At 46.0% G+C, this 57,671-nt stretch carries 46 protein-coding genes (2 of these 46 cut by a window edge); 37 read left to right on the forward strand and 9 right to left on the reverse strand.

The window, feature by feature from the left end; all coding sequences use genetic code 11:
- The 8 genes from AC1XTG_RS15980 to AC1XTG_RS16015 form a co-directional block, all read left to right on the forward strand.
- Positions 1-194 carry the 3' portion of a glycosyltransferase family 2 protein gene (locus tag AC1XTG_RS15980; protein WP_484842631.1) on the forward strand. 757 nt of this gene lie to the left of the window's left edge, so only the last 194 of its 951 coding nucleotides appear in the window; the start codon falls outside the window, past its left edge; the stop codon is at positions 192-194.
- Positions 187-1,623 (forward strand): DUF6056 family protein, encoded by a 1,437-nt coding sequence (locus tag AC1XTG_RS15985; protein ID WP_056280830.1) that lies wholly within the window; start codon positions 187-189, stop codon positions 1,621-1,623. The genes AC1XTG_RS15980 and AC1XTG_RS15985 overlap by 8 nt, the downstream gene beginning before the upstream one ends.
- On the forward strand, positions 1,598-3,307 hold the full coding sequence (locus AC1XTG_RS15990; RefSeq protein ID WP_484842632.1) for a hypothetical protein: 1,710 nt from the start codon (positions 1,598-1,600) through the stop codon (positions 3,305-3,307). Before AC1XTG_RS15985 ends, AC1XTG_RS15990 begins: the two co-directional genes overlap by 26 nt.
- 72 nt (positions 3,308-3,379) lie before the next feature.
- The gene (locus AC1XTG_RS15995; protein WP_484842633.1) at positions 3,380-4,339 is read left to right on the forward strand and encodes a glycosyltransferase family 2 protein; all 960 of its coding nucleotides are present in this window, start codon (positions 3,380-3,382) and stop codon (positions 4,337-4,339) included.
- Positions 4,329-5,789 (forward strand): MBOAT family O-acyltransferase, encoded by a 1,461-nt coding sequence (locus AC1XTG_RS16000; RefSeq protein WP_484842634.1) that lies wholly within the window; start codon positions 4,329-4,331, stop codon positions 5,787-5,789. The genes AC1XTG_RS15995 and AC1XTG_RS16000 overlap by 11 nt, the downstream gene beginning before the upstream one ends.
- Before the next feature lie 90 nt (positions 5,790-5,879).
- On the forward strand, positions 5,880-6,260 hold the full coding sequence (locus AC1XTG_RS16005; protein ID WP_484842635.1) for a co-chaperone GroES: 381 nt from the start codon (positions 5,880-5,882) through the stop codon (positions 6,258-6,260).
- Positions 6,261-6,353: 93 nt separating this feature from the next.
- Complete coding sequence (locus AC1XTG_RS16010; protein ID WP_056280840.1) at positions 6,354-7,376, forward strand: aldo/keto reductase; 1,023 nt, start codon at positions 6,354-6,356, stop codon at positions 7,374-7,376.
- A gap of 1 nt (position 7,377) precedes the next feature.
- Entirely contained in the window at positions 7,378-8,307 is a 930-nt protein-coding gene (locus tag AC1XTG_RS16015) for a polysaccharide deacetylase family protein (protein ID WP_484842636.1), read from the forward strand.
- Between the two features lie 62 nt (positions 8,308-8,369).
- On the opposite strand, the gene AC1XTG_RS16020 is transcribed toward AC1XTG_RS16015, so the two are convergent.
- Entirely contained in the window at positions 8,370-8,561 is a 192-nt protein-coding gene (locus AC1XTG_RS16020) for a cold-shock protein (RefSeq protein ID WP_031526203.1), read from the reverse strand.
- Positions 8,562-8,670: 109 nt separating this feature from the next.
- Here AC1XTG_RS16020 and AC1XTG_RS16025 point away from each other — a divergent pair, with 109 nt between their 5' ends.
- From AC1XTG_RS16025 to AC1XTG_RS16100, 16 genes are all read left to right on the forward strand, one after another.
- Complete coding sequence (locus AC1XTG_RS16025; RefSeq protein ID WP_484842637.1) at positions 8,671-9,651, forward strand: YheT family hydrolase; 981 nt, start codon at positions 8,671-8,673, stop codon at positions 9,649-9,651.
- A gap of 151 nt (positions 9,652-9,802) precedes the next feature.
- Positions 9,803-11,710 carry a phosphoglycerate dehydrogenase gene (gene serA / locus AC1XTG_RS16030; RefSeq protein ID WP_056280846.1) on the forward strand — a complete coding sequence of 636 codons (1,908 nt, stop codon included), beginning with the start codon at positions 9,803-9,805 and terminating at the stop codon, positions 11,708-11,710.
- Between the two features lie 28 nt (positions 11,711-11,738).
- Positions 11,739-12,812 (forward strand): aminotransferase class V-fold PLP-dependent enzyme, encoded by a 1,074-nt coding sequence (locus tag AC1XTG_RS16035; RefSeq protein ID WP_484842638.1) that lies wholly within the window; start codon positions 11,739-11,741, stop codon positions 12,810-12,812.
- A gap of 59 nt (positions 12,813-12,871) precedes the next feature.
- Positions 12,872-13,765: an RpnC/YadD family protein gene (locus AC1XTG_RS16040; RefSeq protein WP_056280850.1), complete on the forward strand. Its 894-nt coding sequence runs from the start codon at positions 12,872-12,874 to the stop codon at positions 13,763-13,765.
- Between the two features lie 85 nt (positions 13,766-13,850).
- On the forward strand, positions 13,851-14,900 hold the full coding sequence (locus AC1XTG_RS16045) for a family 43 glycosylhydrolase (RefSeq protein ID WP_484842639.1): 1,050 nt from the start codon (positions 13,851-13,853) through the stop codon (positions 14,898-14,900).
- Positions 14,901-14,914: 14 nt separating this feature from the next.
- Positions 14,915-16,081 (forward strand): cellulase family glycosylhydrolase, encoded by a 1,167-nt coding sequence (locus tag AC1XTG_RS16050; RefSeq protein ID WP_484842640.1) that lies wholly within the window; start codon positions 14,915-14,917, stop codon positions 16,079-16,081.
- Positions 16,082-16,213: 132 nt separating this feature from the next.
- Positions 16,214-17,239 (forward strand): T9SS type A sorting domain-containing protein, encoded by a 1,026-nt coding sequence (locus tag AC1XTG_RS16055; RefSeq protein WP_484842641.1) that lies wholly within the window; start codon positions 16,214-16,216, stop codon positions 17,237-17,239.
- A 117-nt stretch (positions 17,240-17,356) separates the two neighbouring features.
- Positions 17,357-17,842: a lipocalin-like domain-containing protein gene (locus AC1XTG_RS16060; protein ID WP_056280854.1), complete on the forward strand. Its 486-nt coding sequence runs from the start codon at positions 17,357-17,359 to the stop codon at positions 17,840-17,842.
- Between the two features lie 141 nt (positions 17,843-17,983).
- The gene (locus tag AC1XTG_RS16065) at positions 17,984-19,225 is read left to right on the forward strand and encodes an MFS transporter (RefSeq protein WP_484842642.1); all 1,242 of its coding nucleotides are present in this window, start codon (positions 17,984-17,986) and stop codon (positions 19,223-19,225) included.
- Between the two features lie 50 nt (positions 19,226-19,275).
- Positions 19,276-19,797, forward strand: a complete 522-nt coding sequence (locus tag AC1XTG_RS16070) for a gluconate 2-dehydrogenase subunit 3 family protein (RefSeq protein ID WP_484842643.1) — start codon at positions 19,276-19,278, stop codon at positions 19,795-19,797.
- 55 nt (positions 19,798-19,852) lie between these two features.
- Positions 19,853-21,565, forward strand: coding sequence for a GMC oxidoreductase (locus AC1XTG_RS16075; RefSeq protein WP_484842644.1), 1,713 nt, complete (start codon positions 19,853-19,855; stop codon positions 21,563-21,565).
- A gap of 229 nt (positions 21,566-21,794) precedes the next feature.
- Entirely contained in the window at positions 21,795-22,466 is a 672-nt protein-coding gene (locus tag AC1XTG_RS16080) for an RNA polymerase sigma-70 factor (protein ID WP_484842645.1), read from the forward strand.
- Between the two features lie 42 nt (positions 22,467-22,508).
- Complete coding sequence (locus AC1XTG_RS16085; RefSeq protein WP_484842646.1) at positions 22,509-23,516, forward strand: FecR family protein; 1,008 nt, start codon at positions 22,509-22,511, stop codon at positions 23,514-23,516.
- 20 nt (positions 23,517-23,536) lie between these two features.
- Positions 23,537-27,022, forward strand: a complete 3,486-nt coding sequence (locus AC1XTG_RS16090) for a SusC/RagA family TonB-linked outer membrane protein (RefSeq protein WP_056280863.1) — start codon at positions 23,537-23,539, stop codon at positions 27,020-27,022.
- A 26-nt stretch (positions 27,023-27,048) separates the two neighbouring features.
- On the forward strand, positions 27,049-28,554 hold the full coding sequence (locus AC1XTG_RS16095) for a RagB/SusD family nutrient uptake outer membrane protein (RefSeq protein WP_484842647.1): 1,506 nt from the start codon (positions 27,049-27,051) through the stop codon (positions 28,552-28,554).
- 155 nt (positions 28,555-28,709) lie between these two features.
- On the forward strand, positions 28,710-29,204 hold the full coding sequence (locus tag AC1XTG_RS16100) for a hypothetical protein (RefSeq protein WP_484842648.1): 495 nt from the start codon (positions 28,710-28,712) through the stop codon (positions 29,202-29,204).
- A gap of 68 nt (positions 29,205-29,272) precedes the next feature.
- On the opposite strand, the gene xylA is transcribed toward AC1XTG_RS16100, so the two are convergent.
- From xylA to AC1XTG_RS16115, 3 genes are all read right to left on the reverse strand, one after another.
- The gene (xylA, locus tag AC1XTG_RS16105; protein WP_484842649.1) at positions 29,273-30,601 is read right to left on the reverse strand and encodes a xylose isomerase; all 1,329 of its coding nucleotides are present in this window, start codon (positions 30,599-30,601) and stop codon (positions 29,273-29,275) included.
- Between the two features lie 135 nt (positions 30,602-30,736).
- Complete coding sequence (locus AC1XTG_RS16110; protein ID WP_056280870.1) at positions 30,737-32,854, reverse strand: peptidylprolyl isomerase; 2,118 nt, start codon at positions 32,852-32,854, stop codon at positions 30,737-30,739.
- 118 nt (positions 32,855-32,972) lie between these two features.
- The gene (locus AC1XTG_RS16115; protein WP_056280872.1) at positions 32,973-33,398 is read right to left on the reverse strand and encodes a hypothetical protein; all 426 of its coding nucleotides are present in this window, start codon (positions 33,396-33,398) and stop codon (positions 32,973-32,975) included.
- Positions 33,399-33,606: 208 nt separating this feature from the next.
- Here AC1XTG_RS16115 and AC1XTG_RS16120 point away from each other — a divergent pair, with 208 nt between their 5' ends.
- Together AC1XTG_RS16120 and AC1XTG_RS16125 are read left to right on the forward strand one after the other, a co-directional pair.
- Entirely contained in the window at positions 33,607-33,909 is a 303-nt protein-coding gene (locus tag AC1XTG_RS16120; protein ID WP_056280874.1) for an SCP2 sterol-binding domain-containing protein, read from the forward strand.
- Between the two features lie 66 nt (positions 33,910-33,975).
- Positions 33,976-35,424: a Gfo/Idh/MocA family protein gene (locus AC1XTG_RS16125; protein ID WP_484842650.1), complete on the forward strand. Its 1,449-nt coding sequence runs from the start codon at positions 33,976-33,978 to the stop codon at positions 35,422-35,424.
- Between the two features lie 2 nt (positions 35,425-35,426).
- On the opposite strand, the gene AC1XTG_RS16130 is transcribed toward AC1XTG_RS16125, so the two are convergent.
- Positions 35,427-36,146, reverse strand: coding sequence for a pyridoxine 5'-phosphate synthase (locus tag AC1XTG_RS16130; RefSeq protein WP_484842651.1), 720 nt, complete (start codon positions 36,144-36,146; stop codon positions 35,427-35,429).
- A 319-nt stretch (positions 36,147-36,465) separates the two neighbouring features.
- On the opposite strand from AC1XTG_RS16130, the gene AC1XTG_RS16135 reads away from it, so the two are divergent.
- The 6 genes from AC1XTG_RS16135 to nadB all read left to right on the forward strand — a co-directional run bounded on the left by AC1XTG_RS16135 (position 36,466) and on the right by nadB (position 42,878).
- Positions 36,466-36,915: a GatB/YqeY domain-containing protein gene (locus AC1XTG_RS16135; protein ID WP_484842652.1), complete on the forward strand. Its 450-nt coding sequence runs from the start codon at positions 36,466-36,468 to the stop codon at positions 36,913-36,915.
- On the forward strand, positions 36,912-37,445 hold the full coding sequence (locus AC1XTG_RS16140; RefSeq protein ID WP_056280882.1) for a CvpA family protein: 534 nt from the start codon (positions 36,912-36,914) through the stop codon (positions 37,443-37,445). The genes AC1XTG_RS16135 and AC1XTG_RS16140 overlap by 4 nt, the downstream gene beginning before the upstream one ends.
- A gap of 102 nt (positions 37,446-37,547) precedes the next feature.
- Positions 37,548-38,600 carry a dual-specificity RNA methyltransferase RlmN gene (rlmN, locus tag AC1XTG_RS16145; protein ID WP_056280884.1) on the forward strand — a complete coding sequence of 351 codons (1,053 nt, stop codon included), beginning with the start codon at positions 37,548-37,550 and terminating at the stop codon, positions 38,598-38,600.
- 86 nt (positions 38,601-38,686) lie between these two features.
- A complete protein-coding gene (locus AC1XTG_RS16150) occupies positions 38,687-40,108 on the forward strand; it encodes an inorganic phosphate transporter (protein WP_056280886.1) in 1,422 nt (473 codons plus the stop codon).
- A gap of 154 nt (positions 40,109-40,262) precedes the next feature.
- Positions 40,263-41,258, forward strand: coding sequence for a quinolinate synthase NadA (gene nadA, locus AC1XTG_RS16155; protein ID WP_484842653.1), 996 nt, complete (start codon positions 40,263-40,265; stop codon positions 41,256-41,258).
- A gap of 30 nt (positions 41,259-41,288) precedes the next feature.
- Complete coding sequence (nadB, locus tag AC1XTG_RS16160; RefSeq protein ID WP_056280889.1) at positions 41,289-42,878, forward strand: L-aspartate oxidase; 1,590 nt, start codon at positions 41,289-41,291, stop codon at positions 42,876-42,878.
- Here the strand turns inward: nadB and AC1XTG_RS16165 are convergent.
- Positions 42,868-44,217, reverse strand: coding sequence for a vanadium-dependent haloperoxidase (locus AC1XTG_RS16165; protein WP_056280891.1), 1,350 nt, complete (start codon positions 44,215-44,217; stop codon positions 42,868-42,870). The two genes, nadB and AC1XTG_RS16165, sit on opposite strands and share 11 nt — an antisense overlap.
- Positions 44,218-44,786: 569 nt before the next feature.
- Here AC1XTG_RS16165 and AC1XTG_RS16170 point away from each other — a divergent pair.
- The 4 genes from AC1XTG_RS16170 to AC1XTG_RS16185 all read left to right on the forward strand — a co-directional run bounded on the left by AC1XTG_RS16170 (position 44,787) and on the right by AC1XTG_RS16185 (position 54,587).
- A complete protein-coding gene (locus AC1XTG_RS16170) occupies positions 44,787-47,924 on the forward strand; it encodes a SusC/RagA family TonB-linked outer membrane protein (RefSeq protein WP_056280896.1) in 3,138 nt (1,045 codons plus the stop codon).
- A gap of 11 nt (positions 47,925-47,935) precedes the next feature.
- The gene (locus tag AC1XTG_RS16175; protein ID WP_056283260.1) at positions 47,936-49,816 is read left to right on the forward strand and encodes a RagB/SusD family nutrient uptake outer membrane protein; all 1,881 of its coding nucleotides are present in this window, start codon (positions 47,936-47,938) and stop codon (positions 49,814-49,816) included.
- A 93-nt stretch (positions 49,817-49,909) separates the two neighbouring features.
- Positions 49,910-53,293 (forward strand): VCBS repeat-containing protein, encoded by a 3,384-nt coding sequence (locus AC1XTG_RS16180; RefSeq protein ID WP_484842654.1) that lies wholly within the window; start codon positions 49,910-49,912, stop codon positions 53,291-53,293.
- Positions 53,271-54,587 (forward strand): vanadium-dependent haloperoxidase, encoded by a 1,317-nt coding sequence (locus AC1XTG_RS16185; RefSeq protein WP_484842875.1) that lies wholly within the window; start codon positions 53,271-53,273, stop codon positions 54,585-54,587. The genes AC1XTG_RS16180 and AC1XTG_RS16185 overlap by 23 nt, the downstream gene beginning before the upstream one ends.
- Here the strand turns inward: AC1XTG_RS16185 and AC1XTG_RS16190 are convergent.
- The 3 genes from AC1XTG_RS16190 to AC1XTG_RS16200 all read right to left on the reverse strand — a co-directional run bounded on the left by AC1XTG_RS16190 (position 54,584) and on the right by AC1XTG_RS16200 (position 57,429).
- Positions 54,584-55,750 (reverse strand): ATP-binding protein, encoded by a 1,167-nt coding sequence (locus AC1XTG_RS16190; protein ID WP_484842655.1) that lies wholly within the window; start codon positions 55,748-55,750, stop codon positions 54,584-54,586. The two genes, AC1XTG_RS16185 and AC1XTG_RS16190, sit on opposite strands and share 4 nt — an antisense overlap.
- Before the next feature lie 68 nt (positions 55,751-55,818).
- Positions 55,819-56,577, reverse strand: a complete 759-nt coding sequence (locus AC1XTG_RS16195; protein WP_484842656.1) for a patatin-like phospholipase family protein — start codon at positions 56,575-56,577, stop codon at positions 55,819-55,821.
- 3 nt (positions 56,578-56,580) lie between these two features.
- A complete protein-coding gene (locus AC1XTG_RS16200; RefSeq protein ID WP_484842657.1) occupies positions 56,581-57,429 on the reverse strand; it encodes an MBL fold metallo-hydrolase in 849 nt (282 codons plus the stop codon).
- Between the two features lie 111 nt (positions 57,430-57,540).
- Between AC1XTG_RS16200 and AC1XTG_RS16205 the strand changes: the two genes are divergently transcribed.
- A protein-coding gene (locus tag AC1XTG_RS16205) for a GH92 family glycosyl hydrolase (RefSeq protein ID WP_484842658.1) crosses the window boundary here: on the forward strand, positions 57,541-57,671 show its 5' portion. 2,191 nt of this gene lie beyond the right edge of the window; the window shows 131 of its 2,322 coding nt (coding positions 1-131); its start codon is at positions 57,541-57,543; the stop codon falls past the right edge of the window.

Genomic DNA, 57,671 nt, shown 5'->3' on the forward strand with positions numbered 1-57,671 from the left:
TCGTGGTTTATATCCTCTTTTCCTTCCTGATCGGGCACACCGTGCCGGGCTGGACATCGACGATGCTGCCGCTCACCTTTTTCAGCGGGTTCAATATGATGGCGCTGGGACTGATTGGCGAGTACATTGGAAAGATCTACGAAGAAGTAAAAGGCCGCCCGAGATACATTATTGAAAAAACTGTCAATGAATAGATTTTATAGAAAATACAGGACTGTTGGCAACTGGATCAACATTGCATTGCTGATCGCAGTGCTGCTTCCGCTGCTTGTGCTCTCATATTACAACCATCCCTCAGCAGCTGACGATTATTGCTACATTGATACCGTGCAAAAAGTGGGCTGGTTTGGTGCAATGAAGTTGTACTACACCACCTGGACGGGCCGCTATTTCGGTGTCCTGCTCAATCACAGCAATCCGTTGCTCTTTCACTCTATTACCGGTTTCAAGATATTGCCGGCGGTTCTGTTGGGCGGGACGATCTTTGCATTATACAGCTTGTTCCGGCATTTAACGCCTACTTTGTCGAGAGTCGCGCATTTGGGTTTTGCAGGCGCTGTCTTCTTCTTGTTTATACTGAAAATGGCCAGCCTTGCCGAAGGTTTTTACTGGATGGCGGCATTTGTAACTTACACGATCCCCAATATGCTGACGCTGTTCTGGATTGTGCTTGTGCTCAGATGGTACCGGCAGGATACGCAATCGGCAAGGATACTGGTCGGCGTACTGGCAGGTTTTCTCGTGTTTGCAGCAATCGGTTGCAGCGAGCAAAACATGCTGACAATGGTATTGCTGGTAGGGGCCTGGTGGGTTTACCGGCTTATTTACCACCGGAAAGTGGACGCGTTTATGATTTCAATGCTGGTTGTTACGGCATTATCCTGCTACGCACTGCTCGGCTCGCCGGGCAACCAGGCAAGGATTGGCGGTAACCCGCTGGGCGGTAACATTCCATTCTCGGTGGTTTCAACGATCAAAAAACTGGCGGTACTTGGCTACGAATGGATCTTTACAACTCCATTGGTATTTTTCACGGCCGTCTGGCTGGTAGTTATGTCGCGGCTGTCTGAGGGAGCACGCAACTATTTCTCAATCCCGATCTGGTACGCGGTACTGCTTTTCATTGGCGTACTTTCTGCGCAGCTTTTTCCGTCCTATTACGGAGTGGGTATTGAGCCTACGCATAGGGTTGTAAACAGTGCCTATTTCTTTTTCTTGATTGGTTGGTTCTATGTTTTTGGTGTGGTCTTCCATTATTTCAAGCAACATCGGTTTGCGGTTTTCCAGTTTACCGTCGCCCGTTTTGTAGGACTTTACGTAATACTGCTGGCATCCACTGCGCTTTCTTTTTACCGGAGCGGCAATGTAAAGCTGATTTATTCAGATTGGCTGAGAGGTACTGCTGCTGCGTATGATCAGGAAATGTATGCGAGATACGAAATCCTGAAAAACAGCAAAGAGGAAGTCACATATCTTCCGCCGATCCGTTCCAAAGCATTCTCGATTTATGTAGAGGACGATCTTACCTCCAATCAAAATCACTGGTGGAACAAATGTATGGCGGGCTACTATGGCAAAGGTGCCATCATTTTGAAGGATGTTTCAGGTGAACAAAACAAATAAGCTTTTCCCGATTACCGTCGCGCTTGTGCCCATTCTTATCTGGGTATTTGTGATATTATACTACTCGGTGGACCTGCCCTGGCTCGACGATTTCGATCCATTCCCCGATTTCCTGCACAAATGGATCGGGGCTTCATCGGCACCGGACCAACTCACACTGCTCTTTCAGCCTAATAACGAGCACAGAATGGTGGTAGGCAAGCTGGTCACGCTGGCTTATTATTGGGTTACCGGAAAGCTTAATTTTACATTCCTGCACATTGCCGGAGCGTGTTTCACATTAGGTACATTATTCATTTTCTGGCGGGTGTTCCGGCAGACGAAGCTGAATATCTGGTACTTTCTGCCCATTCCCTTCCTGTTGTTCCAGCTGCAATATCACCTGGTTTTCCTTTGGGCAATATGCAGCTTGCAGCATCAGCCCGTGGTACTGTTCGTTTGCTTGTCAATGTACTTGCTTGCCAATAAGCGCTTTACCCTGGCCGCATTGTCCGGGCTTTGTGCGACTTATGCAATGAGCAGCGGTATTTTTGTCTGGCCGGCCGGAGTAATGGTTTTGCTGTTGAGCGGGCGCTACAAGCAGCTTGCGATCTGGTGTTTGATCGCCGTGGCTGGTGTGAGCCTTTACTTTTATGGCATGTCGGCCCAGGGAAATGAGTCGAGCTTTGAATTCTTTGCAAAATACCCGCACCTATCTTTCCTTGGATTTTTTGCCTTTCTGGGCGGTTTGTTCGACCTGTTTCCTGAAAAGCGCATTGAAGTACGCACTGCATTGCCAATCTTAACGAGCTTTCTCATCATGATCTGGATAGTGCGCTGGTTATGGCAATTGTTCTCGGAATGGACAGCAAGGGCATTCGGCTGGCCTGGCAAAACAAGTGCGAAATTGGTCAAAAGCGATGAGCATGAATACAGTCCGGTGCAGATGTTCTTGCTGGGCGTTATTACATTCCTGCTTGTTAATGCGATTATCATCGGGTTGTTGCGGCCTCGTTTCGGGTTTTTCGTAATGGTGGTGAGCAACTACAAAATGTACCCTGCGCTATTCCTGGTTGCAGCTTACCTGACATTCATTACCTCAAACCTGGCAGAAACAAGTCGTAAGCTTTTGTTCAGAGCTGCTTTGGGGGTAAGTATGCTGATATGGATCATTTCGGCGATCAACTATCTCCCTGTTATCTCGGAGCGGTCAAAGTACCTGATGATCAATGGATACAATCAGGAATTTAACGGATTCGGACTTGGTCACGTGCCATTTTCGGCGGGTGCTGCCTATGTGGATAGTCTGATGAAGGGAATGGTTGAAATGGGAGTGTACCACTATCCGGAAGGAGGAAAGGCGATCGCACAGCGGGTGAATGCACTTGATGCAAAACCGGCTTATTCCAATATTTTAGTAAAAGAAGAAGGTAGCCAGATTTATATCAATGATCCCGCCGGTTCGATTACACTATTCAAAGACAAAGGAGAATATGTGTTTTTGAAAAATCCGGAAAGAACTTACCTCTTCAAAATGGAGCCCAGGAAATATGCAGGAAGAAATATTTTCCGGCAATATGAAAAAGGTGCTGACATTGCCGTTCCTTATGCCGCTCTGCTTCCCGGATCTTACAATGTAGGAATTATCAGGACTGGCAATCCTGTTCCCGAAGGAGGCATTCTTCGAAAAATCATAATCCCTTAGCTCATACATTTTTTCGATAATAGCCCGAAAGGTGTATTTTTGCCAATATTGGTCATTGAAAATCCCTGAATATTGAAAACTCCTCAGATATCCATTGTAGCGCCGTTATATAATGAATCCGAGTCACTCCCGCTACTGGTGCAGCGGATCAATGCATTGATGGATTCAAGTCCCCTGGCGATTGAAGTAGTGTTGATAGATGATGGAAGTAAGGATGATACTGCATTAAAAATCAAGCAGGTAGCATTGATGGACGAACGTTACCACGGCGTGTTTCTGTCCCGGAACCACGGTCACCAGCTTGCATTAACTGCCGGTATCTCGGCTGCAAAAGGAACGGAGGCGCTTTTCGTGATCGACGGTGACTTGCAGGACCCGCCAGAACTCTTACCTGAGTTTTACAAGCTGCTCAAAGAAGGAAATGACGTGGTTTATGCAGTCAGGAAGAAGCGAAAGGAAGGTTTTATCAAACGGACAGGTTATCATTTGTTTTATCGCATTTTACGCTCTATTTCCTATGTGGATATCCCATTGGACAGCGGCGATTTTGCATTGGTTAGCCGCCGCGTGATCGATGTAATGAACAAAATGCCCGAAGAAAGCCGCTACCTCCGCGGAATGCGTTCCTGGATCGGGTTTAAGCAAACCGGTTACGAGTATGAAAGAGATGCACGGATTGCCGGAGAATCTAAATATTCATTTAAACAGCTTTTCCGGCTTGCGTATAACGGGATCTTCAATTTCAGCGAATTCCCGATCAAGTTCATGAGCCGGGCGGGCATTGCGGCGATCATGATTTCTCTGGCTTACTTTTTAGTTGTAGTGGCCAAAAAGTTGTTTTTTGCCCACGTAATCGAAGGTTTTACTTCATTACTTTTCGTCATTATTCTATTTAGCGGAGTGCAGTTGCTGGCGCTTGGCATAATCGGGGAATATGTGCTCCGGATATTTTTTCAATCCAAAAACAGGCCTTTGTTCATTATCAAAGAAGAGATAGTCAACAGAGAGTACATTTCGCCCGATGCTGTTTAATACAATTCAGTTCCTGATTTTCTTCCTGGTTGTTACGCTGGCATATTTCAGTTTGTCCTGGCGTGGCCGCTGGATCCTGTTGCTTGCTGCGAGCTGTTATTTTTACATGGTTTTCAAGCCGGTATTCATATTGATCTTGTTTGGAACCATTGTAATTGACTACTATGCAGGTATCTGGATCGAGAAGTCGCAAGACCCGCGACAGAAAAAATGGCTTCTGATTATCAGCCTCATTTCCAATATCGGCATTCTTGCCTTTTTTAAATACTACGATTTTTTACAGGATTCTATCAACGGACTCCTCGCGAGCGCCGACCTGCGGCCACTCGTCCCGCCCTTGACGCGCCTCATTCCTGCTCAATTTGCACAGTGGATTACGACAGGCTCAGGTAAGATTTTGCTGCCGATCGGTTTGTCATTTCACACATTTCAGGCAATGAGCTACACCATTGAAGTGTACCGCGGGCATCAGAAGGCAGAGCGCCACTTCGGGATCTATGCGCTTTATGTGATGTTTTACCCTCAGCTTGTGGCGGGTCCTATTGAGCGGCCGCAGAATATGCTTTTCCAGTTCCATTCATATTTCAAATATGATTTTGAGCAGGTAAAAGAAGGGTTAATGCAAATGGCATTCGGGCTTTTCAAGAAGATCGTAATCGCCGACAGGCTCTCGATGTTTGTCGATTACGCCTACGATCCCGGCAGTGAACAAAACGGACTTACCCTCCTTACGGCCACTGTTTTTTACTCCTTCCAGATCTACTGCGACTTCTCAGGTTACTCGGATATGGCGATAGGCGCGGCGCGTGTGATGGGATTTACGTTGATGGACAACTTCAAAGCGCCTTATGAAGCCAGGTCTATTAAGGAGTTCTGGGGGCGCTGGCACATTTCACTTTCCACCTGGTTCAGGGATTACTTGTATATCCCGCTTGGAGGAAATAGGAACGGGGAATTTGCCCGATATCGGAATCAGATGATCGTTTTCCTGGTAAGCGGGTTGTGGCATGGTACGAGCTGGAGTTTTGTGATTTGGGGCGGGTTACACGGTTTTTATCAGATCGCAGCTTCTCTGCGGGATAAGTGGCTTGAAAAAGCCGGTATCCGCTTTCCCGACAATGCATTAACCAGGATAATCAACCTGATTGTGACCTTTTTACTGGTTTCGCTAACCTGGGTATTCTTCCGTAACTCGATCAGCCGCTCCATCGAAATATTGAAAGGGATAGGGAACCTGTCTTTCTCCGACAAAATCATGTCACCGCTGAATGCATTTGAAATGTGGTTCTGCGTATTCCTGATCGCATTTTTGCTGATTAAGGAGCATTATTTTGAAAAGATACCGACCAGAAATACGGTAGCCTTTTTCATCCTGTTTCCCTTACTTGCATTCCTCACTTACATACTCTGTGTAGTTACTGAAAAGCAGTTTATCTATTTCCAGTTTTAAAAAGGAAGTATTGGGTAAACAATTGCTTTCAAATATTTGTTAGTTCATCTCGAAGGGCAGTTTCACGTCCATATTCTATTTTGTTTTAAAATGTACGAAGTAACATCTGACAACCGATTGAAAAGTCTAATTGTTGTTGGTGACAGGGTTTTGATCCGTCCCAAAAGTCCAAGTGACAGAACAAACAGTGGCTTATACCTTCCGCCGACCGTCACTGAAAGAGAGCAGGTGCAAACAGGCTACGTGATCAAAGTCGGCCCGGGCTATCCCATTCCGGTGGCAGTAGAGGAAGAGCCGTGGAAGGAAACAGAGGAAAAATTGAAATACATGCCGCTGCAATCCAGGGAAGGCGATCTCGCGATTTACCTGCAGCGGAATGCGATCGAACTGGAATACGACGGCGAAAAATACGTTATCGTGCCACAATCCTCCATCCTGATGCTTGAACGCTCGGAGGATTTGTTTGATTAGAGTTTATGAGTTTAGAGTTTATGAGTGTAAATCTCAATTTAAAACTCTCCAACCCTAAACTCATGAACTCATAAACTCTAAACTTATAAACTCATGAAATACAAATTTCTAAGCAATACCGGAGTGCTGGTTTCAGAGCTTTGTTTTGGGACGATGACATTTGGTGGAGAAGGTTATTGGGAGGCAATTGGCCGACTGCAGCAGGAAGAAGGGACCGCGCTTGTTAAAACTGCTTTTGACAGCGGGATCAATTTCTTTGATACTGCCAATGTATATTCCTATGGTAAGTCCGAGATCATTTTAGGTCAGGCGCTGAAAGACCTGGGCATTAAGCGCAATGAAGTGGTAATTGCTACCAAAGTCCGCGGCAGAATGGCGCCTGGCGCAAACCAGATCGGTTTGTCGAGATTGCATATCATGGATTCTGTAAATGAAAGTCTTGAAAGGTTAGGAACTGACCACATTGACCTGTTTTATGTCCACGGTGTGGATGTCGAAACTTCACTGGAAGAGACGATGCGGGGACTGGAAGACATTGTGCGGTCAGGTAAGGTGCGGTATCTGGGCGTAAGTAACCACGCGGCCTGGCAAATTATGAAAGCAAATGGGATTGCTGAGAAAAACGGCTGGACCAAATTCGTGGCTTGTCAGCATTATTATACAATTGCCGGTCGCGACCTGGAAAGGGAACTGGTACCTATGATGAAAGACCAGAACCTTGCATTAATGCCGTGGAGCCCGCTTGCAGGAGGATTTTTGTCAGGCAAATACACGCGTGATAACCAGTCTACCGGAGATAACCGGCGCGACAGTTTTGATTTTCCGCCTATTGATAAAGAGAAAGCATACGATATTATAGATGTTATTCAGCCCATTGCCGAAGCCCATTCCGTTTCGGTGGCGCAAATTGCATTGTCCTGGCTCTTGCATCAGCAAAGTGTAACGAGCGTTATTATTGGGGCGAAAAAGCCTGATCAGCTGAAAGAAAACATTGCTGCAACTTCTGTGGTACTTACTTCGGAAGACCTCGAAAAGCTGAATGCGATCAGTGCATTGAAAACAGAATATCCGCAGTGGATGTTTGAGCGTCAGGGCAGAGACAGGATACCTGGATGATATGTTCAACAACATAATTACTATCCTTGCTCTATTGCTTTTTGGGAATGCTGCTCAGGCGCAGAAAAGCGTTGCGATCACGATTGATGATGTGCCCAATGTGCAGATTGTAGAACGCGATGGAAGTTCTCGCTTGCTGAAAAGACTGGATTCACTGCATATCCCTGTCGCCATTTTTATTAATGAGGCAAATTTGCTGAAAACCGGCAATGCAAAACAAAATCAGCAATTGTTGAAAAGTTGGCTTGTCAGCGATTTTATCACCCCTGGCAATCACACCTATTCGCATCCTAATTATAGCGAAGCAGGTTTCAATGCATTCAGCGAGGATGTGATCAAAGGAGAAAAACTGACGCGCAAGATTTTGGCGGGTACCGGCAAAAAGCTGAGTTACTTTCGCTTTCCTTTTAATGCAATGGGGAAGGATAGTCTGGCGCATTTGCAAATGCAACAGTTTCTGGTGCAAAAAGGGTATAGATTAACACCATTCACGGTGGAGAGTGAAGACTGGCTATACAACGAGCTGTACGAAAAAGCTTTGCGCAAAGGAAATAGTGCACTAGCCGATTCGATTGCAGATCAATATATTACGATGAGCTTGAAGCTGTTCAGCTATATCGACAGCATTTCAGTCGCTATGTTCGGGAAAGAAGTCAGGCATATTTATCTCTGCCACGATAACCGGCTAAATACAGATTATCTGCCGGTATTGATTCAGAAATTAAAGGATAACAGGTACCAACTGGTCAGCTTGGACGAGGCGATGGAAGATCCTGCCTATAGATCCATTGATTATTACTATGGAAATGCAGGTTTTTCGTGGCTTTACCGGTGGATGAAGCATGCAGATAAACAAAAGGCGGCAATGCGCGCGGAACCTCTCAATCCAGGCATACAGCGGGCTTACGAAGAAATGAAAAAGTCGGAATAAGCTAAAAACAAAAAAAGCATGCAGTGAATGCATGCTTTCGAAATGTCTTAGTATGACTAAACTTAGATAACGCGAACGTTAACTGCGTTTAGACCTTTTCTTCCATTTTCCACGTCGTAAGACACTTTGTCGTTTTCACGGATATCGTCTTGAAGACCTGAAACGTGAACGAAAATGTCTTTTTCACCTGATGCTGGTTGGATGAATCCAAATCCTTTGGAATCATTGAAAAACTTAACTGTACCTTCTGCCATTAGAATTGATCTTATATTTTTAAAAATCAAATGTATATAGAAAAAATATATAAACAAGATTAAAATTTAATTTGCTTAGAATTATTCTTAATAATTTAACAAAAAATGAATGTCTGTAATTGACGTCAACAGCCTGATTTCGCCTTTTTGGTTACCTAACGGGCACTTTCAGAGCATATATCCGGCATTGTTCCGGAAAGTGAAAGGAGTAAAATATTTCCGCGAAAAAATTGTAACTCCGGACGAAGATTTCCTGAATCTCGACTGGTCCGGCGCAAATAGTAACCGATCGGACACGCTTGTGATACTTACCCACGGGCTCGAAGGAGATAGTTCCAGGCAATATATGCTGGGCCTGATCAAGCTTTTAAATAAAAACGGTTTAGACTGCCTGGGATGGAATTTCCGTAGCTGCGGAGGTGAAATGAATAATGCTTTGCGGTTTTATCACAGCGGGGCAACCGACGACCTGGATCTGGTAGTACAGCATGCATTGCTGCGCGGATACGAGAATATCTACCTCGCCGGGTTTAGCCTCGGTGGTAACCTCACACTTAAATATCTGGGTGAATACGCCGCGCAACTGGACAGCAGGATCAAAAAGGCATTGGTTTTTAGCGTGCCGATGGATTTGAAAGCATGTAGTCTGGCGATTATCAAGCCCGAGAACAGGGTATATATGCAGCGGTTCCTAAACACACTCAGTCCGAAAGTTGCGGCGAAAGCAGCGTTGTATCCCGACCATATTTCGATTTCTGATTATAAGCACGTAAAAACGCTTTACGACTTTGATCACATTTATACAGCTCCGTTGCACGGGTTCAAAGGCGCAGATGATTATTATGCGCAATGCAGCTCCATGCATTTCCTGAAAAATATTCGTGTGCTGACCCAGATTATCAATGCAAAAAATGATCCGATAGTCCCGTTTGCGAGTCTGCCGCTGGACGAATTACGGATACATAATCACGTTTCGCTGATCGCAAGCAGTGAGGGCGGACACTGTGGATTCAGGCCTGCGCGGCTGGTTGATGAGTTCTATTGGTCGGAAAAGCGGGCTCTGGAGTTCTTCCTGGCAGAAAACGGGTGAGTGAACCGGCGACGCACGCGTCCTAAATTTTAAACTGTTCGAATCATTATTTTGTTAGCGTCATATCTAATATGATTCGTAATTTTGCCGCCCGGATCCTTAGATAGGTATTTCTTTTTGACCCGATTATTATTCAGTTATTCCCTGCTTCATGTCCACATTAACACTCAATCCGTTACCGTACATTATCATTGATTTCGACAGTACTTTTACCAAAGTAGAAGGCCTCGACGAACTTGCAGCGATCGCATTGAACGGGCATCCTGAAAAAGATCAGGTTGTTCAGAAGATCACCGATCTCACGAACAAAGGAATGAATGGCGAAATGTCGTTTGCAGAAGGACTTCGTCAGCGCATTGCATTGCTGAAAGCCAATCGCTCGCACATCGGTGAGTTGGTTAACCTTCTCAGGACCAAGGTTTCGGATTCTTTTAAACGGAATGCGCACTTTTTGACTGAAAATACGGATCAGATTTATATCGTTTCAAGCGGGTTCAAGGAGTTTATCGTTCCTGTTGCTACTGAGCTGGGTATCCGTGCGGACCATGTTTATGCCAATGAGTTTGTGTTTGATGAAGAGGGTAATATCATTGGAATAGATGAAGAGAATGAGCTATCGACTGACGGAGGGAAAATCAAGGTATTAACTGCATTGAATTTACCAGGTGACGTTTACGCGATCGGCGATGGTTATACAGACTATGAATTGAAAGCATCCGGGCTTGCAAACCGCTTTTACGCATTTACCGAAAATATAGAACGGCCGCGGGTCACCGCAGTAGCCGATCACATTGCGACTTCGTTTGACGATTTCCTTTATGATAACAAGCTGAGCAGAAGCCAGTCTTATCCAAAAAGCCGCATTAAAGTATTGTTGCTGGAAAACGTGCACCCGGCTGCATTACGCGCTTTTAAAGAAGAAGGTTTTAGTGTAGAATTCGTCAAAGGCGCATTGGATGAAGATGAGCTTTGCGAGCGGATCAAAGATGTTTCTATTATAGGTATCCGGTCTAAAACCAATATCACGAAACGCGTTCTTGAAAATGCCAACCGCTTGATGGCGATCGGCGCATTTTGTATCGGTACCAACCAGATTGACCTGGAAGAGGCTGCGAAAAAAGGAATAGCTGTTTTTAACGCGCCTTACAGCAATACGCGCTCGGTAGTGGAGCTGGCTGTTGGTGAAATGATCCTGCTGATCCGGAATATAGTTGGCAAAAGCAACCAGCTGCACCAGGGAATCTGGGACAAATCTGCGAATGGAAGTTTTGAAATCCGTGGAAAAAAGCTTGGAATGGTCGGTTACGGCAGTATCGGAACACAACTTTCGGTAGTAGCCGAGGCGCTGGGGATGGAGGTTTACTTCTATGATGAAGTGGAGAAGCTTTCAATTGGTAATGCCAAAAAATTGAATTCACTGGAAGAACTGCTTTCCATTGCGGACGTGATCAGTATGCACGTTGACGGACGGAAAGAAAATACCAATCTGATCGGCAAGCGTGAATTCGATCTGATGAAAAATGGAGTCATTTTTCTGAACCTTTCACGGGGCCACGTGGTCGATATTCAGGCTTTGGCTGATGCTGTAAAAAGCGGAAAAGTTGCCGGAGCGGGTGTCGACGTTTTTCCAAAAGAGCCTAAAACCAATGATGAGCTTTTCGAGAGCGAGTTACTTGGTTTGCCCAATGTGATCCTGACACCGCATATCGGAGGAAGTACAGAAGAAGCTCAGGAGAATATTGGCCATTTTGTTCCTTCAAAGCTGCTTGAATTCATGAATAATGGCAGCTCTTACGGTAGTGTTAATTTCCCGGAAGTACAGTTGCCCAAGTTGAAAGACTCACACCGGCTGCTGCATATCCACGCAAACGTACCGGGTGTACTGGCCAAGCTGAACCATATTTTTGGTAAAAACAATATCAATATCACCGGTCAGTACCTCAAAACCAATGAGCATATCGGATATGTTATTGTGGATATCGAAAAGGGATATACAGAGGAATTTATTCAGGAAGTTAAAGAGCTGGAAGGTACAATCCGGTTCCGCATGCTTTACTAATTAAAGCGAAATACACTTATCCAATACCATGTCGCTCACCTTCTTTACTCCGGGCCCTGCCCAGCTTTATCCAACATTTGAAAAGCACCTGCAGACTTTTGTTTCCAATCAGCTTGGATCAATCAGCCATAGAAGTCAGCAGTACCGCGATTTACACAAGTTCACAGTTGATCAGCTCCGCACCCTACTCAATGTGCCTGATACGCACGCGATCCTATTTCTTGGCTCAGCGTCGGAAGCTTGGGAAAGGATACTTTTCAGCTGTGTGGAACTGGAAAGCTTCCATTTGGTGAATGGTTCTTTTTCGAAAAAGTTCTACGACTACTCCAATGCGCTGAATAAGTACGCGCACAAGTTTGAAAAGCCAATGGGAAGTGGGTTCTCGGCGGCAGAAATCGAGGTACCTGAGTACGCAGAGTTGATTTGTGTTACCCACAATGAAACGAGCTCGGGAGTACAAATGCCGGTTTCGGAAATCCACAAGTTGAAGCAGAAAAATCCGGGCAAATTCATTGCTGTGGATATTGTATCCTCTGCACCTTACCCCGACCTGGATTATACATTAATAGATACCGCATTCTTTTCTGTTCAAAAAGCATTCGGTCTTCCCGCCGGATTGGGCGTCTGGATTGTCAGTGAAAAATGCCTGGCGAAGGCTAAAAGCATCAAAAATCAATATTCAATAGGTGCACACAACGATTTGCCGACACTCTGGAAAAATGCACAGAACAATGAAACGCCAGCGACACCCAATGTAATGGGAATATATTTGCTGGGGAAAATTGCAGAGGAGTTCAACCAGATCGGAGTGCAAACCATGCGCAAGCAAACCGAGCAGAAAGCTGCATCGATCTATAAGTTTATAGAGAAAACAGCGGGCTTCTCGTCATTTGTGAAAGAAAAGCCGTACCGCTCACAAACAGTTATTGTGGCTGATACCGAACAGCCTTCTGCTGACATCATTAAAAACATCAAGGAAAAAGGAATGGTAATTGGCAGCGGATACGGAGAATTTAAAGCCTCTCAACTGCGTATCGCCAATTTCCCGGCTATCTCAGCGGAAGAAGTTGACAAGCTTCTTTATGAATTAGGAAAATTGTAGGATCTCCATTGTGACCAAGCGCTTGTTTGAACGTCTAAATTCAAACAAGCGCTTTTTTTGTGTATACCAACGATATACTTTGGAAATCGATCCTGGAAGATACTTTTGAGGACTTCCTGGTGTTCTTCTTTCCCGAATCTCATTCATTGTTCGATTTCAGCAAAGGATTTGAGTACCTGGATAAAGAGCTCGAACAGCTCTTTCCGGTAGATGACTGCATAGGTGGGGTCAAGTTTGTGGACAAGCTGGTGAAGGTATTTTTGCTTGACGGGAATGAAGAATGGATCCTGGTACACGTAGAAGTCCAGGGTTATGCAGACAAAACATTCGCCGAAAGAATGTTCACTTACTATTACCGGATCTGGGATAACTACAGGCGCCGGATTACAGCATTCGCTATCCTGACTGACGAGAATGCTGCTTTCCTACCGGAGAGATTTGAACAGGACTTTCTCGGTACCCGTCTGACTTTTCAATTCAATGCATACAAGATATTGGAGCAGTCTGAAGAAGCATTGCTTCGCAATACCAATCCTTTTGCGCAGGTTATTCTGGTAGTTAAATCTGCAATGCGTGGTAAAACGCTCGAAAAAGAAGATTTACTCTCACTGAAAATCGCATTAGCCAGGAGATTACTCGCGATGCAAATTCCGAAGAGGAAAATTGGAAAGCTGATGAAATTTCTGAAACTTTATGTCAAGTTGGATAAGCCTTATATGGAGGATAAATTCAATGACGAAATTTATAAAATCACTAACACACAAAAAGACGCTATGGGAATTGATGATGTCTATGAGCAGTTATGTATTGAGCAGGCTGTTGAAACGCAGGTTGTAAGAGTTATACGAAATATGCTCCGCGAAACTTCCTTGGATAATAGTATGATTGCCAAACTTGTCGAAGCGCCGGTCTGGTTTGTTGAAGAAGTTAGAGAAAGAGAAAAGTACCTTTAACGCTCTATATTTACATTGCATTAAAGCGTAGAATCAACGATTCTGCGCTTTTTGTTTTTTAGTTCATTCACAAATCAATCTATTAATGACGCTCTACAAACAATTCCTGGCTGCCACCATGATTTTGTCGACGTTCGCTGAGGCCTTTTCGCAGACCGCGACAACAACAGAGCTATCCTACAAAAACCCGGTCTTTGAACCTATTCTTGCCGACCCGACTGTTGTCAGGGCGGAAGACGGCATGTTTTATGCCTACGGAACAATGGATAACTGGGGGGATGGAAATGGTGCGCACTTAGTGCCAATTATCAGGTCAAAAGATCTGGTGCACTGGACCTACCTTAAAGATGCATTTACCAAAAAGCCAGCCTGGAAAGAGAAAGGTGGTATCTGGGCACCTGAGGTGGTGAAGGTTGATGGTAAGTACCACATGTATTACGCATTTTCAACATGGGGCGACGCCGACCCAGGTATTGGTCTTGCAGTTGCAGATTCGGCTGCCGGACCGTTTACAGATGCAGGTAAGCTGTTTTTAAGCTCAGAAGCAGGTGTTCCCAACTCCATTGATCCATTCTACATGGAGATTGACAACAAAAAATACGTATTCTGGGGAAGTTTCAGCGATGCTGCCACCCAGGGAACCTATGGTGTCGAGCTGAGCAAGGACGGCAGGTCAGTTCCGGATTTGTCCAAAAAAATCAAAATTGCCGCAGGAGACTTCGAGGCGGTAATGATTCAGAAAAAGGGGGAATATTACTACTTCTTTGGCTCAAAGGAAAATTGCTGCGAAGGTGCCAAAAGCAAATACAACATTCGCGTGGGCCGCTCCAAAAATCCACTCGGACCTTACGTCGACAAGGAAGGAAAGGAGCTCACGCAGCGCGGGACAGGTACATTACTGGTTCATCCCAGCGAACAATACGCCGGCCCCGGGCACAATGCCCGGTTTGTTACCGACGATAATGGTACAGACTGGCTGCTTTATCACGCTATTGACAAGAAAAAACCACATGTATCCACAGGCGCAAATCGCAGAGTGCTGATGCTCGACAAACTTACCTGGCCGAATGGATGGCCGGAAATTGCAGGTTTGGAGCCAAGTAGTTCTGAAAACAAAGCGCCCATTTTTAAATAAACCTTTTAGTTAAAATGAAGTTATTCAAATCGACAATCCTTGCGGTATTTGCCGCATTGCTCACTTTTGGCTGCGCGAAAAAGGCAGAAGAAAATAAAGAACAAGCCGCTGCATCAGACAGTAGCCAGGCGGCACGGGCAATCTGGTCCAAGCAACAAGCCAACGATTGGTATGCCAAACAAGGCTGGCTGGTAGGTGCAGATTTCCTGCCCAGCACAGCGATCAACCAGCTTGAAATGTTCCAGGCAGCTTCATTCGATACTGCCACGATCGACAAGGAACTGGGTTGGGCGGAAGAAATCGGCATGAACACCATGCGCGTTTACCTGCACGATCTTTTGTTTCAGGAAGATTCAGCAGGTTTTGTAAAGCGTCTCGATACATTTCTGGATATAGCTCAGAAGCACAAAATAAAACCTATGTTCGTGCTTTTTGATTCTTGCTGGGATCCATTTCCAAAACTGGGAACGCAACGCGCACCGAAGCCGGGCGTACATAATTCCGGCTGGGTTCAGAGTCCGGGATTGGAAGCATTGAAAGACAGTACGCAATATCCGCGCCTGGAAAGATATGTAAAAGGGACTGTTGCTGCATTCGCAAATGACGATCGCATTCTTGCCTGGGATGTCTGGAATGAACCAGATAACCCAAATACGAGCTCCTATGGAAAAGTGGAATTGCCTAATAAGGTTGACTACGTGCTGCCTTTGCTGGAAAAATCATTTGCCTGGGCGCGCTCCGTAAATCCTTCTCAGCCACTTACTGCCGGTGTTTGGAATGGAGACTGGACTTCGCATGAAACATTGAAACCCATTGAAAAAGTAATGATTGATCAATCGGATATCGTCACTTTTCATAATTACGAAGATGCAGCGGATTTTGAAAAACGCATCAAGCAGTTGCAACAATACGGTCGCCCAATGATTTGTACCGAGTACATGTCGCGTGGAAACGGAAGTTTCTTCAAAGGATCATTGCCTATTGCCAAGAAGTATAACGTAGGCGCCATCAACTGGGGGCTTGTAAGCGGAAAATCCCAAACAATCTATCCTTGGGACAGCTGGAAAAAAACATATACGAGCGAGCCGGAACTGTGGTTTCACGACATTTTCAGAAAAGATGGTACACCTTACAAAAAGGAGGAAACTGATCTGATCAAGCAACTTACGGCCTCTAAGTAGGTCAAGGTTCCCAGGTAACTGCCTTGAGATTTTAACAAACAGAACAGTTAGGCAAAAGATTTTTAGAAATAGCGCCTGCTACTAAGTTACTATTACAAAGAAGTTACGTCTAAAAGCATAAACGCCCGGTTTATGCAAACACATTACAGAATATTACAGAAAGCACTGTTCCTGGTGCTTTCTGTTTTTAATTTCAGTCAAGCCCAGACAATCTACTTTCACCAGGATTTTGCAAAAACAACTTCCCTGGTCAATCCGCTTCCTGACACCGGGCAGTTCAGCCATATTATTCTGACGGCACCGCAATTATCTTATCACAAGTTTCACAAGGGTTACGTAGAGTTTGTCAGGTCTCAGCAGGATTCTGCTACTGGCGGGATCATTCGTGCAATGCGGGCGACCCCATTCGAACCCAGTCCGAAAACGTTGTTTATTCAGATTAAACTGGCTGCTGAGTCTGTGCAGTCCAGCGCCGTGAATGCTGTTTATTTTTATGCAGGCGAGGATTTTAACCCCGTCAATAATTCATTTCCGGGAAATGGGATTATGTTCTCCAAGTTCGTGATCAACTTCAAAGAAGACTCAATTTGCATTAAAGATTCAGAAAGTCAAAAAACAAGTCGCTGGCTTTCTGAAAAGGAGGTAGTTACCCTCACCTGGGTGCTCAACAATGCAGACAAAGATCTCATTTATGACGCGCCCGGTAGCAGCGGGGAAGTGACAGTCGTCCCTGGTACTTACGATTTGTGGCTGAATGAAGAGCCGGTAAGTCTGGGAAGCAAGGGATATCCCGGCAACTCGGTTTTTTCCCCGACGAAGCTTTCCAATTTCGAGATAAGGTTCAGGAATGGACTCGGCAAGCTGCGTATTTTCGATATTCTGATCAGAGATGGAGAAAAAGAAGATGCAGCTTCAAATCCCATTGCATTTCCTAATCCGGTGGCGCAACGTGTGTTTCAGATCAGGTCGCAGGGTATTGATATCAGTACGATCCGCCTGATCTCGTCTTCCGGTAATTCGGTTGCTGCTAAAACAGAGGCTTTACAAAACGGTACAGTGCAGGTGCGGATACCTGAATATCTTCCGTCAGGAATATACATTATCCGATATAGAGACCGGTACCAGGTGCAAAGACAGTTGAAGGTACTCGTGCAGTAATGGTAAGCTGACTGAAAAACCACTTACTCAAAAGCACAACCGCTTACTCGAAACGCCTTTTTCGCTGGCATTGCACCTTATACTTTCGTGATTATTTACAATCAAAAACATATAGTCATGAAAAAAATGTCTCTTAAAAATCTGTCTGCACTGCTACTCTCTCTTGTACTTGTTGCAGGTGTTTTCTCGTGTAAAGATGATTCTGAAAATCCGAAGCCAAATGAACCTGTCAATGAAAACAAAGTAGAAGGTTCATGGAAAATCAAAGCGATGACCATTGAACCGGCAGTAAATGGAATCACAGATATGCTGGCTTTCTATGAAGCTTTGGCAGGCAACAACTGCCTTTCACAAACAACAATCACATTCAATGGCAACGGAAAGGTTACCGGTGCTGTTCCTGCAGGTTGTGTGGAAGATGATGATTCTCCCGTGGTAGGTACAGGTGCAACCTGGAAAGTAGTCGGTAACAAAATCCAGATTATGGAAGATGGTGAAACAGACGAGTTTGATCTGGAAGTAAAAGGGAATGAAATGAAATGGTCTGTATCGGAAACAGAAGATGGTCAGACGTTCAAAACTACATTGGTTTTTAAAAAGTAAGCAGTGTAAATGGTGCGGCAATAGATTGGCTTAGCACAACTTTCTCTTTAAATTTTCGAAATTATCAAACAAATAGCCGGTCTTATGTCCGGCTATTTGCATAATATTGCAGATATTCCTTAGAAACCCATATTATTTGAAATGAATTCTGTAATAGCACCTCGTTCAGATGCTTCCCACCTTTTTAGTGCCCCAGTCATTGTTGCCGCACTTGGTTATTTTGTAGATATCTATGATTTGCTGCTTTTTGGGATCGTCCGGATACCCAGCCTGATCGCACTTGGGCTGTCGGACGCCGAAATTTCCATTACCGGGGCCAGTATTCTCAACTGGCAAATGACCGGCCTGCTCTTAGGTGGAATTCTCTGGGGAATTCTTGGTGACAAGAAAGGGCGCCTTTCCGTACTCTTCGGTTCCATTATCACTTATTCACTTGCCAACATCGCCTGCGGTTTTGTCCAGGACGCGGATGTGTACAAAATCCTTCGGTTTATAGCCGGAGTAGGTCTGGCTGGTGAGCTGGGTGCGGGTATCACATTGGTTTCCGAGATTCTACCAAAGCACCTGCGCGCGATCGGAACTTCGCTGGTGGCGGGTATTGGTCTGCTAGGAGCTGTTGTGGCTTATTTTACGGTTGAGTTTTTCAGCTGGCGCTATGCTTATTTCATTGGCGGAGGTTTGGGGATATCGCTGTTGTTGCTGCGGATCGGCGTATTTGAGTCAGGTATTTTCAAAGATATCAAAGACCAGAAACATGTCGAAAAAGGCAATTTCTTCGCCTTATTTACCAATAAAGACCGGCTTGCCAGATATCTAAGATGCATTGGCATTGGTCTGCCAACCTGGTTTGTAATTGGTATTCTTGCCACTTTCAGCAACGAATTCGGGAATGCATTGGGCATTGCCGAGCCTATCAAGCCAGGGTTGTCCATTATGTGGTGTTATGTTGGTCTGTCCATAGGCGATCTTGCCAGCGGATTTATCAGTCACTGGCTGGAATCGCGCAAGAAGGCTGTATTTTATCTGATGATTTTTACGTTAATAGGAAGCTTGATTTACCTGTACGCCGGAATTACTTCTCCGACTTACTTTTATGCTACTGCTGCATTGCTCGGTTTCGGGATCGGGTACTGGGCTATGTTTGTGACAATAGGAGCGGAACAATTTGGTACAAATCTGAGAGCAACAGCCGCGACTACAGTGCCGAACATGGTACGTGGAACTGTGGTGTTAATGACAACATTATTCGCTAATTTTAAAGACTCTTTTACGGTAATCAATTCAGGTGCGCTGGTGGGGGTAATATGCTTCGCAATAGGTATTTACTGCATTTTGACAATACCCGAAACACACGGAAGGGATCTGGACTTTTTGGAAGAATAGATAGAGGCTATCCTCGGAACATTGAATTTTCACAATCAAAAATATATGTAATGGAAAGACGCGTAGCGCTGAAAAGCATGGCGTTGGCTGTGGGTGCATTGGCAAATCTGCCGGCCTGGGCATCGGGATGGAACAAGGAATCACTTACCGGAACCGGCTTCCTTTCTGCTGACCAGTCCAAAACCCTTGCAGCAATTGTAGAGACCATCATTCCCAAAACGGATACGCCGGGCGCAGGCGAGCTTGGGGTAGGTGACTTTGTGCAGAAAATGGTTAAGGATTGCCACGATAGCAAGACACAAACCAGCTTTGCGAGCGGAGTATCTAATCTGGATGAGCAAAGTGTGCAGAAGTTTGGCAAGTCATTTGTCGAAGCAGGCAAAGATCAGCGCCTGCAGCTGGTACAGTCCCTGGAAAAAAGCCAGGATGTTAGTGACCGTGGTTTTTTCAGTCTTCTTAAAAATCTGACAATCCAGGGTTACATGACCTCAGAATATGTAATGACCAACATAACCCATTATGAAATGGTACCAGCGCGTTTCCACGGCTGTGTGCCTGTTACTAAGGGATAGAAGGGAGAAACCTCCCTTTCCTCCATCTTCCCTTTTATCCCTTTCTTCTCAAAAAATGGCAAATTTCAATATAGACAGTAAAAAGGCCCGGACTTACGATGCGATCGTGGTAGGTTCCGGGATCAGCGGCGGCTGGTCGGCCAAGGAGCTGACGGAAAAAGGGATGAAAACCCTTCTTCTTGAACGCGGCCGGAATGTAGAGCATATCAAGGATTATCCGACCACGAACATGATGCCGTGGGAGTTTGAACACCGCGGACGTTTGCCCAAAGAGATAACAGACGCCAACCCGATTGTCAGCAAGTGCTATGCATTCGGCGAATCGTCGGCGCATTTTTTTGTGAAAGACAATGAGCATCCTTATGTGCAGGAGAAACCTTTTGACTGGCTCAGAGGATATCAGGTAGGAGGAAAATCATTGCTCTGGGCGCGTCAGACGCAACGTTGGAGTAAATACGATTTCGAAGGACCAGCACGTGACAAGTTCGCTGTTGAGTGGCCGATCAGTTATGATGACATTGCTCCCTGGTACAGCCACGTAGAGAAATTCGCGGGCATTACCGGAAATAAGGATGGACTCGACGCACTTCCTGACGGGGAGTTTCTTCCGCCGCACGAACTGAACTGCGTTGAGAAATACTTCAAAGAGCAGGTTTCTAAAAATTACAAGGACCGCCACATTATCATTGGCCGCGCCGCGCATATCACGGAACCGCAGCAGGTACACCTGGATCAGGGACGTGCCAAATGCCAGCATCGTACCATGTGCGAGCGGGGTTGTCCGTTTGGAGGATATTTCAGCAGTAACTCCTCTACCATCCCCTGGGCCTTGAAAACAGGAAATCTTACCTTACGCCCGCATTCGGTTGTTCATTCCATTATTTATGATGACAAGAAGCAAAAAGCTTCCGGTGTGCGGGTGATAGATGCTACGACGAACGAAATGATGGAATTTTATGCAGATATCATTTTCGTGAATGCAGCTGCATTGAACACAAACCTGATCCTGCTGAATTCGACGTCAAGCCGCTTCCCGAATGGATTGGGGAATGATAGTGGCGTGCTGGGCAAGTATGTGGCTTTCCATAATTACCGCGCGAGCATTTCCGGTGAGTATGAGGGTTTCTTGGATTCTACAACCGACGGGCGCAGACCTAATGGTGGTTACATTCCGCGGTTCCGTAATGTTTACAAACAGGAAACTGACTTTTTGAGAGGGTACGCGGCTGGCTTTACTGCTTACCGCCAGACATACAATGACAAAAGTGGTGTAGGCGAGTCGCTGAAAGCGGGGCTGCACGAGACAAAATACGGTAACTGGGGTGTGGGCTCACACATGATGGGCGAAACCATTCCAAAGGAGAGCAGCTATGTTGCGCTTGATAAAACGCAGAAAGATGCCTGGGGTATCCCGCTTCTGAAAATCGATGTGGGTTATGACGACAACGACGAGAAGATGATCAAGGATTACATTGAGCAGGTGAGCGAGATGTTTACCAATGCGGGTTTCAAGAATGTGAAAGCACATGACGGAAAACGCAACCCAGGTAATGACATCCACGAAATGGGTGGTGCCCGAATGGGAAAAGATCCTAAAACTTCCATCCTGAACAAATGGAATCAGGTACACGCTTGCAAGAATGTGTTTGTTACTGATGGTGCAAGTATGACTTCCACTTCCACGCAAAATCCATCACTCACTTATATGGCGCTTTCGGCGAGAGCTGTTGACCATGCAGTGAAAGAAATGAAGGCGAAGAATTTGTAAAATTCACCTTCGTAGGTATACAGCCGGTACAGCAATGTGCCGGCTTTTTTTGTGTCAAATAGCTCAGAATAAACATCCTTTTTACATCAGATTACAAAAGAGCGACAGAGCAGGATAGTTGTGTTTTGTGCTTTAATTATGATTAATAAAAGTTTTAATTTTTTTATACCAAGACTAAGGGCATCCGGGTACAAAAAAGTCTTTCCATTATTACATAAACAAAGACTCAATGCACGATCCTTTGCTTAACCAGGAACTGAAACGCTCCGGCCCTTTTGTGTCTGTACTGCACGAAGGAAAGAACGATGTGAGTGAAATTGATTCTGCCTCATTCCTTAAACTGACTTTTGAACAAAATCCGGCAAAAGGGCTGGAATTGCTCTTCAAAAGGTTCTATACTCCGCTTTGCAGCCACGCTGTAAGGTTTGTATACTCCAAACAGCTCGCCGAAGATCTTGTCAGTGAAGTCTTCTTTCAGTTCTATCGCACGAAAGCGTACGAGAATATCAACACTTCGTATACCAGCTATCTCTTCCGCTCCGTGCGGAACGAATGCTATACGTATATGCGACGGGAGTTTGGAAAAACAGATACACTGGACGTGACGGAGGAAAACACCATTTCGTGTTACCAGCAACTACCCGACGCCGAAATCCATTATAACAACTTGTTTATAAAAGTCAACGAGGTAATTGCCCGCCTGCCGACGCAGTGCCAGAAGGTATTCCTTCTCAGCAGATTTGAGAACAAGAAGTACAATGAAATCGCCTCCGAGCTTCACATTTCACCTAAAACGGTGGAAGTACATATATCCAAAGCATTGAAACACCTGCGCTCTGCGCTCCATGGCGAGTGGATGATTTCACTTGCTATGGCCCTGTTGAGTTTTGCTTCTCTTTAAGAGATTGCGTGGGTTGGTGTTGTACTTCGAAATTCTAGCAAAATGAAAACACTTATATCGAGATATAGCCTGTTTGAGTATCTGGCCGGTCGGGCGAATCCGCTGGAAAAGCAGCTGATTGAAGACTGGATCATGCAAAAAGAGAACAGCGAACAGTTTCACCAATGGTTGATGGAGTATGAGATCAGCCACCCGCAATTTGCACCGGAACAGGATACAGCACTTGAAAACCTGCTCAGCCGGCTGAATGAAGACCTTCCTGAGCAAGAGGAAAAGGAAAGTCCGGCACCCGCACAGTTCAAGTCTTCCTTTCAGAGTTTTGGAAATCGCTTCTGGCTTATTGCGGCTTCGGTGATTTTACTCGTAGGCTGCTGCCTGTGGTTCAGGGATGATATTCAGTATAAAACCTATCGGACCGGCTACGGAAAAACAACGGATATATACCTGGAAGACGGCAGCAAAGTGGCGCTGAATTCGAACTCGAAACTTAAAATCCCAAGGTTTGGATTTGACAGGGCGCTGCGCCAGGTCATGCTGGAAGGCGAAGCCGAGTTTTCAGTCAGTCACACCGTTGACAGCAAGAAGTTCATTGTAAAAACATCAGATAAGTTCAAGGTCGAGGTACTAGGTACCACCTTCTCGGTTTACGCACGGCCGCGCGGCACGAAGGTATCGCTCACCAGCGGAAGTGTGCGCATTGATTACTCCCGCGATGAGCAGCACAAGAATCTGATGATGGTACCGGGGGACCTGGTCACGCTTGACAAGGCTGGCGAGGTACAAGTGGCGCGTAAGCAGGATACCAAAACGTTTGCGACCTGGAAGGAACAGCGGTACGTATTCAATGCCACTTCAATGCAGGAAATCGCTGCGCTGCTTGAAGAGAATTTCGGGCAGAAGGTCACCCTGGCCGACTCGGCTATTGCACAAAGGACTATCACCGGGAATTTCAAAACCAGGAATGCAGAAGAACTTTTACGGACGATCTCGGAAGTGCTTGATATGAAAATCGAGCGTAATGGCAGCACCATCTCTTTAATGAACAACTGATTATTCTTAACCACTTACTTATGAATCTAATGCTATCAGCTAAGCAATGGGTAAGCGTTGGACTTGTGCTCATGACGCAGGTCCCACGACAAGCCCAGTCCCAGGTAATTGCATTTGCCTCCGCACCGGCTAAGCAGCACAATGCTTATGCACAGGAGATGAAACTCAAGAATGTGCTTTTGGATTTGCAAAAGCACTATGGGGTTGAAATCGTATTCGAAGATCGTTTGGTTGGTTCAATTAATGTAGCTGCCAGCGCGCTTGACCTGAGTCAGCCAATCGAGAAGAACCTCGGTATCATCCTCGCTCAGAACGGGTTGAAATATAAAAAAACCAGAAAGAATACATTTGTTATTACCGAGGAAAAAGCCCGGGAGAATGCGCCAAAAGATGAGAAAAGTACGTCAGCGGCGGTACCTGATCAATCCGCAAGTAATGAAGGTACCAGTAGCATTGGTACGGTTCAGCAGGTCGCTGTGGACCGTACTATTAAGGGGAAAATCTCGGACGAATCCGGAACGGGATTGCCTGGCGTAAGTGTGGTTCTGAAAGGTACGCAGCGCGGTACTTCTACAAGTTCAACCGGAGAATTTGCATTGGATATCCCCGATGGTGGAAATCCTGTATTGGTTTTGAGTTTTGTGGGATATAAATCTCAGGAGATCAGCGTAGGCAGCCAATCGGAAATAACTGTATCAATGGCGCCTGATGAGAATGCGCTGGATGAGATTGTAGTTGTAGGTTACGGGTCAGTTAAGAAGTCTGACCTGACGGGCGCGGTAGGAACCATCAAGGGGGAAGTGTTACAGGAGCGGCCCGCTTCTTCGCTGAACCAGGGTCTTTCCGGTCGCATTGCGGGGGTGAATGTATCGTCTAACTCCGGCCGGCCGGGCGGGCGGGCCAATATCCGCATTCGTGGTGCGAGCTCCATTAGCGTTTCTAATAACCCATTGTATGTGATAGACGGGGTTATTCTGAATGCAGTAGATCTTGCAAACGGAAGTACGCCCATTGACTACATCAACCCTAACGATATTGCGTCCATTGAAGTTTTGAAAGATGCTTCGTCGACAGCTATCTATGGAGCCCGCGGTGCAAACGGGGTGATCCTTGTAACTACAAAAAGAGGTACTTCGACAGGTGGAAAAGTGACTTACGATACTGATTTCAGCATTGGTGTTGCTCCCAGGAAGTTGCCTGTCCTGAATTCCCGCGAGTTTTTGGCTGTGGAAGAACTGGCTTACGAGAATGCGAAAAAGTTTGATCCGGTAGGCTGGGCGACGGGAACAAAATACACGGATCCAAAGACGAAGCGGACCAACCCGCTGCTGTTTGATTCCAATGGAAATCCATTGTATGATACTGACTGGCAGGACGAAGCGTTTCAAAAAGCATTTACCCAAAATCACCAGCTCGGTGTTACAGGAGGTAGTGAAAAAGGCAGTTTCGGCGCATTCCTGAACTACCGCAATGAGAATGGGATCGTGCGCGAATCCTGGCAGAAGCGATATGCCGGCCGTTTTGTATTTGATAGTCAGATCAAAAGCTGGTTGAAAATAGGAGGTACCCTGGGCTACACAGACCAGAATGAGAAGCAGATCGATCAATTGGGCGGCGGCGGAATTACCGCTATGCGCCAGGTATTGGAAGCGCTTCCTATTATTCCCGTTAAATATCCAGACGGCCGCTGGGCCAGTAACCGCGACTATCCCGGAATGGAAGGTGGCGACAGTCCGCTGCGGGTTGCACAGGAAAGGCTTTCCTATCTGCGCACGCAAACCATGCTGGGGAATATGTATGCAACAATAAGCCTGGCGCCTGGCCTGGATCTGCGCTCGACAGTTGGTACCAACATTATCAATCAGCGGGAAGATTATTTTGCTGCTGCGGGGTTGCAGTACATTTCAAACAATGGGGATGCGAGTGTCAACAACCGGCGGTTCAATTCGTGGCAGTTTGAAAATTACCTGACGTATTTCAAAGAGTTTGGTAAAATCCATTCGATCAATGCCATGCTCGGATTGTCCTGGCAACATGTAGACCGTTTCGAGAACCTGGCCAGAAGTCAGAATTTTACAGACACTTACTTTCAGTTCAATAACCTTGGAGCAGGTGCCACTGCACTTGCACCCAGCTCTTCCGCTTCGGCCTACGGACTCAATTCCTATTTCGCGCGGCTTAATTACGGGTTAATGGACAAATACCTGGTTACATTCACCGGCCGGATCGACGGATCTTCAAAGTTCGGTGCTGCCAACAGATATGCATTTTTCCCATCGGCTGCATTGGCCTGGCGGGTATCTGAGGAACAATTCCTGAAAACAAGCACGGTTATATCTAACCTGAAAATCCGGGCGAGCTACGGTGCAACGGGTAATTCCGAGATCCCGGCTTACCGTGCTCTAGCAGGTATGACCAATAACATTTCCAATGTTGTGGATTACAGCGTCATTTTTGGTGGTACCCGGAACATTGGTACCGGTATCAGCCGGATGTCAAACTCTAATCTGCAATGGGAAAAAACACAGCAGGTCGATCTGGGTATCGAACTGGGACTGTTTTCAAACAGGCTGAGCTTCGAGCTGGACCTTTACCGCAGGAAAGTAAATGAAATGCTCCTCGATGCCCCACTTCCGATGAGCAGCGGTTACAGCAGCATATTTACGAATATCGGAAGTATGGAAAACAAAGGGGTTGAATTTGCAGTCAATTCAATGAACGTCAAAGCCGGCGATTTTTCATGGAGTACTACTTTCAATATCTCGGTTAACAAAAACGAGGTACTTGCGCTGTCAGGTGGAAGCGACATTTACTCGGGGGCTACTGTTATCCGGGTAGGCGAGCCGGTTGGTTCATTCTTCGGAAGGGTTCACCAGGGTACCTATTCTACTTCGGAAGTGGAGGAAGCTAAAAAGTACAATATGCTTCCGGGAGACGTGAAGTACCAGGACCTGAACGGGGACGGTACGATTAACGACAACGACCGCACGATCATCGGAAAAGGTATCCCTGACGGTTTCGGGACATTCCTGAACACATTCCAGTACAAAGCGTGGTCGTTGACGGTTGATTTGCAATACATGTACGGAAACGACGTACTTGACAGAAGTATCCACTCGGCGGAGGACAGACAAGGTATCGCGAACAGCTACAAAACGGTTTTGAATGCCTGGACCGAGACAAATCAGAATACACCTATCGCGCAGATCCGCCCGATTAACGCATATTATACAACCAATAATGATAGCCACAAGGTTACAGATGCATCCTTTATCAGGGGCCGGAACCTGCTGCTTGCCTATGCATTCCCGGCTGATGTAGTGTCCAAGTTGAAGCTTGACAGGCTGCGGGCTTATGCTTCGATTCAGAACTTCTTTGTAGTTACCAAATACAAAGGTTACGATCCCGAAGTTTCCAACTCAGGTTCTCCATTTGATCAGGGATTCGGGTTGTATGACTATCCAAAGCCAAGGGTATTTATGCTTGGTCTCAACATTGGTTTGTAACATCTTGACCTTCATTCTGAATTAATATGAATAGGATATCAAAAAAAATCGGATTGTTAACTGCGGTAATGAGCATGTTTTGTGCCGCAGGCTGCTCGGACTTTCTTGAAGAGACGGATCCAAGCAATTTTACCACTGATAGTTATTTTACTGAACCTGCGCAGGCCCGAAGTGCCGTGAACTCGATCTACGCCAGCTTACGTGAGCCACTTGGAAGCGGTTTTGGTGGTGGGGCCTGGATGATGACCGAATTCGCAACTGGTCTCGCCAATACCGATCTTGGGCAGGCTGTGAACAGCTATTTTGTAAAAGACCTGCGAAATACCTCTGATAATGGTTACGGCCAGACTTACTGGGCAGCTTACTACCGGGGCATTGCCAATGCGAATTTGTGCATTGAGAAAATTCCCGGCATTGCTACCATGAATGCAGCCGAGGGACAGAAGCTGATCGGTGAGGCCCGTTTTCTTCGCGCATTTTACTATTTCAATCTCGTTCGGATGTTTGGTAAAATCCCATTGGTTACTGAATCAGTGAATTTGCAATCGGAGCAGCTCAGACCTTCGCAGGCGACGGAAGAGGAAGTTTACAACTATATCGTGGAAGATCTGAAAGCGGCAGAAGCTTCGGGTTTGCCTTGGCTGGATACTTCCGGGAAGGTGAGTATGGGGGCTGTCAAGTCTCTTCTGGCGCAGGTATACCTCACGATGGCAGGGTTTCCATTGCAAAAAGGCGCTACCCATTATGATCTTGCCGCAAAGAAAGCGGAAGAGGTAATCGATTCGAAGCAGTTTAAACTGTTCACGACTTACAATGATCTGCATGATCCGAACAAGAAGAATGTCGAGGAAAATATTTTTATGATCCAGTTCAGAACGCAGATCTTACCTTCCGGCTGGCAAGTTTCCATTATTCCTTACAACAAAAATATCTCCCAGTACTCGGATGAAACGGGTGGTATTTACGCCACAGCCGATTTTGTTAAATCCTATGATCCGGGTGATCTGCGTGCCAAGGAGAAGCAGTTTTTCTTTACCAAATTCACCAATGAGGCTGATCGTACGAAAGAGGTAGACCTGGGTGGTTATTTTATTTACAAACACTTTGACGTAGTTGCGCAAACCAGTACCGCGAACAGCGACCTGAACTGGCCGGTGATCCGGTATGCAGATGTTCTGCTGACGTACGCGGAAGCTGCAAATGAGGTAGCTGGGCCTTCTGCCAAAATTTACGACGCGGTGAATGCAGTACGAACAAGAGCGCAGCTGCCTGCACTTGCCGGTCTTACAAAAGATGTACTCCGCGAATCAATCTGGAAAGAAAGATGGTATGAGCTGTGTTTCGAAAACACCACCTGGTTTGATATGGTACGTTTGCGGAAGGCATTCAATGTGACTACCAAAAAGTTTGACAATTATGTAGGGCATAAGTTCTCATACGGACCCACGGTGACTGACCGCGAGCTGTTGTTTCCAATTCCGACTTCTGAAATGCGGAACAACACGAATTTGCGCCAGAACACCGGTTATTAAGCACGAATTGTATTTAGGTTAATGATTAGGCTTGTAAAAGCAGATAGGTCCCTGATCACATTTCGGGGACCTATTTTTTTGTAAAAACCGGCGTGGCATTACTTTTTTGAACTAACGGTTTTAAAACGAACAATTTCATTGACAACTGAACAACTATGAAAAAGACAGTAAATGTTTGGGTGCTGAGCGCGATGGTAGTAATGGGTGCTTCACTTGCGAGCTGTAATTCGGCAGAAAAGGACAGAAAGGAACTTGCCAATGCAGAAGAAGATGCACTTAAAGCTGCTGAGGAAACTTCGGCAATGGGCGATACCAGCAAAGAAGAAATGGCAGACGCGAAAGAGGATTTGCTTGAAGCGAATGCAAAGTTGAACGAGAAGCAGCAGGATTATCTGAATTCTCTGAAAGAACGTGAAGCCAAGATCCAGGAGCGCATTACAAAGCTGGATGAAAAACTCAAGTCGGCAGATGGTAATTCCAAACAGCGACTGACTGAAAGAAAGGATAAGTTTACCAAAGAGCGCGACTTATTGCAGGCTAATATCCTTGAAATGCAGAGACCAATGGAGGATAAGCGACTTGAAACTGTGCAGAAAGAAGTGCAGCAGCGGGTTGTTGCTATTGACAAGGAGCTAAGTCAGCAGGACTAATTTGAAGATATAGAATAAAAAATGGCCGGTTTATAGCCGGCCATTTTTTATTTATAATGCTGACAATCTTAGATATAACGGTTGATCAGATTTTCCAGGTACTCCTGTCTTCCTGATGTGATCGCCGGTTCGCCATTTGCAGCTGCCAGCTCAAAAAGATCTTCCAGTTTTAATGCACCTTTTTCAAACTCAGCACCTTTGCCGCCGTCGAAGCTGGCATATCTGTCTGTGCGGATCTTGTCGTATTCACCATTCTGGATGATTTTGTCGGCAACAACCAGTGCTCTTGCCACTGTATCCACACCACCAATGTGCGCATGGAATACATCTTCCATATCAGTCGAGTTACGACGACGTTTCGCGTCAAAGTTGATACCACCACCTTGCAGTCCGCCTGCTTTAAGGATTACCAGCAATGCTTTTGTCCATTCTGCAAGATCGTTCGGGAACTGATCAGTATCCCAGCCATTCTGGTAGTCTCCACGGTTTGCATCGATTGAGCCCAGGATACCTGCATCGGCTGCAACCTGCAATTCGTGCTCGAAAGTATGTCCGGCAAGTGTCGCGTGGTTTACTTCCAGGTTCAATGCGAAATCGCTGAGCAGATCGTGTTGGCGAAGGAAGCCGATTACTGTTGCTGCGTCGTAGTCATACTGGTGTTTCGTTGGCTCGCAAGGTTTTGGCTCGATGAAGAATTTACCTTTGAACCCATTGGCACGTGCATAAGCTACTGATATTTTAAGCATTTGCGCAAAGTGCTCCTGCTCTCGCTTCATGTCAGTGTTCAAAAGTGTCATATATCCTTCGCGACCGCCCCAGAAAACGTAATTCTCTCCACCTAACGCGATTGTTGCATCCAATGCCATTTTAACCTGCGCGCCTGCGTGAGTTACTACTGCAAAGTCAGGATTGGTAGAAGCGCCATTCATGTAACGGTGGTGGCCAAACAAATTGGCTGTTCCCCAAAGCAATTTAACTCCCGATTCCTTCTGCTTCTGGCCCAGGTATTCAATCAGCGTCTGCAGGCGTTTTTCGTTTGTTTTAACATCATCTGCATAGTCCACTACGTCTACGTCATGGAAGCAGTAGTAAGGCAGACCCAGTTTCGTGATCAGCTCAAATGCAGCGTCAGCTTTGTCTTTTGCCCGGTCTACCGCGTCAGACTTCTGGTCCCACGGGTAGAATAGGGTAGGACCTCCGAACGGGTCGAGGCCCGAGCCGCAGAATGTGTGCCAGTAGGCCACTGCAAACCGAAGGTGCTCCTTCATGCTTTTCCCCGCGATCACACGGTTTTCGTCATACCACCGATATGCCAGCGGATTATCCGTTTCGGGACCTTCATAAGCGATTTTCCCGACTCCTTTAAAGTACTCCTGTTCTCCGAGTAAGATGCTCATTTTAACTATAAGTGTAAGATTGACATTTTATAATACAATACTATTACTTTTTTCTGAATTTATTGTAAGTCTGAAATAAAAAGAGGAGCAGAAATGATTTCTGCTCCTCTCAACCTAAGATTTTTTTATTTAATCTCAGAAAAACTTAGCTCTGTTATCTTCGATTTTGGCGTGCTCACGAATCGCTTCGTTTACGAGATATGACATTCTGCTTTCGAGAGATTGTGTCAGTTGTGTTTTGTACTGCGTGAAATCTGCAATCTTCGGAGCTTCTGTTTTATTAAGAAGTTCAACAATGAAGACCCCGTTTTCACCTGTAAATACATCTGATTTCTGACCTGCCTTCAAGCCGAAAGCTTTACCCAATGCGATCGGATCGAAACCTGCGCTCGTAAGGAAGCCGGTAGCCAGTGAAATATCATTTGCAGATTCAACCAATGCACCGGCGCCGTATTTTTTAGCAATTGCATCCAGGTCGCCGGTTGCACCTTTCAATTTGGCAGTGATCTGTTCAGCTTTGATCTGGTTTCTTACCTTGGTAGTAAGCTCGTCGCGGAAATCGTCTACTTTCACTTCTTTCGCGTCAGACTTACCAGTCAACACTGCTACAACATATTGTTCCTCAGTTTCGAACACAGGAGAAACATCATCTACGTCCGAATCCTTCTTGAACGCCCATCTTACGATTTCACGTCCATTCTGAATCGCATTGATATTCGTTGCTGATTCAGGAACGCGGTTAGCAGTAGCAACTACCAGTGCTTTGTTCTTTTTAACAGCTTCCTGGAATTGTTGTCTTGTTTTTACAGAGTTTACAAACTCGTCAGCTCTTCTGTAAGCTTCGTCACGTGTTGCCTGGCTCGGAGCGATCGTTTTTCCGATTGCGGCAATGTGGTACAATGTGTTCGATTTTGGATCTGTTACCTTGATAATGTGGAATCCAAACTGGCTTTCTACAATTCTTGGAATCAGGCCCGGAGCAGTAGCTGAGAAAACAGCATCTTCAAATGGTTTCACCATTGCTCCGTTGTTCTGGAAGTAATTCAGGTCACCGCCACGTTGTGCTGATCCGGGATCTGCGCTGGAAGTAGCTGCAAGTGCTTCAAAGTTCGCTCCCGCTTTGATCTGCGCCAGGATGCTTTCTGCTCTTGTACGTGCTGCCGCCTTAGCTGAGTCAGACTGGTTTTCAGGACGGATCAGAATGTGGCTTGCTCTTGCAGAAGCTACTGTATCTTTTCTTGTACCGCCATATTTGTAGATATAATAGGTATTTCCTTCGCGGTAAGGTCCGTAAACGCCACCTGGAACAAATGTCTTCACAGCTTCTTTCAACTGGTCTGACATATTTGCCAGTGACATATTAATCGGAAGCGGAATGTCCGAATTCATACTTGCGAATGCAGAATCGTTAGGAGCAGCCGCCAGACCTCTTGCGAGCTCTTTGATTTCGGAATAAAGCGCCGCACTGTCATCTTTCGCCGGCTGAACAGGGAAGGTAACGTACTCGATTGAACGCGTATCTGTTCCTTTGTATTCTTTCCGATGTGCGCTCAGGTAGTCCTGAAGCTGCGCGTCCGTTACTTTAATGGTAGTATCAACAACCGAGAAATAAGGTACATACAAATAGCGCAAGTTGGCTTTGGTATTTTGTGCTATGTATTCTTTCTCTGCCTGTGCTTTCGGAGTATAGGTAGAAAGTCGCAGCAGGTTTTCGTATTTGGTACGGGTGCGTTCTTCGCGAAGGCTTTTCTCGAAGTTCTCCCATGATTTCTGTTGTTCAATCGGAAGTGTTTTCAGGTTTTTCAGGTAATTGATAACTGCATTTTTATCAAACTTTCCTGTTGTAGGATCTGAAAAAGCCTGCAAGATCGAGGGACTGATGTGATTTCCTTGTACCATATCGTACAATTCTTCATCTGTCACAGTAAGACCGAGCTCATCAAATTGTTTCTTATATGCAATATCAACCACAAACTGGTTCCAGGCCTGGTCTCTCAGTGAAGCGAGCTCATTTTCGTTCAGGCTGCGGCCCGACTGTGCTTCATAGTTCTGGCGAAAGCCGTCGACCCGACTTTGAAAGTCCTTGATATTGATTTCTTTGCCGGCGATCTCACCTACAACCTGGTTATTACTTCCGCCCAGCATTGAATTGGGACCTAAAAGATCGCCCCCAACCATAAAAAGAATTAAACTGATAGCGATTACCGTCACGGCAACCCCGGATTTCTCTCTGATCTTGTTAATTAAAGCCATTTTCTCGATTCAAAATTAGTGCGCAAAATAAAATCTTTTCTTCGTGGAAAGCAAGAGCTTACATTCCAATTTCAAGATAATGAATGCTGTGTGATTGAGGCGAATGCCGGGGGGAAGTTCAGTACATATGCTTCAGGTTGAAAGCATATAGGATTGCCATAAAAGTACTGATCAGAACTCCTGCCATTGCTGTGATTACTCCCAGCCAGCCGCCAATGAGGAAAAGCGGTGCAAGAAATGCAACTCCGATGCCCGCCAGGTAAAGGTAATATCCCTTTTTTTGAAGGTTCCACATCAGGTAAGCAGCATAAAGAGAGAGTGATTCGAAGATCAGCATGATAATCGCGCCCGTTTTGATGGATTCCGGTGTGGTTTGCTCGATTACTGCTTCGAACATCTTGTCCATTGTCTCGGTGTCGGCAGTTGTGTTCTGCTTGTCAACACTCTCTCTGACAGTTTCAAATGTTTCTCGGGTCCTGTCTGCCATTACTCCCGGACTCCATAATCTTTCTGATTGTGTCCAAAGCCCTGAAACAGAACTCATGAAGGTGAGAAAACACAATATTGTAAGGAAAGTCGGACGTTTTACGGGATCACTCATTGAGTAGGATAATCAGCAGATCAGTTCGTTCTGCTTTGTAAAATTTGCGGATTTCGATGAAAAGACCAAAGCGATTTGAATATTCTTACAGTCAAATATACTTTTGTCCTTTCAGTTTCACTTAATACATAACAACGAAAAACTACTTCTGATGAGCCTTCAAATTCTGACCGAACGCATTAAAAATATTCTTGGAACCGATAGCGGCCTTGGTGCAACTGCCAAGTTTGTGACCGAAGAAGGTGTGGTTTACGTCGACGGGAAATCCATTCCGAATGCAGTTTCCAACGATGATACCGAAGCCGATGCTACCTTCGAGGTATCTACAAAAAACGCATTGAAACTGATAGATGGCGACCTGAATGCGATGATGGCGCTGATGACAGGCAAGCTTAAAATAGACGGTGATATGGGTGTTGCGATGAAAATAGCTGAAACTTTCGGCGGCAAATAGTAGGGCTGGAAATCGGCAGGCTTTTTCGGGTAAGCGGGTTAGTTTAAAAAGCCCGTGTCCGGACCAATGGAAGATCAAAAGTCAAGCTCACAGGATCACAGCCGCAGGGCATTTGTAAAAGCAGGCGCCCTGGCGGCCTCAGCCTTCATGATTGTGCCCCGCCACGTTTTAGGGAAAGGATTTATCCCGCCAAGTGACAAATTAAATATAGCTGCGGTAGGCTGCGGTGGAAAGGCGGATGTGAATATCCGGCAATCCTATAATAATGGAGCCGAAAACATTGTCGCGCTTTGCGACGTAGACGACAGGCAATCCGAAAAGTACAGAAAGCAGTTTCCGAATGCTCCTTATTATAAAGACTACCGGAAAATGTTGGAAAAGGAAGCAAAGAATATTGACGCTGTCCTGATCACAACACCGGATCACATGCATTTCCCGATCGCCAATTCTTGCATTGAACTGGGAAAGCACGTGTATGTGGAAAAGCCGCTTACCAAAGACATTTGGGAAGCCAGAACATTAACCCAGGCAGCTGCCAAATACAAGGTGGTAACCCAAATGGGAAACCAGGGCAGCAGCAGCGACGGTACCCGGCAGACAGAAGCGATTGTACAGTCGGGTGTGCTGGGTGATGTATATAAGATTGAAGTATGGACCGACCGGCCGGTGTGGCCGCAGGGTGTAAAATCACCTAAAGACAGGGGCGAATCTCAGCCTGTGCCTAAGGAGGTCGACTGGGACCTTTGGCTCGGTACTGCACCGAAGCGCGATTACCATGAAGCATATATGCCATTCAGATGGCGTGGCTACTGGGATTTCGGTACAGGTGCATTGGGCGATATGGGTTGTCACTTCATTGATGTGCCTTTTCGTGCCATGAAGCTGGGTTATCCTACTTCGGTTGAATGCAGCGTCGGTTCTGTGTACGCGGATTTTTTTAGTCAGGCTTTCTTCGACGATGTATGTCCGCCTTCTACTTCCATTCACCTGAAATTTGCATCAAAAACGCCTGGGAAAGAAATCAGTTTCTCGTGGTACGACGGCGGCATCCGGCCGCAGCTGCCCGACGGTTGTGATTATAAAACGGTCTTCGGCAGTGTGGATGGAGGAATGCTGTTTATTGGTACAAAGGGGATATTAAGTGCGGAAATGTTCGGTGAAAATCCGAGACTCTGGCCTGAGAAGAAATTCGAAAATGTAAGGCTGAATGTGAAACCCAGAGCCCTGGTGCCCGGAAACTGGCAAGGGCACCAGCAGCAGTTTGTGCAGGCTTGTAAGAAAGGTTACGGTGCGTACACCAGCTCCTCTTTCGACCAGGCAGGCCCACTAACGGAGATTGTTCTAATGGGTAACCTGGCCGTAAGATCTTACCTGCACCGCGAAGCCAAAGCAGATGGAAAAGGATTTACATTCCCTGGCCGGCAAAAACTGATCTGGGACGGGGCTAATATGAAGATCACCAATTTCGATGTCGCCAACCAATTTGTAAAGAGGGAATATCGCCAGGGCTGGTAAATCTACAATTCCAGCTCTCGCAAATACATTTGAATTGTGTTTTCAAGACCTAGATAAAGGGCGTCGGAGATTAGCGCGTGGCCAATGGAAACTTCGTCCAGCCAGGGAATACTTTGTTTTAGAAAACGTAGATTGTCCAGGCTGAGGTCGTGGCCGGCATTCAAACCTAAACCAACTTCTCTGGCAGTTTCAGCTGCTGCTACGAATGGTATGACTGCTTTTTGTCTGTTTTCAAAATAACCTGCGGCATAAGGTTCCGTATAAAGTTCCACGCGGTCTGCGCCGCATATTTTGGCGCCTTCCACCATTTTCTCGTCGGGATCTACAAAAACGGATACGCGGATCCCGGCAGACTTAAAGATGTGGATCAGATCTGTCAGTTCACTTTTATTATTAATGGTATCCCAGCCTGCATTGGAAGTAATTGCGTGCAATGGATCCGGAACCAGCGTTACCTGGTCGGGTTTGTTTGCTAGAACAAGCTCTACAAACTTCTTTTCGGACGGATTTCCTTCGATGTTAAATTCAGTAGTTACTACCTCTTTCAAGTCGTACACATCCTGGTACCTGATGTGTCGCTCATCGGGCCTGGGGTGAACTGTTATTCCCTGCGCACCAAACCGCTCACAATCCAGCGCGACTTTTAATACATTAGGATTATCACCGCCGCGTGAGTTACGAAGGGTGGCAATTTTGTTGATATTAACGCTTAGGCGAGTCATTGTTTAATGAGTGAATGAGTGAATGATTGAATGAGTGAATGTTTGAATGTGTGCTTTCGAATTATCAGGTAGTGCTAAATTAGGGTTAATTGGGAGGATTATTTTAGTTTTGTTGCCAGCAAATTTCACCAGAAGGTTGTCAAAAAGGCTTCGTACACACAACTAACCCATCCTCATACAAATACCAAACCCTTGTAAGGATCAAAAAACCAACCTATTCGCTCATTCACACACTTACTAATTTAATCATGCAAAAAGAAAGTTATTCATTCAAAAGATATTCACTCATTCACTCAATCAGTCATTCAACATTAAAAACATGTCTCTAAAAACACAAGTCGAGTCGGGAATAAAAGATGCAATGCGGGCCAAAGACCAGGATAAGCTCCGGGCGCTGCGTGCGATCAAATCGCTTATATTATTGGAAGAAACAAAAGGCGGTGCCAGCGGCGAGCTTTCTACTGATGACGAACTGAAATTGCTGACCAAAGCTGCCAAGCAGCGTCGTGAATCTGCGGATATCTACAAAACCCAGAATCGCGCCGATTTGCTGGAAAAGGAAGAAGCGGAACTGGCGATAATCGAGCAGTTTTTACCTAAGCAACTTTCCGAAGAGGAAGTGAAGGCGAAATTGCAGGAAATTATAGCCAGAGTAGGCGCATCAGGGCCTTCTGATATGGGCAAGGTAATGGGCGTAGCTACCAAGGAGCTTGCCGGACAGGCAGAAGGTAAAGTCGTTTCAGCATTGGTGAAGGGATTGCTCGCATGAAGTTACTGGATGTGATCATCCTCATTCCGCTCCTCTGGGGAGCTTTACATGGTTACCGTAAAGGTTTGCTGATCGAGATCATCGGGATAGCCGGATTTGCGGTGGCGATGGTACTTGGATTTAAGTTTTTAGGGCTGGGCATGGAAGTGCTCACGCCTTATTTCAGCGATAATATGGCGAAGAAAATCTTGCCTTACATTGGATTTTCGGCGATTTTCTTTCCTACAATATTTCTGTTAAACCAGTTTGGCTACATGATCCGGCGCTCACTCCGGTACTCTATCCTGGGTACTTTCGACAGTTTTGCCGGCGCTATGGTGGGCATTTTCACCTGGGTTTTTGGGATCAGTGTGTTTTTCTGGCTGGTGGATATGATAGGGGTGAAAATACCCGCACACCGCACAGACGATACTTACATTTACCCGCTCGTGGTACCCATTGCCCCTAATCTGATCACCAAAGCCCTAGCGCTGATGCCGGACGGTACGGCGCTGATCAGTGAATGGAAGCGTGAATATCTGGACGATTGAACTTTCAGAATCTGCCCAGGGTTAAGCTTTCGATATTGATTTTCAATAACTTTGCAGTTAAAACAGGTTGAATGCACTCCGCATTTGACCAAATAATATAAGATGACCGGATTAGAGGAAAAGCAGGATATCCGCAAAATGAGCGTTGATCAGCTTAAACAATGGATGGCTGAGCATGGTGAAAAAGCTTTCAGAGCGAAACAGATTTATGAATGGATCTGGAAAAAATCTTCGCATTCATTTGCTGAAATGACCAATCTTTCGCTCGGTACCCGCCAATTGATGGACCAGCATTTCGTGATCCGATCAATGGAAGTTGCCAAGCAGCAGCAAAGCAATGACGGTACGATCAAGTCTGCATTCCGCCTTTTTGACGGCAATCTTGTAGAAGGTGTGCTGATACCCGCAGCGGACAGAATGACTGCTTGTGTTAGCAGCCAGGTAGGATGTTCCTTAACCTGTAAATTTTGCGCTACCGGTTATATGGACCGCAAACGTAACCTTGAAGCAGGTGAGATATATGACCAGGTAGTCGCCATTGCCAAGCAGGCAGAGGGCAGCTTCAATGCGCCTCTTACCAACATTGTTTACATGGGAATGGGCGAGCCGCTTTTGAACTATACCAATGTTTTAAAATCCATCGAGCACATTACCTCTCCCGAGGGCTTGAATATGTCGCCGAAGCGGATCACGGTTTCTACTGCTGGTATTGCCAAAATGATCAAAAAGCTGGGTGATGATGAGGTGCGCTTCCGGCTTGCATTGTCGCTGCACGCGGCCAACGATGCAAAAAGAAATCAGATTATGCCGATCAACGAATCCAATTCACTGGAAAACCTGGCGGAGGCTCTGAATTATTTCTACCGAAAAACAGGTAACCGTATTACTTTCGAATATATTGTTTTTAATAACTTCAATGATACTTTGCAGGATGCGAAAGAGCTTTGGGAGTTTACGAAGAAAGTGCCTGCACGAGTGAATATCATCGAGTACAATCCGATTGCAGAGGCTGATTTCAAGAACACAGAGGGGGATAAGCTAGATAAATTCGCAGGCTTTCTGGAAGATCGGGGAGTGTCAGTACACGTAAGAAGAAGTCGCGGGAAAGATATCGATGCAGCTTGCGGTCAGCTGGCTAATAAGGAAACAGCCTAGGAGTTTGGCTTAACAATTTGTTAATATTGCATCGCTTAAGAATAAGTAGCTTTGTGCTGTTATAGATAAACTTATATACTTCTTCTATGTTTGGTCTTGAAACCGACATTTTTATTCTCCTCGCTTTTAGCATTTTAGCAGCCTGCGCATTCGAATTTGTTAATGGTTTTCACGATACTGCCAATGCGGTAGCAACTGTGATTTATACAAATTCACTGAAACCGAATGTAGCCGTTATCTGGTCGGGTTTTATGAATTTCTGCGGTGTTTTCTTTGGAGGGATTGCAGTTGCAATGGGAATTGTTAACCTGCTACCGGTCGAACTGCTGATCGACCAGAATGTGTACCACAGCGCCGCGATGGTCTTCGCATTGCTTTTCAGCGCGATCATCTGGAACCTTGGTACTTGGTATTTTGGCTTGCCGAGTTCAAGTTCACATACATTGATTGGCTCCATTCTGGGTGTGGGACTGGCTTTTACATTCATGCCTGAAAATTCAAATGCTGCCGGTGTCAACTGGTCCAAAGCGAAAGAACTCTTCATGTCGCTCCTAACCTCGCCGATTTTCGGTTTTGCACTTGCGATTATTATCATGTTCATACTGCGCCGCTCGCTTTCCAAGCCGCTGCGTGAGATCGTGTTCAGCGAACCCAAGAAGAATCAGGCGCCTCCGATCTGGATACGTGTGATTTTGATTACTACCTGTACGCTTGTAAGCTTTTTCCATGGTTCCAATGATGGTCAAAAGGGAGTTGGACTGGTAATGCTGATTTTGATCGGAATTGTTCCTGCTCATTTCGCATTGGATAACAGTCTGGATCCGAGCAAAATGAAGTCAGACCTGATCGGAATAGAGCAGGCAGTGGGCAGAATTGATTCGTCAAGATTGTCTGTAACGGACCGCCTGCATCTGGCCACTATCAAACAGGAAGTTGCAAACCTCACAGTGCAGATCAACGATTCACTCCCGGAGCATAAGTTGCCGATGGAAAAAAGAATGGATGCCCGTCGCTCATTGCTTTTGATCAGCCGCAATACAAAGACAATACTGGATAATGGTCACGCCAACCTTAACTCTGCTGATGTTGCGTATTTGAAAATGCAGTCTGGTAGTGAAAACGGGATCAGGCGCTATACGGATTATGCCCCAGACTGGGTTATTCTGATGATTTCCCTCTCACTTGGTTTGGGAACAATGGTGGGCTGGAAGCGGATTGTTGTAACGATTGGTGAAAAAATCGGAAAGCAGCATTTGACTTACGCCCAGGGCGCATCTGCGGAGCTGGTAGCAGCGAGTACAATCGGCGTTTCATCTTATATGGGGCTTCCGGTAAGTACCACGCACGTACTTTCTTCGGGTATTGCGGGTTCGATGGTTGCAAGTAAAGGTGTGAAAAACCTGCAAGGCGGCACGATCAGGAATATTGTGATTGCCTGGATACTTACATTGCCGGTTACCATGCTTTTGTCAGGTACACTCTATGCATTTTTCCGCTGGATTTTATAGTAAATAGAAATTGATAGTCAATAGAAAGCCGCAGGGGTCGCCTCTGCGGCTTTTCATTTATCCGGGTGCCGCACTTTCTTTGCCCTGGATTGGTTTTAATGTTGTAATTTCGAAATAGAGTTTTAAGATCCATTAAAGCCAATTATTCACCAGAATGACTACTATTGAAGATCAGGTAAACCGTTACGGCTACGTTACGGAGGCAGTTGCAGAAGATATCGATTTGATTGCCGAGATCAAGAGATTAAAGGAAGAAAAGAATGCGGTTATCCTCGCACACTATTATGTAGATGCTGAAATACAGGATCTGGCTGACTACATTGGTGACAGTCTGGGCCTTTCCCAGCAGGCAGCAGCTACCGAGGCAGATATGATCGTGTTCTGCGGAGTGCACTTCATGGGTGAAACTGCCAAAATCCTGAGTCCTGATAAAAAGGTGGTCATTCCTGATCTGAATGCAGGCTGCTCACTCGCTGACTCTGCGCCTGCTGATAAATTCGCTGCCTTCAAAGCCCAGTATCCGGATCACATTGTAATTAGCTATATCAACTGCTCAGCGGAGATTAAGGCGCTGACAGATATTGTTTGTACTTCTTCGAATGCATTGCAGATCGTGGAAAGTCTGCCGAAAGATCAGAAAATTATCTTCGCTCCAGACGCAAACCTGGGCCGGTACGTGGCTCACAAAACAGGCCGCGATATGGTTTTATGGGATGGAGCCTGCATTGTGCATATTGATATTTCGCGTGAAAAGTTAAAGCAGCTTCAGGAGGAAAACCCGGATGCATTGCTGATAGCGCACCCTGAATGCAAAGAGGATATCCTGAAACAAGCCGATTTCGTAAGTTCAACAACGGGACTGTTAAAGTTTGTGAAGGAATCGCCGCATACCAAGTTTATCGTTGCGACCGAAGCCGGCATTTTGCATAAAATGAAACAGTCGGTACCGGACAAAAAGCTGATACCTGCGCCCGGCTCTGATAATAATACATGTGCCTGTTCAGAATGTCCCTACATGAAGATGAACACATTAGAAAAGGTGTATAATGCACTTTATTATGAGCAGCCGGAGATTTTTGTGCCGGAGGATGTCAGGTTAAAAGCCTATGAATCAGTCGCCCGGATGCTTGAACTGAGCAAAGGTATCTGATCAAACAGTTATGTAATTTTATTCTGATTTATGCCCCAGTTTGATTTTCTGATCATTGGTTCGGGAATTGCCGGACTTAGTTATGCAGCCAAGCTCGCCCGACATTTCGATTCGCTGAATCAGGAAAAGTCTATCGCGGTAATTACCAAAGTTCAGGCCGATGAAACTAATACCAAGTATGCACAAGGCGGCATTGCGGTAGTCTGGGCTGAATCAGATTCGTTTGAAAAACATATCCAGGACACAATGGACGCTGGTGACGAGGTCAACAAGCGGAACATTGTGGAAATTGTGGTGAGAGAAGCGCCCGAACGGATACAGGAACTGATCGATTATGGAACCCGCTTCGATAAGGAAAGCGGGGGAGAATACGACCTGGCCAAAGAAGGCGGGCATTCAGATCACCGGATTCTACACTTTAAGGACATTACAGGCGCCGAAATAGAGCGCGCATTGCTTGAAGAGGTAAACAGGCACAAAAGCATTCAGATTTTTACGCATTATTACGCCGTCGAGTTGATCACCCAGCACCATTTGGGGGAAACAGTTTACCGGTATCAGGAAGATATCAAATGTTTTGGCGCGTATGTGCTGAACAGGCAAACTGGAAAAGTCGAGAAATTCGTTGCCAAAACGACCATGCTCGCTACCGGCGGCATCGGTAACATTTACCAGAGTACGACCAATCCCACGATCGCAACCGGCGACGGCATTGCAATGGCGTACCGCGCCAAAGGTATTTGCGACAACATGGAGTTCATCCAGTTTCACCCTACCAGCTTTTACAAGCCCGGACAAAAACCCTCATTCCTTATTTCGGAAGCAGTACGTGGTTTTGGGGGAATATTAAAAAGGGGGGACGGTAGTACTTTCATGGAAAACTACGATTCACGACTTTCCCTGGCGCCCAGGGACATTGTTGCGCGTGCGATAGATTCAGAAATGAAAAAGAATGGGGTAGACCATGTTTATCTCGACGTGCGGCATTGTGACTACGAGAAGTTTGTCGAACATTTCCCAAATATCACAGAATACTGTCTGAACGAAGGTATCGACGTAAGAAAAGACATGATCCCGGTTGTTCCGGCGCAGCACTATATGTGCGGCGGGATCAGGGTGAATGAGTGGGGGAAAACCAATATTGACTTCCTTTATGCAGTAGGTGAATGTTCCTGTACTGGTTTGCACGGTTCCAACCGGCTCGCCTCCAACTCGCTGCTGGAAGCGGTCGTATTTGGTCATCGCGCTTATGAAGATACACTTGCGAGTTTCGAAAGAGCACAAACACCGGGGAACATACCGGAATGGGACGATTCGGGCACCACGCATCCCGAAGAGCAGGTGCTGGTAACCGAAATGACGCGCGAGCTGAACAGCATTATGTCCAACTATGTTGGTATCGTACGCACCGATCGCAGGATGAAACGAGCCTACGACCGGCTTGAACTATTACATGAAGAGCACGAGCAGCTTTACCGCGAGTCAAAGGTATCTGTTGCCATTTGCGAGCTCAGAAACATGATATCCGTTTCTTATCTCATTATCAAAATGGCGATGGCGCGGCGCGAGAACATTGGTCTGCATTATAATTCTGACCACGTTCATCAGGCTACTTTTTAGCCAGCGTTTCCCTGTTTTTCCTGGTGATTACGCGTTTTAATACGTTTTCGCCGATCTTTTCACCGAGGTGTGTCCCTTCTTCAACGCCGTCGCGGTAGTGTATACCGCCGTAAACCCGGCTAATGGAAGCATCCCAGTAAGCTTCTTCAAATGACTTGAAGGATTTTACGCCGTGTCCGTATTTCTTTTCCGTAGTGTCCGTAAAAGCTACATTAGCGCCGATCAGGTGTGTCAATACGGTTCCGCAGGCTGCCGAAATGGAGCTGTGGCCGCTTACATATTCAGGGAATGCGGGTGTTTCCAGGAATGGACGCCACTCGGGTGCCCAGTTATTGTTTATCACTGTTTCTGGCCTGATCCGCACTGTCCGGTACTTTTCGTCCCAGCAAGCCACAAAAGCATCGAATATAGATAGTGCGCCAAGGGTGTAAGCTTCGGTCGCCTGCATCAGATCCAGCTTCTTGTCGGTTGTCACTGTACGTATGATCGCAAGCCAGTGACCGGCCGGCGTCATTTTCTTGTTGGCGAACATTGCGTGCCCTACGACATTGGTTACAAAAGCATTGTCATCCCAGAAATAGGCAGTTGCTTTCTGATCATCTGTGAGGTTATTACCTGTATCATATACTTCCATTGCCAGCTTCATGAACTTGCTGTTTTTGTCAAGATCGTACTTGGCTGGGGGAGGACAGCGAAATTGTGTGACAGAATCCAGCGTGAATGTCCGAACCGTGTTCCACATAGGCTCGCAAGCATCTGCATAGGCTGGCGGCGTCGGAACCCAGGTTCCTGGTGCATTGGTAACTGTGTACCGGTAACCGCGGATTTCCTTGTAATGGTCTTTTGAAGAGTAACGGATCACGTGTTTGGCAACAGAATCCCCGTACGCAAGTGACCGCGTATATACATCTTCGGGTATGCCCATCTGCGCATACTTCTCAAACAAATCCTTCTCGTATTTATCCCACATATCACCCGAGAATGTCAGCGTGCGGCCTACTGAGGTGAATGCCTTTATACTGGCCAGCGGGTAGCAATATGCCAGTGAAGAATCGGGCTTTGGCGGAGCTTCAAATTTCACGAGCTGGCCTGCAAGTGACTTATATTCAGGGTATCCCGGTGCAAGTGCTTCATAGGCAGCAAGGAAAGAATAGCTGTAAATGCGGCTGGCAACAGGGGGCTTGAAGATATCGTGAATAATGACATCAGTGAGATATGTTGCTGTTTGGTGAAATAGCTGCGGATCGGCTGCTTTGGCATTGTACTCGGCTGGCGACAGCTCTTTCCGGCAACTGAAAAACAGGGGAACAAGGATCAGGGAGAGTAAGCGAAATCTCATTAGCAATATGCAGGTGGATCAGGATGTTTTTGAATGAATATACGAATATAAGTAAGATTGGAAATGTTACCAATTCTGGATTAAAGAACGAATAATTGTAACTTATATACTACTAAATCCGGCCATTTTAGCCTAAAACAGCCATTTTATTGTTATTTTTTAATAAATTATATACCTAAATTAAGAACCCTTTTTTTTGTGAAAAAATTAATATCTTTTTGTACAAACGAACGAGTAAAAAAGATTTCACCACGCTTATGCTACCAGTTTTTGGCGGTGTTGCGAACCGAATTGTGTTATAAGTACACCCTTTAATATCAGTGCCCGGCTATCTACTCACCTAACAATTAACCTATGTAATAAACTTTCCGAACTACTCCTTCCGATTTGTAGAACGGCTTCCCGGAGATGGAAGCAATGCAAGCTCTACGTTCCGTGCTTATACGGTTAAGCAATTTTCAATACCACTTTCTAACTCTAAATTTTAATCTATGAGATTTTCTACTGAATGGATACCTCGTGTCATTTCGCGCGGTGTTTTTTCACTTATCCTTCTCGTTGCGACTGTCATGATCGCTCATGCGCAGAACACAGTCAAAGGCAGGATCAAGGATGAGCAAGGCCAGGCGTTACCGGGCGTGAGCGTTGTTGTCAAAGGGACTACAGCAGGAACTGTTACCGATAATGAAGGCAATTACTCCGTGAATGCGGACAGAAATTCGACATTGGTGTTTTCTTTCATTGGTTACCTGACCCAGGAAATCGAGATCGGAACCAGAAATAATGTTGATATCACATTGGCTGCCGATACCAAAGCGCTTGAAGAAGTGGTGGTTGTAGGTTATGGTACTGCAAAAAAGGCAACATTGACCGGTTCGGTAACAGCTGTAAAAGGAGCTGAGCTTCAAAAAGCACCTGCTGCCAACCTTTCCAATACATTGGGCGGCCGTCTTCCGGGTATCTCTGCGGTACAAAGCAGCGGTGAGCCTGGCTACGATGGTTCTGCGATCCGTATCCGCGGTACCAACTCGCTCGGCAACAGCAACGCGCTGATCGTTGTGGATGGTGTTCCAAACAGAAGTGGTGGTTTGGACCGTATCAATCCTGCTGACATTGAAAGTATCTCCGTTTTGAAAGATGCAGCAGCTGCGATTTACGGTTCACGCGCGGGTAACGGGGTAATCCTGATTACTACCAAACGTGGAAAAACCGGCAAGCCGCAATTGTCTTACGATATGAACTTCGGGGTTTCGCAGCCAACGCGTACACCTGAAATGTCGAATGCATCTGAATATGCAACTATCCGTAATGAATTGCAGATTTATGATAACCTTCCTGTGGGAGAGTGGCAAGGTGCATTGCAAGGCTTTAATTCAACCGGATCTTACAAAAGGATCGATAACGGAAACGTGATCAATGCGGTTTTTAATCCGGATGATATGAAGAAGTTTGCTGATGGTTCTGATCCCTACCTGCACCCAAATACAGACTGGTATGGTTCAGTTTTGAGAAAATGGGCTCCTCAGCAGCGTCATAATGTGCAGTTGACAGGCGGTAGCGACAATATCAAATACCTGGCTTCTCTGGGCCACATTAATCAGGATGGATACTATGTGAATTCAGCGACTGGTTACAAGCAGTACGATATGCGTATCAATTTGGATACAAAAATCAATAAGTATGTAACTGCAAACCTTGGATTGACGCTTCGCGAAGAATTCCGTCACTTCCCAAGTGGAGGTAACAGTGCGGGAGCAATCTTCCGTATGCTGATGCGTGGTAAACCAACTGAAATCGCAATCTGGCCAGACGGAAGCCCGGGCCCGGATATTGAGAACGGACAAAATCCTGCGGTAATTACTACCAATACAACAGGTTACAATAACGACAAGAGAGATTACATCCAAACAAATGGCGGTCTTGAAATTCAGGTTCCTGGCGTACCAGGCTTGAAAATCAATGCAATGGCCGCATTGGATAAGCAACTTCGTCGTCAGAAAAACTTTGAAACTCCCTGGACGCTTTTTTTCTGGGACAAAAAGACTTACGAAGCTGACGGAAAAACGCCTTTTATCACAGGTACAGTTCGTTCAACTTTCAAAGACCCGCGTATCAGAGAAAGTGCTTCTCAGGAACTTTCCATTCAGCTGACCGGCCAGGCTTCTTACGAAAAATCGATCGGCGGACACAACTTCAATGTAATGGCGGGTATCCAGCGTGAAAAAGTGGATGCAGATGGATTCTTCGCTTTCCGTCGCTATTTTATCTCGCCTGTGGTTGACCAGCTTTTCGCGGGTGGTACTGCTGAGCAGGATATCAACAACTTTGATCTTTACAAAAGAGCCCGTTTGAGCTACTTCGGACGTGCAGGTTACAACTTCAAAGAGAAGTATCTTGCTGAATTCCTGTGGCGTGTAGACGGTTCGTATGTATTTCCAAAAGACGGCCGTTTCGGTTTCTTCCCTGGTATCTCAGCAGGTTGGAGGGTTTCGGAAGAAGATTTCTGGAAGAACAATATCCGGTTCATGAACAACGTGAAAGTGCGCGGATCATGGGGACAAATGGGTGCTGAACCTTACATTCTTGGAACAGAAACCCTGGCTGAATACCAGTATTTGTCAACAATGGGCTTTGGTAGCTACATTATCAATGATCAGGTTGCCAAAACATTGCTTGAATCCCGTGTGGCCAACAGCGCATTCACATGGGAAGTTGCCAACAACAGCAACTTCGGTATCGAAGGTACGCTGCTGAACGACAAGGTTTCATTCGAATTTGACTACTTCGTAAACAACCGTTCTAATATCCTGATTCCGAAAACAGGTACTACACCTTCGTCTGCGGGTATCGACGGCAAGCTTCCTCCTCAAAACCTGGGTAAGCTTCAAAACAAAGGATGGGAGTTTAAAGTGAGCTACGATGGTAATGCAGGCGATTTCACTTACTCTGTGAGTGTAAATGGCGGTTATGCCAAAAACAAGATCAAATATTGGGATGAAGTTCCGGGAGCTCCTTCTTATCAGCGCTCAACCGGTATGCCTTACCAATCGTTCCTTGTTTACACTTTCGACGGTGCATTTAAAGACCAGGCTGAAATTGATGCTAACAAACTTGATTATACACCAATTACAGGTAACCTGAGGCCTGGTGACATGAAGTTCAAAGACATCAATGGCGATGGAAAGATCAGCGCTGATGACCGTATCCGTACGCAGAAAGTTCAGCGTCCATGGTTTACCGGCGGTGCCTCGATCAACCTGGGCTACAAAGCATTCGATCTTGCTGTTCTGTTCCAGGGCGCATTTGGCGGCTTGCAGCTGGTAGGCTTGACTGAGTCCGGCGACATTGGTAACTACCTGAAATATGACTACGATCACCGCTGGACAATCGACAACCCGACTGACAAGTACCCACGTTTGACCAACCGGAACAACAGGTACTATACCAACACAGGTCAGGCAGGTTTCAACGATTACTTCCTGAAAAGCAACAACTACGTGCGTTTGAAGAACATCGAGCTTGGTTATAACCTACCATCTGAGATTGGTTCTAAAATTGGCCTGAGCAATCTGCGTGTTTACGTAAATGGATTGAACCTTCTGACTTTTGACAAAATCAAGATCTGGGATCCGGAATCTACCAACACAAGCGGTCAGTACTATCCACAGGCAAGAGTTGTGAGCGCAGGTCTACGTCTAGCATTTTAATGAAAATCAATATGAAATTTAGCTATAAAAGTTTGTTTATAGTTGCTCTGATGACTGCCGGTGGTTTGTCATCCTGCGACACTGAATTTTTGGATGTAACGCCACCAACCGAAATCCCAAGCGAAGAGGTTTGGAAAGACGGCGCATTGGCCGAGGGTTTTGTGACAGGTATTTACCAGGGCTTGCAGCAGGGTGGTTTCAGCGAGCAAATGCTTGCTTCCCTTACTGATGAAGCGGTATTTACCCACACAGGCCGGAACATCAATACGGTAAACGAAGGCAGTTTGAGTCCGTCGAACCTTGGCTGGGTAGATGATACCTACGGTTGGGGCCCGATGTATACGCGAATCCGTGCTGCGAACATCGCGATAGCAAACCTTGCTACGGCTACGTTTACTGATGAAACGCTTAAAGCCCGCCTGAAAGGGGAAGCTTATTATATGAGAGCTTACTACTACCAGCAGCTGGTGCGCTACTATGGTGCTGTTCCCCTGATCAAAAAGGTTTATGCATTGAATGAAGACTACTCTACACCTCGTAACACTTACGATGAATGTGTGAAGTCTATCGTAAGTGACCTTGACAGTGCTGCATTATTGCTCGAAGGAAAAACGCTGGTAAAAGGCAGGGCTTCCAAAGTAGCAGCTTTGGCCTTGAAATCACGTGTGTTGTTGTATGCAGCAAGTGATCTTCACGACATTCCAACGGCGAAAGCGAAGTCAAGCGTTATCTCAGGATATCCGAATCCTGAATTCCTGGGATACCTTACCGGCGATCGCGCTGCACGCTGGACTGCTGCTCAGGCAGCCGCAAAAGCTGCATTGGATGCAAGTAACGGTGGATATAAGTTAAACCTGACCGCGCCGGTTTCTGCTGAGCAAGGAAAGCTTAACTACATCTCCGTAGCAATGGCAGGTGCAAGTGCTGATAAAACGCTTGATCCTACTGGTGCAAACGAGCTGATTTTTGCAAGATACTTTACGCCAAGTCTTGGTGAAGGTGCCCGTCAGACTGGCTTGAACAACGGACCAAATGGTTACCACAACTGGGCTGGAAATACTCCGATCGGTTTGCTGGTAGATGATTACGAAATGATGGACGGAACTCCGTTTGCCTGGACAAACCCTACGCACAAAGCTGCTCCCTACACAAACCGTGATCCACGTTTTTACGCAACTGTCATGTATGATGGAGCTCCCTGGAAGCCACGCCCATCGGATGCAAAAGATCCTGCGAACCAGATTCAAACCGGCGCTTATGACCTGCTGGACGATAAAGGTGCATTGATTAACCGCAAAGGATTGGATACCCGCAGCAGCTCAATTGAAGACTGGAACGGTAGCCGCACAGGTTACTACATGCGTAAGTTCATCGATCCAAACCCTGCATTGTACGATAACACCGACCGTCAGAATATTCCATGGCCTTTTATCCGTGTAACTGAGGTAGTGTTCAACTACATAGAAGCAAGCATTGAATTGGGTCAGGATGCAGTTGCATTGGAATGGCTGAACAAGATCCGTTTCCGCGCTGGTATGCCTGCATTGAAAGTATCTGGTGCAGCTTTGAGAGATGCTTATCGTCATGAAAAACGCGTTGAAATGGCATATGAAGAGCAACGTTACCACGATGCACGTCGCTGGATGATCGCCGAGCAGACTTTGGGCCGGCCGCTTCAATACATTAACGTAATCGGTAAGTTCAAGCCAGGTAAGTCAATGAAAGAGCCTTACCATTATGATACAACGGTTTACGATTATACTTACACGCCGGTGGAAGAGAAATCTCATGAAAACCGGAAGTGGGTGGATAAAATGTATTTCCGTCCGTTCAGCCGTGATGAGATCAACCGGAATGCGAAGTTGGTTCAAAACCCGGGCTACGACAAATAGTAATATTTTATTGATTATTTTTACTGAAACTATGTCTTCGATGAGGAGACATAGTTTCTTTTTTCTATCCCTTTATAAATCTTCTTTCGCTGTATGAAGCGCTTTAAATCCTGGAAATCAGGTGTTGTGGCTGGGTTGGTAGGTCTGAGTCTCGTTTGCTGTAATAAAGAGGCTGAAAAGGAAAAGCAGGAAGAAAACAGCAGCCCGCCACTTTTTACATCGCTGTCTCCCGAAAAAACCAAGGTCGATTTTAGTAATACACTCACGGAAGGTTTGAATACCAATGTGTTGATGTACGAATATTTCTATAATGGCGGCGGGGTAGCGGTCGGGGACGTGAATGGAGATGGGCTCGACGATATCTACTTCACAGGAAATATGGTGTCCAATAAGCTGTATCTCAACAAAGGGAATATGGTTTTTGAGGATATCACAGCACAGGCGTTAGTTGGTGGCCGGGAAAAACCCTGGAAAACGGGAGTTACAATGGCCGACGTGAATGGCGACGGGAAACTGGATATTTACGTTTGCTACTCCGGCAACGTTTCACCCGAAAGCTTGCGCAACCAACTGTTTGTCAATAAGGGAAATAATGCAGCAGGAATACCGCAGTTTGAAGAAATGGCAGGCCAGTATGGTCTGGCCGATCCGAGTAATAGTACGCAGGCTGCCTTTTTTGATTTTGACAAAGACGGCGATCTGGATATGTTTTTGCTCAACCATAATCCTAAGTCGCTGCCCATTCTCGATGAAGCCAGTACAGCCGACCTTCTGAGTAAAGATGATCCTGTAACTGGCGTACGTTTATTCCGCAACGATCCGAAAGGAAGCGCGCCTTTCTTTACGGATATCACCAAAAAAGCCGGCATTCACAGTTCTCCGCTGACATACGGACTTGGGATCGGTATTGCAGATATCAACCAGGATGGCTGGCAGGATATGTACATTTCCAACGATTATTCCGTACCTGATTTTTTATACATCAATAATAAAAACGGCACTTTCACCGATGTGCTGGATGAAAGTATCGGTCACACTTCGCATTCGTCAATGGGCAGCGATATTGCCGATTTCAATAACGACGGGCTGCCGGACATTTTTACGCTGGATATGTTGCCAGAAGACAACCGGAGACAAAAGTTGCTTTCCGGTCTGGATAACTACGAACTCTTCGACTTCAATGTAAAAGTGGGCTTTCATCACCAGTATATGCGCAATATGCTGCAAATGAATGAGGGGACAAGCAAAGGCTCGAAGGTGCCTGTTTTCTCGGAAGTAGGTCAGCTTGCAGGCGTTTCAAATACGGATTGGAGCTGGGCTACGCTGTTTGCAGATTACGACAATGACGGCTGGAAAGACATTTTCGTCACAAACGGAAACTTGCGTGATTTCACCAATATGGATTTTGTCAAATTCATGGGAGATCATTTGAAACGCATTGAAGGACAGGTTAAGCGGGAAGATGTGCTGCAATTGGTGTACCAGATGCCTTCTTCAAACATGAAAAATTACCTTTTCAGGAATGGTAAAAACCTTACGTTCAGTAATGTAGCGGATAGTTGGGGGCTGGGTGAAATATCGAATAGCGGCGGAGCAGCTTACGCAGACCTTGATAATGACGGCGACCTGGATCTGATCGTCAATAACATCAACAAGCCGGCTTTTATTTACCAGAATGAAGGAAATAAGCTTTTGCAGAACAATTACCTCAAAATCAAGTTAGAAGGAGAGGGGAAAAATACTTTCGGAGCGGGTGCGAAAGTGACTATTTACCAGAAGGGTCAAAAGCAATTCCTGGAACAAATGCCGACACGCGGGTACCAGTCGAGCGTGTCGCCTATTCTCCATTTTGGTTTGGGTAAAAATGGCCATGTTGATTCCTTGTCGGTGACCTGGTTGAGCGGCAAGCAGCAGAAAATCGTTTCACCAAAAGTTAACCAGCAACTGGTACTCTCTGAGGTAAATGGAAAAATGACCAAATCGTTTCCACCAAAATACAATCCTGCATTTAACCCGATTCCTTCTCCGATTGCATTCAAAAGCCCTTCGATTACAACCAATGATTTCAAAAGGCAGCCGCTGCTGATCAACCCGATTTCATTTTCGGGACCTTGTCTGAAAAAGGGCGATATCAATGCCGACGGACTGGAAGATGTGTTTGTAGGCGGGGGCGCAGGCGAGCCGGCGAAGCTGTATATCCAGCAAAAAAATGGTTCGTTTACCAGCAAGCCGGTACCCGCATTTGAAACAGACAAACAATCAGAAGACACAGATGCATTGTTTTTTGACGCCAATGGAGATGGTTTTCAGGATTTGTTCGTGTGCAGCGGCGGATATGCCAGCTTTATGCCCGAAGATCCTTTGCTGCAAAGCAGGTTATATCTGAATGATGGAAAAGGGAATCTGACCAGGAGCATTTCATCGCTACCGAAAATGCTGACAAGTACCAGCTGCGTGCGGGTTGCGGATCTGAATGGGGATGGTAAGCCCGATTTATTTGTCGGCGGGCGGGTAATTCCCGGCCGGTACCCCGAAGCGCCAAGAAGTTATGTATTGATCAATGACGGGAAAGGGAATTTTTCGGATCAGACTAAAAAGTGGAATGCGGATCTTGAAAAAATAGGACTGGTAACCGACGCAGCCTGGACAGATTTGAACAATGATAAAAAGCCGGACTTGATTTTGGTAGGCGAGTGGATGCCGGTAACTGTTTTTATCAATACAAATGGAAAGCTGGAAAATAAAACCGCGGACTATTTTGCCAAACCTTACAAAGGATGGTGGAATAAAATACTGGTAGAAGATTTCAATGGTGACGGAAAGCAGGATCTGGTCATAGGCAATATGGGGCTGAACACGCAATGCAAAGCCAGCGATTCTGAGCCTGTTCAGATGATCTACAAGGATTTTGACGATAACGGATCGATCGATCCGATTATGAGTTTCTATATCCAGGGTAAAAGCTATCCATATGTAACGCGTGATGAGTTACTGGATCAGATGAGCATTATGCGGACCCGTTTTCAGGATTATAAAAGCTACGCTGATGCTTCGGTTAAAGAGATTTTTACTGCGGAAGAATTACAAGGCGCGCAGGAACTCGAATCGAATTATCTGAAAACAGCCTATTTTGAATCCAATGCGGCAGGTAAGTTCGTTGAGAGACAGCTTCCGCTGGAAGTGCAAAGTGCGCCGGTTTACACCATTACCAGTCTGGATTACAACGGTGACGGCCACAAGGACCTGCTGTTTTGCGGGAATGTGAGTAAGGCGAGACTGCGGTTTGGTAAGTACGACGCCAATTACGGGATACTATTGAAAGGGGACGGAAAAGGAAAGTTCGCCTACATCCGGCAGACTGATTCGGGTTTTAGCCTGAAAGGGGATGTGAGAAGCGTGCTGCCGATTGGCAATAAATTGTTGTTTGGGATAAATCAGAAGGAAATAAAAGCATATCAGATTGGTAAAGTTCATTAAAATCATTGCGCTGCTGCTCGCACTTGGCATTTTGGCGGGGTGCAGTAAACAGCAAAAGGAATACAACATTAGTCCGGAAACGATTGGCCAGGTTACCCTACAGATGACCGACGTGATGGTGCATGATGTAACTAATCCGCCATTGAGCGCCCGGTTTTTTGCCTACGCCTGCTTGGCCGGGTATGAGACAGTAGCGCAGCATGACAGTGCTTACAAAAGCATGCACGGTGTGTTAAACGATTTTCCCCAAATTACGAAACCGGCCATTGAAACATACTCCTACCAACTGGCGGCAGTAATGGCGATGCTGGAAACTGCCAAGAAAATGCAGCCTTCTGGCGCACTCTTGCAGAAGTACCAGGACCGACTGCTTGATTCGTGCAAAACACTTGGCTGGGATGAGGATGTGCTCGCTGGTTCCCGGGAGTATGGAATTGCGATCAGCAAGCAGATCCTGAAATACGCCAAAGCAGACAAATACAACCTGATCAGCAACTATCCGCGGTACGAGCCGCGCAACACGCCAGGTACCTGGTACCCGACGCCGCCGGGATATTTCCCACCCGTCGAGCCTTTTTTTAGCACGGTAAGGCCGTTCACGCTTGACTCTTCTTCCCAGTTCATCCCGCCTCCTCCTGTTGCATTTTCGGAAAAGAAAGACTCTGAGTTTTTTAGGTTGATGAAAATGAATTATGATGATAAAAAAGAGCAGGAGCATTTAGTAACTGCCGCCTTTTGGGATTGTAATCCATTTGCATTGGAAAACAGAGGCCACTTGCTGGTAGGAATGAAAAAAATCTCTCCCGGCGCGCATTGGATGGGTATAACGGAAATTGCATGCAAGCAGGCGAAGACAGATTTTGGCAAAACTTTGCTGGTCAATACCAGTGTTGCGATTGGCTTAATGGATAGTTTTATGACTTGCTGGGATGAGAAATACAGAAGTAACCGCATTCGTCCTGAAACCGCGATCCGGAAATTCATCGATCCTACCTGGAAGCCCTTTTTGCAAACGCCGCCATTCCCCGAGTACCTGAGCGGCCACTCTGTGATATCAACTTGCTCAGCTGTTATACTCACGCATTACCTCGGAGAAAACTTTGCTTATACCGATTCGGTTGAAGAACGTTTCAACCTGAAAGCACGCAAATTTCCCTCATTTAAGGCTGCCGCATTGGAATCGGGCGCTTCAAGATTCTACGGAGGAATCCACTTTATGGATGCGATTACAAATGGGCAGAAGCAGGGAGAGCAGGTAGGAGAGTGGGTTGTGAAAACTTTGGAGAAGCACTAGATCTGGCTTAGCTCTTCTTCTAAAAAATTACGAAGGCTGATAATCTTGACATCGTGACTTGTCTTGTATGTGTCGCTTCCCGGAGTAATAATGTATTTGTTTGCCGGATTCAGATCCTCAGTGCAGCTAATAAAACCTCGTGAAACGGTCGGTGCATTGCTTAATTTGATTTCGATACAAGCCAACGGCATAATTCCCCTCACGAGGATCAGGTCACATTCAGCTCCGGTCTGAGTTCGGTAAAAGAAGAGGTTAATATCGTTGGGAATATGTTGATAGATCTGCTCGATCACATAACCCTCCCAGGAAGCCCCCACTCCCGGGTGCCCAGCCAGCTCTTCCATGCTGGTAATGTTAAGGAGCCGGTGCAGGATGCCAGTATCCCGAATATATATTTTTGGAGATTTTATCAGCCTTTTCTTTGCATTTACGAACCAAGGTTGAAGTCGCTTGATCATGTAACCTCCTTCCAGGAAATTAGCATATCGCAATACAGTCGGAGCGGTTATACCCAATGATCTGGCAAAAACCTCTGCATTCCAAACGTTCCCGCTTGAATGGGCGAGCATATTCCAAAAGTTACGCAGTGTTGTTGGTACGAGTTCGACTCCGAATAAATGTGCCAAATCTCTTTCTGCATAACTTCTTATAAAGTCATCTAGCCAATCAATTGCAGCTTTATTACTATCTGATAGAAGTGCTTCTGGAAAGCCCCCTCTAAACCAATGCTCCTGCATTGTTACATGATCGGGTATTTCCTGCAATCCAAATGGAGTAAGTTCCATATAAGAAATGCGTCCGGCAAGGGATTCGGATACCCCTTTCACTAATGTAGGTGAGGCAGATCCCAAAACTATGAAACGGCCAGGTTCACGGTCTTGATCGATCAGTGGGCGAAGTAATGAGAACAGTTCAGGCCTTAATTGAATCTCATCAATGATAACGCAGTGAGAAGTTAAATTTTCCAGATAGGTGTAGGCATCGGCGAGTTTAGGCTGATCCCGGGGATTTTCCATATCCAGATAGGTAAAAGGCTTTTGACAAGACGTAGCAAGGGTCTTGGCCAATGTAGTTTTACCAACCTGCCTAGGACCAAGAATGGCCACTGCCGGTGACTTTCTTAATCTTTCCTCGATTTTAAACTGAATTATTCTCTCTAGCATAGCTGCAAATATACGTCATAACCTAGTAAATCCAAAGTTCAACTTTGGATTTACTAGGTTAAATACCTTTATAAGCTACTTATATCAGTACTTTGCAGCAATTCCGATGTATACGCATATCCCGCGTCAAACAACGCTCTTGCTTTTCTGAAATCAAAAATACCGAAACCGTTCAAGGCGGGTGGCTCTATAAGCAGGTCGCATTTTTTAAAACGTTCCCGGTTTTTGGTATGCATAGCCAGGATCAAGCTGCGGTAAATGATCTCGGTTGTTGTTTTCAGCGGTTTGTTCAAACTGAATGGGTTACAGTGACTGCCAATAATAATGTCAGCCTCACCTTCGATGTGTTCCACAGGTAAGTTATTAAGCACGCCGCCGTCGACAAGATTGCGGCCATTTACCTGAATGGGACTAAAAAGACCGGGAATGCAGCAGGAAGCGAGTAGTGGCAATGCAAGTTCACCCTTTCGAAAAATGACAGCTTCGCCGGAGATTATATCCGTCGCATTAATTACAAGTGGTATTTGTAGCGATTCAAATGTGTTTTCGGGAATGTACTGACAAATCACGGTTTCAATACGCTTCATTTGCAACAATCCGCTTGCTCCGAAGCCCGGCCGCAGATATGGATAAAAGCTGGTTTGTATGATCTTATCTAGAATGTCGGCAGGTTGAAAACCATAGGCGATCATTGCTCCGACAAAGGCACCCGAGCTCGTCGCGCTGATGATACCCGGCTTTATACCATGTTCCTGCAAAGCCTGGATCACTCCAAGATGCGCAATCCCGCGCGCTCCGCCGCCCGATAATACCAGCCCGATCTTCATACCTTATTCTCCTATAAAATCACTCAACTTCCCACGCTCTCTGATCCTGATACCTTTTTCGGTATGTTCCACAATGCCGGCTTCGTAGAGCGGATCGTGTTCGAAAAGTAGGATATGATTTTCGTCTGCTGCATTTTTTAGTATCTGTTGCTTTTCGTCCATGGTTTGCAGCGGCCGCATATCATAGCTCATAATCCATGGGAGCGGAATGTGAAATGAAGAGGGGAGCAGGTCCGCGACGTAGATGAGCTTCCGGTCATTATAGGAAATCACAGGCAGCATCATCTGTTCCGTGTGACCGTCAACATAGATGAAATCCAGTTTTTCAAAAGGGGAGGTTTTATTTTGGATAAACTTCAACTGCCCTGACTCTTGCAGTGGAAGTATGTTTTCTTTCAAAAACGAAGCTTTTTCACGCGGGTTCGGATTCACCGCCCAGTTCCAATGCGCTTCATTGGACCAGTAAGTAGCATTCGGAAATGTAGGGAGCAGCTGCGAATTGTCTTTGCTGAAACTCACCGCGCCACCTACGTGATCAAAATGCAGGTGCGTCAATAGCACATCTGTAATATCAGCTGGCTCAAAACCCTTGTCCCGAATGGAGCCCAGCAGCGTAGCATCGCCGTGCAAATCATAATGCCCGAAAAACTTTGTATCCTGCTTGTTGCCCATCCCGGTATCAATCAGGATCAGCCTTTCTCCATCCTCAATCAACAAACAGCGCATTGCCCAGGAGCAGAGATTCTTCTCGTCCGCAGGATTTTGTTTGTTCCAAAGCGACTTCGGGACAACACCAAACATAGCGCCGCCGTCGAGTTTAAAAAAGCCGGTATCGATGATGTGAATGTTCATAAGGGATGAATGCTTTTTGATCGTCTTCAATGGGAAGGGCCGAACATTGTGGTGGTCTAACATAGCATTATTTTCTCGATCTTCCGACTTTGAAAGCCAATAAGCCTGACTATGCAATTTAAACATCTACCCTTTTCTGCCTGCTTAACAGCGGCAATATGTCTTTTTACCAACGCATTTGCACAAAAAACACCGCTTCAATATGTTGAAACGCGGATTGGTAGTGCGCCTTCCACCACGGA

This window comes from Dyadobacter sp. HNCC25DJ183 (assembly GCF_056895175.1).

What these genes read in the sequence shown, in the direction of transcription:
- AC1XTG_RS16080 (WP_484842645.1), top strand. Translation starts at nt 21,795, where the DNA reads ATGCACGATCCTTTGCTTAACCAGGAACTGAAACGCTCCGGCCCTTTT.
- AC1XTG_RS16035 (WP_484842638.1), top strand. Translation starts at nt 11,739, where the DNA reads ATGTCGCTCACCTTCTTTACTCCGGGCCCTGCCCAGCTTTATCCAACA.
- AC1XTG_RS16195 (WP_484842656.1), bottom strand. Translation starts at nt 56,577, where the DNA reads ATGAAGATCGGGCTGGTATTATCGGGCGGCGGAGCGCGCGGGATTGCG.
- AC1XTG_RS16065 (WP_484842642.1), top strand. Translation starts at nt 17,984, where the DNA reads ATGAATTCTGTAATAGCACCTCGTTCAGATGCTTCCCACCTTTTTAGT.
- AC1XTG_RS16115 (WP_056280872.1), bottom strand. Translation starts at nt 33,398, where the DNA reads ATGAGTTCTGTTTCAGGGCTTTGGACACAATCAGAAAGATTATGGAGT.
- AC1XTG_RS16060 (WP_056280854.1), top strand. Translation starts at nt 17,357, where the DNA reads ATGAAAAAAATGTCTCTTAAAAATCTGTCTGCACTGCTACTCTCTCTT.
- AC1XTG_RS15985 (WP_056280830.1), top strand. Translation starts at nt 187, where the DNA reads ATGAATAGATTTTATAGAAAATACAGGACTGTTGGCAACTGGATCAAC.
- AC1XTG_RS16150 (WP_056280886.1), top strand. Translation starts at nt 38,687, where the DNA reads ATGTTTGGTCTTGAAACCGACATTTTTATTCTCCTCGCTTTTAGCATT.
- AC1XTG_RS16165 (WP_056280891.1), bottom strand. Translation starts at nt 44,217, where the DNA reads ATGAGATTTCGCTTACTCTCCCTGATCCTTGTTCCCCTGTTTTTCAGT.
- AC1XTG_RS16045 (WP_484842639.1), top strand. Translation starts at nt 13,851, where the DNA reads ATGACGCTCTACAAACAATTCCTGGCTGCCACCATGATTTTGTCGACG.
- AC1XTG_RS16010 (WP_056280840.1), top strand. Translation starts at nt 6,354, where the DNA reads ATGAAATACAAATTTCTAAGCAATACCGGAGTGCTGGTTTCAGAGCTT.
- nadA (WP_484842653.1), top strand. Translation starts at nt 40,263, where the DNA reads ATGACTACTATTGAAGATCAGGTAAACCGTTACGGCTACGTTACGGAG.
- AC1XTG_RS16025 (WP_484842637.1), top strand. Translation starts at nt 8,671, where the DNA reads ATGTCTGTAATTGACGTCAACAGCCTGATTTCGCCTTTTTGGTTACCT.
- serA (WP_056280846.1), top strand. Translation starts at nt 9,803, where the DNA reads ATGTCCACATTAACACTCAATCCGTTACCGTACATTATCATTGATTTC.
- AC1XTG_RS16190 (WP_484842655.1), bottom strand. Translation starts at nt 55,750, where the DNA reads ATGCTAGAGAGAATAATTCAGTTTAAAATCGAGGAAAGATTAAGAAAG.
- AC1XTG_RS15990 (WP_484842632.1), top strand. Translation starts at nt 1,598, where the DNA reads ATGTTTCAGGTGAACAAAACAAATAAGCTTTTCCCGATTACCGTCGCG.
- AC1XTG_RS16000 (WP_484842634.1), top strand. Translation starts at nt 4,329, where the DNA reads ATGCTGTTTAATACAATTCAGTTCCTGATTTTCTTCCTGGTTGTTACG.
- nadB (WP_056280889.1), top strand. Translation starts at nt 41,289, where the DNA reads ATGCCCCAGTTTGATTTTCTGATCATTGGTTCGGGAATTGCCGGACTT.
- xylA (WP_484842649.1), bottom strand. Translation starts at nt 30,601, where the DNA reads ATGAGCATCTTACTCGGAGAACAGGAGTACTTTAAAGGAGTCGGGAAA.
- AC1XTG_RS16135 (WP_484842652.1), top strand. Translation starts at nt 36,466, where the DNA reads ATGTCTCTAAAAACACAAGTCGAGTCGGGAATAAAAGATGCAATGCGG.
- AC1XTG_RS16015 (WP_484842636.1), top strand. Translation starts at nt 7,378, where the DNA reads ATGTTCAACAACATAATTACTATCCTTGCTCTATTGCTTTTTGGGAAT.
- AC1XTG_RS16075 (WP_484842644.1), top strand. Translation starts at nt 19,853, where the DNA reads ATGGCAAATTTCAATATAGACAGTAAAAAGGCCCGGACTTACGATGCG.
- AC1XTG_RS16090 (WP_056280863.1), top strand. Translation starts at nt 23,537, where the DNA reads ATGAATCTAATGCTATCAGCTAAGCAATGGGTAAGCGTTGGACTTGTG.
- AC1XTG_RS16125 (WP_484842650.1), top strand. Translation starts at nt 33,976, where the DNA reads ATGGAAGATCAAAAGTCAAGCTCACAGGATCACAGCCGCAGGGCATTT.
- rlmN (WP_056280884.1), top strand. Translation starts at nt 37,548, where the DNA reads ATGACCGGATTAGAGGAAAAGCAGGATATCCGCAAAATGAGCGTTGAT.
- AC1XTG_RS16085 (WP_484842646.1), top strand. Translation starts at nt 22,509, where the DNA reads ATGAAAACACTTATATCGAGATATAGCCTGTTTGAGTATCTGGCCGGT.
- AC1XTG_RS16140 (WP_056280882.1), top strand. Translation starts at nt 36,912, where the DNA reads ATGAAGTTACTGGATGTGATCATCCTCATTCCGCTCCTCTGGGGAGCT.
- AC1XTG_RS16110 (WP_056280870.1), bottom strand. Translation starts at nt 32,854, where the DNA reads ATGGCTTTAATTAACAAGATCAGAGAGAAATCCGGGGTTGCCGTGACG.
- AC1XTG_RS16170 (WP_056280896.1), top strand. Translation starts at nt 44,787, where the DNA reads ATGATCGCTCATGCGCAGAACACAGTCAAAGGCAGGATCAAGGATGAG.
- AC1XTG_RS16180 (WP_484842654.1), top strand. Translation starts at nt 49,910, where the DNA reads ATGAAGCGCTTTAAATCCTGGAAATCAGGTGTTGTGGCTGGGTTGGTA.
- AC1XTG_RS16200 (WP_484842657.1), bottom strand. Translation starts at nt 57,429, where the DNA reads ATGAACATTCACATCATCGATACCGGCTTTTTTAAACTCGACGGCGGC.
- AC1XTG_RS16120 (WP_056280874.1), top strand. Translation starts at nt 33,607, where the DNA reads ATGAGCCTTCAAATTCTGACCGAACGCATTAAAAATATTCTTGGAACC.
- AC1XTG_RS16005 (WP_484842635.1), top strand. Translation starts at nt 5,880, where the DNA reads ATGTACGAAGTAACATCTGACAACCGATTGAAAAGTCTAATTGTTGTT.
- AC1XTG_RS16130 (WP_484842651.1), bottom strand. Translation starts at nt 36,146, where the DNA reads ATGACTCGCCTAAGCGTTAATATCAACAAAATTGCCACCCTTCGTAAC.
- AC1XTG_RS16070 (WP_484842643.1), top strand. Translation starts at nt 19,276, where the DNA reads ATGGAAAGACGCGTAGCGCTGAAAAGCATGGCGTTGGCTGTGGGTGCA.
- AC1XTG_RS16100 (WP_484842648.1), top strand. Translation starts at nt 28,710, where the DNA reads ATGAAAAAGACAGTAAATGTTTGGGTGCTGAGCGCGATGGTAGTAATG.
- AC1XTG_RS16175 (WP_056283260.1), top strand. Translation starts at nt 47,936, where the DNA reads ATGAAATTTAGCTATAAAAGTTTGTTTATAGTTGCTCTGATGACTGCC.
- AC1XTG_RS16055 (WP_484842641.1), top strand. Translation starts at nt 16,214, where the DNA reads ATGCAAACACATTACAGAATATTACAGAAAGCACTGTTCCTGGTGCTT.
- AC1XTG_RS16050 (WP_484842640.1), top strand. Translation starts at nt 14,915, where the DNA reads ATGAAGTTATTCAAATCGACAATCCTTGCGGTATTTGCCGCATTGCTC.
- AC1XTG_RS16020 (WP_031526203.1), bottom strand. Translation starts at nt 8,561, where the DNA reads ATGGCAGAAGGTACAGTTAAGTTTTTCAATGATTCCAAAGGATTTGGA.
- AC1XTG_RS16095 (WP_484842647.1), top strand. Translation starts at nt 27,049, where the DNA reads ATGAATAGGATATCAAAAAAAATCGGATTGTTAACTGCGGTAATGAGC.